At 67.1% G+C, this 57,671-nt stretch carries 46 protein-coding genes (2 of these 46 cut by a window edge); 23 read left to right on the top strand and 23 right to left on the bottom strand.

All coding sequences use genetic code 11. The features are described from left to right. The 3 genes from FHS28_RS21780 to soxA all read left to right on the top strand — a co-directional run. Positions 1-186: the 3' end of a thiosulfate oxidation carrier protein SoxY gene (locus FHS28_RS21780; protein ID WP_221194165.1), read on the top strand. The gene continues 234 nt to the left of window position 1, outside the view; 186 of the gene's 420 nt are visible here — the last part of the coding sequence; the start codon falls outside the window, past its left edge; its stop codon occupies positions 184-186. A 6-nt stretch (positions 187-192) separates the two neighbouring features. Then, positions 193-516 (top strand): thiosulfate oxidation carrier complex protein SoxZ, encoded by a 324-nt coding sequence (gene soxZ / locus FHS28_RS21775; protein WP_088453789.1) that lies wholly within the window; start codon positions 193-195, stop codon positions 514-516. A gap of 257 nt (positions 517-773) precedes the next feature. Then, positions 774-1,433 carry a sulfur oxidation c-type cytochrome SoxA gene (gene soxA / locus FHS28_RS21770; protein ID WP_246410433.1) on the top strand — a complete coding sequence of 220 codons (660 nt, stop codon included), beginning with the start codon at positions 774-776 and terminating at the stop codon, positions 1,431-1,433. A 105-nt stretch (positions 1,434-1,538) separates the two neighbouring features. On the opposite strand, the gene mdoH is transcribed toward soxA, so the two are convergent. From mdoH to FHS28_RS21745, 5 genes are all read right to left on the bottom strand, one after another. After that, positions 1,539-3,665 (bottom strand): glucans biosynthesis glucosyltransferase MdoH, encoded by a 2,127-nt coding sequence (gene mdoH, locus FHS28_RS21765; RefSeq protein WP_088453790.1) that lies wholly within the window; start codon positions 3,663-3,665, stop codon positions 1,539-1,541. Then, complete coding sequence (locus tag FHS28_RS21760) at positions 3,638-5,122, bottom strand: glucan biosynthesis protein G (RefSeq protein ID WP_375140793.1); 1,485 nt, start codon at positions 5,120-5,122, stop codon at positions 3,638-3,640. The genes mdoH and FHS28_RS21760 overlap by 28 nt, the downstream gene beginning before the upstream one ends. Positions 5,123-5,332: 210 nt before the next feature. After that, entirely contained in the window at positions 5,333-6,697 is a 1,365-nt protein-coding gene (locus FHS28_RS21755) for a sigma 54-interacting transcriptional regulator (protein WP_088453791.1), read from the bottom strand. Beyond that, complete coding sequence (locus FHS28_RS21750) at positions 6,694-7,308, bottom strand: hypothetical protein (RefSeq protein WP_088453792.1); 615 nt, start codon at positions 7,306-7,308, stop codon at positions 6,694-6,696. Before FHS28_RS21750 ends, FHS28_RS21755 begins: the two co-directional genes overlap by 4 nt. Then, positions 7,272-8,723, bottom strand: coding sequence for a sensor histidine kinase (locus tag FHS28_RS21745; RefSeq protein ID WP_088453793.1), 1,452 nt, complete (start codon positions 8,721-8,723; stop codon positions 7,272-7,274). Before FHS28_RS21745 ends, FHS28_RS21750 begins: the two co-directional genes overlap by 37 nt. A gap of 340 nt (positions 8,724-9,063) precedes the next feature. Between FHS28_RS21745 and FHS28_RS21740 the strand changes: the two genes are divergently transcribed. Both FHS28_RS21740 and FHS28_RS21735 read left to right on the top strand, forming a co-directional pair. Beyond that, complete coding sequence (locus FHS28_RS21740; RefSeq protein WP_184295389.1) at positions 9,064-9,438, top strand: hypothetical protein; 375 nt, start codon at positions 9,064-9,066, stop codon at positions 9,436-9,438. Next, positions 9,435-9,587, top strand: a complete 153-nt coding sequence (locus tag FHS28_RS21735; RefSeq protein WP_184295386.1) for a hypothetical protein — start codon at positions 9,435-9,437, stop codon at positions 9,585-9,587. The genes FHS28_RS21740 and FHS28_RS21735 overlap by 4 nt, the downstream gene beginning before the upstream one ends. Here the strand turns inward: FHS28_RS21735 and FHS28_RS21730 are convergent. The 4 genes from FHS28_RS21730 to FHS28_RS21715 all read right to left on the bottom strand — a co-directional run bounded on the left by FHS28_RS21730 (position 9,578) and on the right by FHS28_RS21715 (position 16,447). Then, positions 9,578-10,702 (bottom strand): helix-turn-helix domain-containing protein, encoded by a 1,125-nt coding sequence (locus tag FHS28_RS21730; protein WP_088453795.1) that lies wholly within the window; start codon positions 10,700-10,702, stop codon positions 9,578-9,580. The two genes, FHS28_RS21735 and FHS28_RS21730, sit on opposite strands and share 10 nt — an antisense overlap. Positions 10,703-10,775: 73 nt before the next feature. Next, positions 10,776-12,494 (bottom strand): ABC transporter substrate-binding protein, encoded by a 1,719-nt coding sequence (locus FHS28_RS21725; RefSeq protein WP_310736844.1) that lies wholly within the window; start codon positions 12,492-12,494, stop codon positions 10,776-10,778. A 190-nt stretch (positions 12,495-12,684) separates the two neighbouring features. Continuing rightward, on the bottom strand, positions 12,685-14,481 hold the full coding sequence (locus FHS28_RS21720; RefSeq protein WP_088453796.1) for an ABC transporter substrate-binding protein: 1,797 nt from the start codon (positions 14,479-14,481) through the stop codon (positions 12,685-12,687). 64 nt (positions 14,482-14,545) lie between these two features. Continuing rightward, positions 14,546-16,447, bottom strand: coding sequence for an ABC transporter substrate-binding protein (locus FHS28_RS21715; protein WP_246410432.1), 1,902 nt, complete (start codon positions 16,445-16,447; stop codon positions 14,546-14,548). A 346-nt stretch (positions 16,448-16,793) separates the two neighbouring features. On the opposite strand from FHS28_RS21715, the gene FHS28_RS21710 reads away from it, so the two are divergent. The 7 genes from FHS28_RS21710 (at position 16,794) to FHS28_RS21680 (ending at position 28,038) form a co-directional block, all read left to right on the top strand. After that, a complete protein-coding gene (locus FHS28_RS21710) occupies positions 16,794-17,732 on the top strand; it encodes an ABC transporter permease (RefSeq protein WP_088453798.1) in 939 nt (312 codons plus the stop codon). 25 nt (positions 17,733-17,757) lie between these two features. Continuing rightward, entirely contained in the window at positions 17,758-18,804 is a 1,047-nt protein-coding gene (locus tag FHS28_RS21705; RefSeq protein WP_088453799.1) for an ABC transporter permease, read from the top strand. Then, positions 18,779-20,512 carry an ABC transporter ATP-binding protein gene (locus FHS28_RS21700; RefSeq protein WP_088453800.1) on the top strand — a complete coding sequence of 578 codons (1,734 nt, stop codon included), beginning with the start codon at positions 18,779-18,781 and terminating at the stop codon, positions 20,510-20,512. The genes FHS28_RS21705 and FHS28_RS21700 overlap by 26 nt, the downstream gene beginning before the upstream one ends. Before the next feature lie 94 nt (positions 20,513-20,606). Continuing rightward, entirely contained in the window at positions 20,607-21,905 is a 1,299-nt protein-coding gene (locus FHS28_RS21695; protein ID WP_088453801.1) for a solute carrier family 23 protein, read from the top strand. Between the two features lie 411 nt (positions 21,906-22,316). After that, entirely contained in the window at positions 22,317-24,251 is a 1,935-nt protein-coding gene (locus tag FHS28_RS23920) for a GGDEF domain-containing protein (RefSeq protein ID WP_221194162.1), read from the top strand. Continuing rightward, on the top strand, positions 24,248-26,389 hold the full coding sequence (locus FHS28_RS21685; protein ID WP_184295383.1) for a GGDEF domain-containing protein: 2,142 nt from the start codon (positions 24,248-24,250) through the stop codon (positions 26,387-26,389). The genes FHS28_RS23920 and FHS28_RS21685 overlap by 4 nt, the downstream gene beginning before the upstream one ends. Further along, positions 26,380-28,038: a SulP family inorganic anion transporter gene (locus tag FHS28_RS21680; RefSeq protein ID WP_088453803.1), complete on the top strand. Its 1,659-nt coding sequence runs from the start codon at positions 26,380-26,382 to the stop codon at positions 28,036-28,038. Before FHS28_RS21685 ends, FHS28_RS21680 begins: the two co-directional genes overlap by 10 nt. A gap of 9 nt (positions 28,039-28,047) precedes the next feature. On the opposite strand, the gene FHS28_RS21675 is transcribed toward FHS28_RS21680, so the two are convergent. Both FHS28_RS21675 and FHS28_RS21670 read right to left on the bottom strand, forming a co-directional pair. Further along, a complete protein-coding gene (locus FHS28_RS21675; RefSeq protein WP_088453804.1) occupies positions 28,048-29,394 on the bottom strand; it encodes an MFS family transporter in 1,347 nt (448 codons plus the stop codon). Positions 29,395-29,474: 80 nt separating this feature from the next. Then, positions 29,475-30,149, bottom strand: coding sequence for a LysE family translocator (locus tag FHS28_RS21670; protein WP_088453805.1), 675 nt, complete (start codon positions 30,147-30,149; stop codon positions 29,475-29,477). A 280-nt stretch (positions 30,150-30,429) separates the two neighbouring features. On the opposite strand from FHS28_RS21670, the gene FHS28_RS21665 reads away from it, so the two are divergent. The 3 genes from FHS28_RS21665 (at position 30,430) to FHS28_RS21655 (ending at position 32,632) form a co-directional block, all read left to right on the top strand. Further along, the gene (locus FHS28_RS21665; RefSeq protein WP_184295380.1) at positions 30,430-30,753 is read left to right on the top strand and encodes a DUF4148 domain-containing protein; all 324 of its coding nucleotides are present in this window, start codon (positions 30,430-30,432) and stop codon (positions 30,751-30,753) included. Positions 30,754-31,109: 356 nt separating this feature from the next. Then, a complete protein-coding gene (locus FHS28_RS21660; RefSeq protein ID WP_221194160.1) occupies positions 31,110-31,997 on the top strand; it encodes a LysR family transcriptional regulator in 888 nt (295 codons plus the stop codon). 257 nt (positions 31,998-32,254) lie between these two features. Beyond that, the gene (locus FHS28_RS21655; RefSeq protein ID WP_088453807.1) at positions 32,255-32,632 is read left to right on the top strand and encodes a YkvA family protein; all 378 of its coding nucleotides are present in this window, start codon (positions 32,255-32,257) and stop codon (positions 32,630-32,632) included. Between the two features lie 474 nt (positions 32,633-33,106). On the opposite strand, the gene FHS28_RS21650 is transcribed toward FHS28_RS21655, so the two are convergent. The 3 genes from FHS28_RS21650 to asd all read right to left on the bottom strand — a co-directional run bounded on the left by FHS28_RS21650 (position 33,107) and on the right by asd (position 37,781). Then, positions 33,107-34,822, bottom strand: a complete 1,716-nt coding sequence (locus tag FHS28_RS21650) for an AMP-binding protein (RefSeq protein ID WP_088453808.1) — start codon at positions 34,820-34,822, stop codon at positions 33,107-33,109. Between the two features lie 554 nt (positions 34,823-35,376). Continuing rightward, positions 35,377-36,708, bottom strand: coding sequence for a tryptophan--tRNA ligase (locus FHS28_RS21645; protein ID WP_088453809.1), 1,332 nt, complete (start codon positions 36,706-36,708; stop codon positions 35,377-35,379). 230 nt (positions 36,709-36,938) lie between these two features. Continuing rightward, positions 36,939-37,781 (bottom strand): archaetidylserine decarboxylase, encoded by an 843-nt coding sequence (asd, locus tag FHS28_RS21640; protein WP_088453955.1) that lies wholly within the window; start codon positions 37,779-37,781, stop codon positions 36,939-36,941. A 165-nt stretch (positions 37,782-37,946) separates the two neighbouring features. Here asd and trhO point away from each other — a divergent pair, with 165 nt between their 5' ends. The 4 genes from trhO (at position 37,947) to FHS28_RS21620 (ending at position 42,752) form a co-directional block, all read left to right on the top strand. Beyond that, positions 37,947-38,792, top strand: coding sequence for an oxygen-dependent tRNA uridine(34) hydroxylase TrhO (gene trhO / locus FHS28_RS21635; RefSeq protein WP_088453810.1), 846 nt, complete (start codon positions 37,947-37,949; stop codon positions 38,790-38,792). Positions 38,793-39,012: 220 nt separating this feature from the next. Next, positions 39,013-40,314: a UDP-N-acetylglucosamine 1-carboxyvinyltransferase gene (locus FHS28_RS21630; RefSeq protein ID WP_088453811.1), complete on the top strand. Its 1,302-nt coding sequence runs from the start codon at positions 39,013-39,015 to the stop codon at positions 40,312-40,314. Positions 40,315-40,317: 3 nt separating this feature from the next. After that, positions 40,318-41,289, top strand: coding sequence for a pseudouridine synthase (locus FHS28_RS21625; protein WP_088453812.1), 972 nt, complete (start codon positions 40,318-40,320; stop codon positions 41,287-41,289). Positions 41,290-41,393: 104 nt separating this feature from the next. Next, complete coding sequence (locus FHS28_RS21620) at positions 41,394-42,752, top strand: GGDEF domain-containing protein (protein ID WP_184295377.1); 1,359 nt, start codon at positions 41,394-41,396, stop codon at positions 42,750-42,752. Between the two features lie 44 nt (positions 42,753-42,796). On the opposite strand, the gene FHS28_RS21615 is transcribed toward FHS28_RS21620, so the two are convergent. Both FHS28_RS21615 and FHS28_RS21610 read right to left on the bottom strand, forming a co-directional pair. Further along, complete coding sequence (locus tag FHS28_RS21615; protein ID WP_088453814.1) at positions 42,797-43,615, bottom strand: HDOD domain-containing protein; 819 nt, start codon at positions 43,613-43,615, stop codon at positions 42,797-42,799. Positions 43,616-43,711: 96 nt separating this feature from the next. After that, on the bottom strand, positions 43,712-44,473 hold the full coding sequence (locus FHS28_RS21610; RefSeq protein WP_221194156.1) for a sulfite exporter TauE/SafE family protein: 762 nt from the start codon (positions 44,471-44,473) through the stop codon (positions 43,712-43,714). A gap of 486 nt (positions 44,474-44,959) precedes the next feature. Here FHS28_RS21610 and FHS28_RS21605 point away from each other — a divergent pair, with 486 nt between their 5' ends. Continuing rightward, the gene (locus FHS28_RS21605) at positions 44,960-47,356 is read left to right on the top strand and encodes a DEAD/DEAH box helicase (protein WP_088453957.1); all 2,397 of its coding nucleotides are present in this window, start codon (positions 44,960-44,962) and stop codon (positions 47,354-47,356) included. Between the two features lie 146 nt (positions 47,357-47,502). Here FHS28_RS21605 and FHS28_RS21600 read toward each other — a convergent pair whose 3' ends face one another. After that, positions 47,503-47,664, bottom strand: a complete 162-nt coding sequence (locus FHS28_RS21600; protein WP_157592984.1) for a hypothetical protein — start codon at positions 47,662-47,664, stop codon at positions 47,503-47,505. A 335-nt stretch (positions 47,665-47,999) separates the two neighbouring features. On the opposite strand from FHS28_RS21600, the gene FHS28_RS21595 reads away from it, so the two are divergent. Both FHS28_RS21595 and FHS28_RS21590 read left to right on the top strand, forming a co-directional pair. Next, positions 48,000-48,509: a thioredoxin family protein gene (locus tag FHS28_RS21595; RefSeq protein ID WP_088453815.1), complete on the top strand. Its 510-nt coding sequence runs from the start codon at positions 48,000-48,002 to the stop codon at positions 48,507-48,509. A gap of 242 nt (positions 48,510-48,751) precedes the next feature. After that, positions 48,752-50,128 (top strand): leucyl aminopeptidase family protein, encoded by a 1,377-nt coding sequence (locus FHS28_RS21590; protein WP_088453816.1) that lies wholly within the window; start codon positions 48,752-48,754, stop codon positions 50,126-50,128. Between the two features lie 17 nt (positions 50,129-50,145). Here the strand turns inward: FHS28_RS21590 and FHS28_RS21585 are convergent, their stop codons facing one another. From FHS28_RS21585 to FHS28_RS21565, 5 genes are all read right to left on the bottom strand, one after another. Further along, on the bottom strand, positions 50,146-51,822 hold the full coding sequence (locus tag FHS28_RS21585; RefSeq protein WP_088453817.1) for a GMC family oxidoreductase: 1,677 nt from the start codon (positions 51,820-51,822) through the stop codon (positions 50,146-50,148). An 86-nt stretch (positions 51,823-51,908) separates the two neighbouring features. After that, positions 51,909-53,264: a cell envelope integrity protein CreD gene (creD, locus tag FHS28_RS21580; RefSeq protein WP_088453818.1), complete on the bottom strand. Its 1,356-nt coding sequence runs from the start codon at positions 53,262-53,264 to the stop codon at positions 51,909-51,911. A gap of 51 nt (positions 53,265-53,315) precedes the next feature. Beyond that, positions 53,316-54,776 carry a two-component system sensor histidine kinase CreC gene (gene creC / locus FHS28_RS21575; RefSeq protein WP_088453819.1) on the bottom strand — a complete coding sequence of 487 codons (1,461 nt, stop codon included), beginning with the start codon at positions 54,774-54,776 and terminating at the stop codon, positions 53,316-53,318. A 3-nt stretch (positions 54,777-54,779) separates the two neighbouring features. After that, positions 54,780-55,529 (bottom strand): two-component system response regulator CreB, encoded by a 750-nt coding sequence (gene creB, locus FHS28_RS21570; protein WP_088453820.1) that lies wholly within the window; start codon positions 55,527-55,529, stop codon positions 54,780-54,782. Between the two features lie 39 nt (positions 55,530-55,568). After that, entirely contained in the window at positions 55,569-56,336 is a 768-nt protein-coding gene (locus FHS28_RS21565) for a helical backbone metal receptor (RefSeq protein ID WP_310736843.1), read from the bottom strand. A 312-nt stretch (positions 56,337-56,648) separates the two neighbouring features. Here FHS28_RS21565 and rbp point away from each other — a divergent pair, with 312 nt between their 5' ends. Further along, positions 56,649-57,164 (top strand): RNA-binding regulator, encoded by a 516-nt coding sequence (gene rbp / locus FHS28_RS21560; protein WP_088453822.1) that lies wholly within the window; start codon positions 56,649-56,651, stop codon positions 57,162-57,164. Between the two features lie 88 nt (positions 57,165-57,252). Here the strand turns inward: rbp and FHS28_RS21555 are convergent, their stop codons facing one another. Beyond that, positions 57,253-57,671, bottom strand: partial view of an SDR family oxidoreductase gene (locus FHS28_RS21555; protein ID WP_088453823.1) — the 3' portion only. The gene runs 355 nt beyond the window's last position; only the last 419 of its 774 coding nucleotides appear in the window; the start codon falls outside the window, past its right edge — the gene reads right to left on this strand; the stop codon is at positions 57,253-57,255.

Raw genomic sequence — 57,671 nt, 5'->3', positions numbered from 1 at the left:
AATCCGCAGCGGGAAGTGCTGCAGGCGCAGATGCGGCCCCAGCCCGGCGGCGCCCGGCTGTCGACCCGCATCCGGTTGGCCACGAGCCAGCAGCTGGTGGCCGTCGCGCAGACGCCCGATGGGCGGTGGTGGTCTCAGCGGGTGGACGTCATTGTGACGCTGGCCGCCTGCATCGAGGGAGGCTGACACACCATGGCCATCACCCGCATCACGATGCCCGCGACGACCCGCCGCGGCGAGACGGTGGAAGTGCAATGGCTCATCGCACATCCGATGGAAACGGGCCATCGCAGCGATGACCAGGGCCGGGTCGTCCCCCGCGACATCATCACCCGGTTTGAATGCCGGTATTTGGGCGATGTCGTGCTGGGTGTGGATCTGTTCCCGGCGATCGCGGCGAATCCCTATGTGGCGTTCACACTCGTGGCGGAGCGTAGCGGCGAGGTGGAGTTCCGCTGGACCGGTGACCACGGATTTGAACAGCGGGAGGTTCGGACGCTGGAGGTGACGGGGTGAGCGGCACAGCCGCCACCATGCCGGGCCCGAGGCGCATGGGGGCAGCCAGGCCCCCGGCCGACATGTCGATGTCGGTGGCGGTCCCGGCCCTCCCGACAAGCGGTGCCGCACGAGGCCGGGTCCCCCGAATTGCCTGGTGCCTACTCGTCAGCATCTTCTCTCCCGCAGCCTTCCCGGCAGCGAATGGGCCCCCTTTCGCGGCGAGCGCTCCTGCGTCGGCCGCCCTGGCGCCCCCGCAGCGCTCCGGCTTCGACTTCATGACCCCCGCCGTCCAGGCCATGCAGCGCAGCGATGCACAGAATCCGGCCATGCTGTGGGTGGCCCAGGGCAGCGAGCTGTGGAAGGCCTCGCCGGGCCCGCACAGGCCGGCCTGCGCAGCTTGCCACACGGGCGGCATGGCGGGGGTTTCAGCGCGGTATCCCGCTTTCTCCGACGAGCTGAAGCGCCCGGTCACCCTGCCCCAGCAGATCAACCACTGCCGCACCACCCGTCAGGATCAACCGGCGTGGCGCCATGACAGCGAGGCGTTGCTGTCCCTGGCCGCCTATCTCGGCCAGCAGTCTCGTGGCCGCCCCATCCAGCCGCCGCAGGACCCGCGACTGGTGCCGTGGCAACAGGCCGGCGAGGCGCTCTACCGGCTGCGCATGGGCCAGCTCAACCTCTCCTGCGCGCAATGCCATGAGGAGCGCGCAGGACTCAAGCTCGCGGGCGCCGTGATCCCCTCGGGGCTGGCGACGGGCTATCCGATCTATCGCCTGGAGTGGCAGGGCATGGGCAGCCTGCCGCGGCGCCTGCTCAACTGCACGACGGGCGTGCGCGCTGCCCCGCTGAGCGAGGACGAACTCACGCAGGTGGAGCTCTACCTGATGCAACGTGGGCGCGGTCTGGCGGTGGAGACACCGGCGGTTCGACCCTGAGCGCCTGATATCCGCCCCAATGAGCAACCAGAAATGAGAAACGCGGGTCGGGTGCCACAAAAGTGGACACCACGACCCGCGCCGGAGCAATGGAGCGGAAGCGGCTCAGGCTGCCTTGAGCTGACTCAGACGCAGCAGGTGGCTGGGCTCGCTCAGGAAGCGCATGCGCTCATTGGCCGCCATGCTGTGCAGGGCCCCTGGCAGCATCGCAATGCGCGACAGATGCAGGTCCCGCACATGGGCCCGCAGACCGCGGCCGGTGTCGCGACGACCCATGGCCTGGCAGGCCAGCGCCAGCAGGCGACCGTTTTCCAGCATGTCGGCCCAGCCCGGCAGTGCACGGTTCTGCTGGCCATAGGCCCAGGCATGACGCAGCACCGTCGGGGTCAGGCTTTCCTCCGGGATCAGCAACAGACCCAGCTGACGCACACGGGCACCCAGACGGGCCCGGCTGGTCAGCACGGTGATCGGCGCGGCCAGCATCAGCGGCAGGGCGATCGGCGCGATCCACAGCAGGGTGGACGGACGCAGCACCGCCAGCACCACCGCCACCGCCAGGGCCGCCAGACCCGGACGACCGAAGGCTGCGAAGGCTTCCTTCCACGACACGTCTTCCGCGGCCCGCGGGGGCGACTTCCACTCCAGCGAGATGCCGGTCACGGCCACCAGGCAGAAGATGCTGTGGGCGACCATGCGCAGGGGGGCCTGCAGCAGCGCCATCAGCGCTTCGACGGCCGAGCTGCCGAGCAGCTTCAGCGTGCCGCCATACTGGCCTTGTTCACCGCGCAACAGCACGGCGCCGACGGACAGCAGACGCGGCAGCGTCAGCATGCCGATGGTGCCCATCCACAGGGCCAGCACGCCCGGGGCGAGGTTGCCTTCCGGCGTGAATGGGTGGAAGGCTTCATTGCCGCCCACATTCCACAGCAGGGCGCCCAGGCACACATACAGCAGCCACAGCGGCGCGGCGAAGTAGGACAGCGCGCCCGTCACCAGCATGGCGCGGTGCACCGAGTGCAGGCCCGGCTCGGCCACCAGACGGATGTTCTGCAGGTTGCCCTGGCACCAGCGGCGGTCACGCTGCAGCTCGGCCAGCAGATGCGGCGGTTGCTGTTCATAACTGCCGATCAGGTCATGCACCAGCCACACCTGATACCCGGCGCGGCGCATCAGGGCCGCTTCGACAAAGTCGTGCGACATGATGTCCTTGCCATGCAGCGGCGCCAGCGCGCAATGCTTCATGAAGGGCTCGACGCGGATGATGGCGTTGTGGCCCCAGTAGTGGGCTTCACCCAGTTGCCAGTACTGCATGCCGGCGGCAAACAAACGGCCGGTGACGCGGCTGGCGAACTGCTGTGCACGGGCGTGCAGCGTCTCGTGACCGCAGACCTGGTTGGCGGCCTGCAGGATGCCCGCGCGGGGGTTGGCTTCCATCAGGCGGACCAGCGTCAGCAGGCAGTCGCCGCTCATCACGCTGTCGGCATCCAGCACCACCATGTAGCGGTAGTTGCGACCCCAGCGGCGGCAGAAGTCGGCCACGTTGCCGGCCTTCTTCTTCACCCGGCGCTGACGCCAGCGATAGTGGATGCGGCCCTGACCCGCGAACTGCTCGCGCAATTCCGCCCACGCGGCCAGCTCGGCCGTGCGGCATTCCGGATCGCTGCTGTCAGAGAGGATGTACACGTCGAACAGACGCAGGGCGCCCGCCGCCGCCAGCGATTCGCAGCTGGCCCGCAGGCCGGCGAAGACGGTGGTCACGTCTTCGTTGCAGATCGGCATGACCAGGGCGGTGCGCGCATCGGCCGAGATCGGGCCGTTGCCAGCCGAGTGGGCCGACAGTGCATGCCGGTCGCCCCGCAGCTGCACCCAGAAGCCCATGACTGCGGTGACGCAGCCCGCGCTGACCCAGGCGAACAACAACACGAACAGGCTCAGGTGCAGGCACTGCAACAGCAGCGGCAGACCGGGTGTGGCCCAGCCGCCCTGGGTGTGCACCAGCACGCCGGTGGCCAGCGTGGTGGCGGCACCGATGGACAGCATCAGGGCCTGGCGCCGACGTCGGGCGGCGCGTTCCCAGGGGGCCAGTTCCGGCGCCGCGGGCAGGGCCCCTTCGACAGGGGCGCTGCTGAACCACGGACGCGGCACCATGGCACCACGATTGACCGGCGGAGCGCTTGCGCCCGCCGGGCCGGCGAGGCCGGCGCTCATTGGGGAGGTAATACGAGGCTCCATGTTTCGGTCAGAACGTTGTTGTCGTGTTGGAGGAAACCGCGCAGCTCCAGCGGCTGCCCGGGGCGAACTTGTTTGGCACGGACCGTCATCCGCCAGCCGCCCGTGGCCGGGTTCGGATAGGCGTTGGCTTCGGTGATCTCGCCGTTGCTGTTGGTGCTCAGCTGCGCTTTCACTTCAGCGCCAGCCGGCAGAGCCTTCAGAGAGGGCCCTTCGAAATCGACGATGTACTGGACTTCGTTCTCAGCCAGCTTGGCGTAGCTGTAGCCGGTGCGGGTCTGCACGGCCCAGGCGCCGGGCGGACGCTGCTGCGGTTCATCGCCCTGCTGGTGAAGCTTGTAGGCGAAGTCCAGCGGCTGGCCGGGCGCGGGCTGCTTGGCAGGCACCCAGTAGGCGACGATGTTGTCGTGGGTCTCATCCGGCGTGTGCAGCTGCATCAGCTCCACACGGCCCGGGCCCCAGTCGCCCACCGGCTCGATCCAGGTGGAGGGACGCTTGTCGTAGCGGGCTTCCACGTCTTCATAGCTGGCGAAGCGGCGGTCCCGCTGCATCAGGCCGAAGCCGCGCACGCCGGGCAGGCCGAAGGACGTGGTGAAGATGCCCTTGGGATTCATCAGCGGGCGCCAGATCCATTCGCCGGTGCTGCTGTTCACCATCAGGCCGTCGGAGTCGTGCACCTCGGGGCGGAAGTCGCCGATCTGCGGCTGGTTCTCACCGAACAGGTACATGCTGGTCAGCGGGGCCAGGCCCAGTGTGGCCACCGGATTGCGCAGGAAGATGCGCGCCTTCACATCCACCACCGTTTCGCTGCCCGGCTGGACGACGAAACGGTAGGCGCCGCTCACGCTCTTGGAATCGAGCAGCGCGTAGACGGTCAGGGCCTTCGCATCGGCGGCGGGCCGCTCGATCCAGAATTCGGTGAAGCGCGGGAATTCCTCGCCCTTGCCGCCGACGGTGTCGATGGCCAGGCCCCGGGCCGAGAGGCCGTAGTGCTGACCCGCACCCAGCACGCGGAAGTAGGAAGCGCCCTGGAACACCAGCAGCTCATCCTTGTAGCCGTTGTTATTCAGCGGGTAGTGAACCCGGAAGCCCGCGAAGCCCAGATCGCCCCACTGCTTCGGAGACAGCTTGTTCTTGCCGTAGTCGAAGTCTTGCGTGCGGAAGGGAATCGCCTTGGCATTGCCGCTCTGGACTTCGTGGATGCGCACCGCCTCGGTCTGATAGTGACCCAGGTGGAAGAACATCACCTCGAAAGGCAGCTTCTCTTCACGCCACAGCGCGCGGGCGGGCTTGAAGCGGATGTCCCGGGCGCCGTCGTAGTCGAGATTCTTGAGCTCGGCCGGCAGCGTCTGGCTGGAGGGTTGATACGGCTTGGCCGCCAACGCACGTGCACGCTCGGCCACATCATCGAAGCCGAATGCCTGTGCTGCAGCGCAGCGAAGCATGATCGCCATGCCCATCAGGAGGCCGGCGTATCGGGGGGTGAGGGAGGGGGCTGGAGTACGCATGTACCGGGGTTAAAGCAACACCCGTGCCACGCAACTTAACCCTTACGAATCAATGACTTACGCAGGCGATCGGCAATTTTGCCGGTTCATGTGTCGCCGGACAGCGACGGATCTGCGGCCGAATGTTCCAAGTTATTGATTTGATTAAGTTTTTCCGTGTCGCTATTCAGCGACAGGCGAATCCGCCCGGAAAAGCCCCGGATTCAGGCCGTTGCGCTGCAACAAACGGTAGAACTCTGTGCGGTTCCGCTCCGCCAAACGTGCCGCATCCGCCACATTGCCATCGGTGAGTTTGAGCAGGCCGACGAGGTACTCCCGTTCGAAGCGCTCCCGCGCCTGGGCGTAGCTGAGCACCTCCATGCTGGGCACTCGCAAGGCGCGCTGGACGAGCGAGAGGGGAATCAGCGGCGAGGTGGCCAGCGCGGAGACCTGTTCCACCACGTTGTGCAGTTGGCGGACATTGCCCGGCCAGGTAGCCATGCTCAGCGCCTTCAGCGCATCCGGCGCGAAGCCATTGAGGCGCTTGTTATATTTGTCGGCCAGACGCGTCAGCAGATGCTGGGCCAGCAGCGGAATGTCTTCGCGCCGCTCATTCAGGCTGGGCAATGTGAGGCTGACCACATTGAGCCGGTAATAAAGATCCTCGCGAAACAGCCCTTCGGCCATGGCGACATCCAGGTCGCGATGGGTGGCGGAGAGGATGCGCACATCGATCGGCACCGAATCGCTGGACCCCACCGGCCGCACCTGCTGCTCCTGCAGCACCCGCAGCAGCTTGACCTGCAGCGGCAGCGGCATGTCGCCGATCTCGTCCAGCAGCAGCGTGCCGCCATCGGCCGCCTGGAACAGGCCGCGGTGATGGCTGACGGCGCCGGTGAAGGCGCCCTTCACGTGACCGAACAGTTCGGATTCCAGCAGCGCTTCCGGAATGGCGCCGCAGTTCACCGCCACAAACGGCTTGCCCGCGCGCGGACTGGCCGCATGGATGGCGCGGGCGAGCAGTTCCTTGCCCGTCCCGCTTTCGCCACGGATCAGCACACTGGCCTGCGAGGCCGCCACCAGCTTGGCTTCGGCCAGCACCTCCGCCATCACGTTGGAGCGGCTGACGATGCCTTCACGCCAGGCCGTGTCGCCGGTCTCTTGCGCGTCGCCTTGCGGCGCGGTCAGGGCCAGCGCCTGCGAGATGGTGTCCAGCAGCGCGCGCCCGTCGAAGGGTTTGGTGAGATAGGTGTAGACGCCTCGGGCGGTGGCGGCCACCGCGTCGGGAATGGTGCCGTGGGCGGTGAGCAGGATCACCGGCAAAGCGGGATGCCGCTCGCGGATGGCATCGAACAGCGCGAGGCCGTCCATGCCGGGCAGTTGCACATCACTCAGCACCAGCGCCGGACGCTGCACCGCCAGATGCGTCAGCGCAGCTTCGGCGGAGGCCACGGCAGTGACGTCATACCCGGCCGCATCCAGCCGCATCGACAGCAGCTTGAGCAGGTCGGCGTCGTCGTCGACCACCAGCAGGCGCGGGCCCGTCATTTCGACGCTCCATTGGCGGGCGCACTGGCGGCCGGCGGCTGGGCGGGCGATGCAGGACGGGGGGCCACCAGGCTGCGCTCGATCGCCTTCAGCGCTTCAAGCTTCTGATTGGCCTGGTCCAGACGCTGCTGCAGGCTGGCGCGCTGCTGGTTAAGTTTGTCGGCCTGATCTTCCAGACGGCGCTGTTCCGTCAGGCGATCCATCAGCAACTGCGCGACGGGCTTCCAGGCCGCTGTGTCCGGCTGCCGCAGCACCTGGTCCAGCAGCGTCTGCGCACGGGCCAGTTCACCCGGAGCATGGCTGGTCATCAGCGCCAGGGCCAGCGGCACGGCGGACGCGGCGGGCAGGTTGGCATCGTCGCGCGGCAGCACTTCCTGCGCGAGTTCGGCGGTGCCCATCTGACGGATGCGGTCGTGATAGGCCAGCAGGCTGCGGGCGGCGGTGTCGGCGGGACTGACCGTCGGCACTTCCACCGGCACTTCCACCCGGACCTCGCGCACCACCGTCTTGGGCGGCAGCGGCGCGCAGCCGGCCGCCAGCAGCAGGGACAGGCTGGCAGCGACCGGGGTCAGCGTCAGGCGTGAGCGGGAGAAAGGTGCGTGTGACTGCATGGCAGGCTGATTCTGAAATGGGCACCACGCTCGGAGGGCAGCAGGTCGATCTGCCCGCCATGCGCGGCGATGTACTCCTTGACGATGGACAAACCAATGCCGGTGCCGCGCAAGGCGTCCTCCGGCTGGCGTTCGCCACGGTAGAAGGGTTCGAAGATCCGGGCCTGGTCGGCAGGCGCAACGCCCGGACCGTCGTCGCTCAGGTCGATGAGCAAATGGCCGTCCCGTCGCGACAGTTCGAAACGTATTCCTCCACCGGGCGGGGCGAAGCGTATCGCGTTCGAGAGCAGATTGCCGAAAGCGGCGCCCAGCTTGTCCGGGTCGACCTCGATCTCCTGAGGGCCGCCCTCGACGGTGATGCGCAGGTTCCGCGCCTGCCACTGCAGCCGCTGCGCCTGGATGGAGCCCTGGATCAACGAGGCCAGCTCGGTAGGCTGGCGCTGCAGGCGGCGGGCCTCAAAGGCGGCGGCGTTGAAGCGCAGCAGGTCCTCGATCTGTCGCTGCAGCACCGCCGTGTTGTCCCTCAGAATGCGGGCGACCTCACGTTGTTTGTCGTTGAGCGCGCCGGCCACTTCGTCTTCCAGCAGCGACACACCTTCACGCAGCGCCGCCAGCGGCGTCTTCAGTTCATGGGAGATGTGGCGCAGGAAACGGGCCTTGTCGGCATCCAGTTCGCCCAGGCGCAGGCGCAGCCAGTCCAGGCGCTGACCGAGCGATTGCAAGTCGGCGGGGCCGCGGAAGTCGATCGGCTCTTCGAGGCGGTTCTCCCCGAGCCGCACGATGGCCTGCTCCAGCCGTCGCAGTGGGCGGGTGAGCCAGAAGCCGAAGGCCATGGCCAGCAGCACCGACAGCACGATGGCCGCGACCACCTGCTGGCCCAGTTTCACGCGCCCGCTTTCCAGCTGGTCCTGCAGGGAGCCGTTGCTCTGCTGTGTGTGCTGCCGCACCCTGTCGGCGAGCTGCGCGGTCAAGGCGCTGAGTTCGCGGAACTTGGCGGTGAGGTCGGCTTCCTTGCGACGGGCGGGGCCGGGTTTGACGACGAGGTCGAGCAAGTTGCGGATCTCGGCGAGCTTGGTGGTCCAGGCGTCGAGGGCGGTGGGCTGCAGGGACTGCTCGCGCAGTTGCTGCAGCAGGCGCTCGGCATCTTCGGCGTCGTCCTCGAAGCGCTGGCGCAGGCTGCGGTCTTCCAGCACGAGGTACTGACGCGCGGCGCGCTCCATGCTGATGCTGCGCTCGGCAAGCTGCTGCACTTCCGTGCCCATGCGGGCGGCGCGCAGCACCGCTTCGCGGCCCTGCACGGTGAGGCGTTCCAGTGTGAGCAAGGCGCCCAGCGATGCGGCCGACAGCAAGCCGGCGATCAGCAGAAAGCCGATCAGCAGGACCTGGCGGAAGGAAATGCGAAAGAAGCCGAACATCAGGCCGACATGCAGCGCTGCGCCGCAGGGATGCCCACCGTGCGCCGGGCCGCAGCGGCGACGCGATGGCACGGCGAAGTCATCGGACCTGATGCGGTCCGTCGCGTTGCAGGAGGGAAGGACATGGCGGGCAGTGTAGCCCTGGCGCGCCTCCGAACCGCGTGCAAGGGTGTCATCCGGTGACCGGGCCCAAGTTTGCGGGAAGCGAGGTGGCATTCACCGGGGCATCACTAGACTTTTCCGCCTTCCGCTGCGATGCCCCGTCCCCATGAGAGAGAACCCCGACCCACTCCCCGACACATCACAGGCGTGTACCGAGTCGCCCCGACGCATCGTGGTCGTGGACACCAACTGCTTCGTTCGCTTGTACTTCTCTCCGCTGCGCCCGCTGCTTGGCAGTACGGCCATGGGTCATCGTCTGGTGACCCTGCGCGAACTTGCGGAGGAGACACGTCAACGGTCAGGCCTCACGCTCAGGCACCCGTGGCTGGGCTCGAGCGACGTACAGAAGGATCTGTCTACTGCCATCGTGACGCTCACGCCGGACGAAGATCAGCGGTATGAGGACGACGCGCTCTACTACCGCAGAGAAGGCGATGACTTTCTCGAACGGATATGCCAAACCCGCGGTTTGGAGAGCCTGCGCCAGTTGTCTCATGCCGATGCCAAAGCCGTTGCCGTCGCAGTCGGCTGTTCACGAGCCTTGATCTCTTGAAGCTGTTCGTCGAGGAAGGCGCCTTGGATGCAACTACGGTGCGCGCCACCGTCCGGCTGTGGTTGCAGAACTCAGAGCGACTCCCAAAGGGCTGGCAAGCTCAGTTCCGACGACTGTTTGCCAGCGATCCGCCCGATGCTCAGCGCTGACGTTGGCTGAGATACGTCGAAAGCTCCAGCGCCTGTGGCAGATCGATGTTGAGCAATCCACGCACGAACGCTGGGGAGTGCCCGCCTTCAGCACGCTGCAGCCGCGAGATGCCAGCGAACACCGAGGTCTGGAAGAACGCTTCAGAGATCTCGACGAACCGATCAACAGTGGGGGCGTCGGTCCCGAACAGTTGAAAGGCAACGGTGGCTTGCTTCACGCGCTCCTCGGCCCAGGCCTCATAAAACGCGTCCGTGGCAAGGCCGGTCTGCTTTTCCCCACGTGCCAATGCGAGACGGTCCACCGACTTCAACACGGTGACCACCGACACGCCATGCTGGCTGGCGCCATCCCGTGCCGCCGCAAGCGGGTCGGACGCCTCTCGCAGACGGTTCAGCCACACGTCCGCCAAGGTGTCCGGGAAGACCAGCAGCTGGGCAAAACGCTCGGCGAACCGTTCCCCATCGTCTCCATTCAAACGGTGCAGTGACAGGCAATGCCCCAGTTCATGCGCAAGCCAATACTTGAAGTCGTCTGCACACGCCGAGAGGCTCATCACGACCCACGTGTGACGCCCCTCCGGCAGATGCACGGTCAACGCATTCTCATGCCCGACCTTCTCGCGTCCCCATAGCACCGGCACCATTTGAGCGCCGGCCTGTTGGAGCTGCCCGATCAGTTGGTGCCAACTCGGGGACTGATCGTCCACCAGTTGAAGGGAAGCACGCACCCCGGCGACCACTTCCCGCACGAAGCCTTCGTCATCTCGCGGGTCCTGGAGCACACGCGCTGTGAACAGCCCCGGCGCCATGAACGGCTGCAACTGGCGAAAGTGATGCGCCATTTCGACCGCTGCTGCGCGCGACTTCTCGGTCAGCGGCTCGCGCAGGTGCGTCCGATATGCGATGACCGGGGTCGGCGCCGCGGGCGTCTGAAGGGCCCCCACGTCCACCCCCAGCGTATCGGCCAACGCTCTGAGCTTCGCCGGTCGAGGTAGAGACTCTCCTGCAAACCACTTCGACACGGCTTCGCGGCTGACGCCGCAGGCTTGCGCCAGCGCCGCCTGGTTCAGGCCACGCGATGTCATGACCTGCTGGACGAGATTGAAGTTCAGCATAGGCCGACCACTGTAGGGGCGATGTCAACTTTCGTCAACAAAGCGGCGCCGAATGTTGACCGATTCGGCCCCTTCAAAACTTCGGCTGCTTCTCCGTCTCGATGTCGACGTATGGCCAGAACAGCTGGTTGAAGAACGGCCGGCGATAGCCCAGCACCCAAGGTTGGGTGATGTCGATCACCATGCGGTGGACCCGGTACTTCTGCGGCATGTAGGCCGTCGTCAGTCGCTGCACTTCCCGCAGTCGCGCCAGCCGCTCCGGGCCGTCCGGCAGCACCAGCATCTCGCGATACAGCTCGTCAAAGCGGTCCAGCTTGAAGCGGCCGAGGTTCTGGCCGCCCGAGGCCGGCCCGTACAGCAGCTCCATGCCCAGCTGCGCATCCGGCGTCGAATTGTTGAAGCCCAGCTGCCAGATCTGCAGTTGCCCCGCACGTGCGGACTTCAGGTTCTCCGGCCACCGCGCCAGGCGAATCTTCAAGCGGATGCCCAGCCGGTCCATGTCGCGCTTCCAGAGCTCGTCATAGGGCTTGGAACGCGAGTCCGGCGTGGAGGCCACCTCCAGCACCAGCGGGCTTCCATCCGGCAGGTCGCGCCAGCCGTCGCCATCCTTGTCCACATAGCCATAGACATCGAGCAGCGCGCGGGCACGGGCCAGGTCCGTCTCGCCATTCTCCGAGCGGTATTGCTCGTCATACCCCCAGCTCATCGGACTGACCACCGACTGCGCCGGAATCGCCTGCCCCTTGCGGGCAATGGCGATCTCGGCCTGCACATCCGTTGCCAGCGCAATGGCCCGGCGCAACGCCACCTTCTCCGGCGTGTAGCCGCCCACCACCGGATCTTCCATGTTGAAGTAGAAGAGGTAGCGATCGCTCGCCAGCACCCGGTGCAGATGCATGCCCTGTCTGGCCAGGTTGGGCGCCAGCTTGCCGTGGGGCAACGCGACATCCGCGTATTCCTCCGGCAACGTGTACATCAGGTCGAATTCGCGGTTGAGGAAGGACAACCAGCGCGGCTGGCCTTCTTCGATGATGCTGATCTCCACCGCATCCACCAGCGGCAGCCGGCGGCCCTGGAAGCGGGCCTTGAGCGCCTGCCCTTCGGCATCGTCGGCATTCGGCTGCACGTCATACAGCACCTCACGGAACTGCGGGTTGCGCACCAGACGGATGAAGGAACTGCGCCGCCATTTCTCCAGCTTGAAGGGGCCGGTGCCCACCGGATGTTCACCGACGCTGGCGCCATATCGCTCCACCACTTCACGCGCCATGGCGCCGTAGGTGTCGCCGCCGGCCAGGTTGTAGAGAAAGCGCGGCCGTGGGGATTCGAGGTTGAACTGCAGCGTGTAGCGGTCCAGCGCTTTCACGCCCTCCACCGGTTTGTCGTAATTGAACGGCTGCTTGCGCTTGAGCGCGTCTTCGCGCAGCGCCTCCAGTCCCTGGATGCCTTCCTGACGGAAGCTGGAATACAGCGGCGACTTCACCGCCGGGTCGAAGAAGCGCTTGAGACTGTAGACGTAGTCCTGGGCGGTCAGTTCACGGCGCCGACCCTTGAAGGCGGGGTCGTCCGAAAAATAGATGCCGGGCTGCAGGCGGATGGTCCAGGTGCGGAAGTTGTCCGACACCTCGGGCATGGCAGCGGCTGTGTTGGGCTTGAGCAGGTAAGGCCGCGCAAGATAGTCGTAGTTGTAGAGCGATTCGAAGATGTGCGCCGTCACCGTGCGCGAATAGAGATCGCTGATCTGAGCCGGATCGAAAGTGCTTTCCGCCACGAGGAAGGCGTAGCGGAGCACCTTTTCGCGCGCCTCCACAGGGGCAGGGGCAGCGACAGATGCAGCAGCAGGCGCCGCGTCCGATGTCTTCCCCTCGGAGGTCGAGGATGCTGCCATCGCGCCCAAGGCGACCAGCGCCGCCCCGACCGCAGCGGCAGCCCGCAGAAGGATGGCGCTGACCGGCTTGAGACCGGCGGGACCACGCAGCCGATCAGTTCGGATCAATGTCCACATACTCCCACCAGTTCTGCCAGAAGGGCGCGCGCCGGTAGCCGACCACTTCCGGCCGTGTGATGTCGGTGATGTAGCGGTGCGCCCGATATTTGTAGGGCATGTAGGCCGCAGCGATGCGTTTGGTCTGCAGAAACACCGCCTCGCGTTCCGGGCCATCCGGCAGATGGCTGGCCTCGTCATACAGCTTGTCCAGGGCCGGCAATGAGAAACGTGCGTAGTTCTGACCGTTGATCTGACCCGAGTACATCCGCGCCAGAGAGTCCTGTCCATCGGGCTTGGAGCCCGACGTCGCCAGCGACCAGATGGAATACCGACCCGCCCGCATCGCCTTGAGGTTCTCCGGCCACTTGCCGGTCTTGAAGACCAGCTTCAGACCGACGGCTGCCAGATTCTTCTGATAGATCTCATCGATCTGGCGCTGGAACAGCTCCGGCGTGGTGAGGCTTTCCAGCACCAGCGGGCGGCCGTCCGGCTGATCGCGCCAGCCGTCGCCGTCCTTGTCCACATAGCCGTAGAGATCCAGCAAGGCCTTGGCGCGGGCGGGATCAAAGTCCCCCACCTCGCTCTTGAAGGCGGGATCGAAGCCGCTGGTATTGGGCAGGTAAAGCGACTGCGCCACATAGCCCTGGCCGCGGCGGGCCACCCGCAGTTCGCGGTCCACATCCATGGCCAGGCCAATGGCGCGGCGCAGGGCGACCTTGTCCGGCGTGTAGCCGCCCACCACCGCGTCTTCCATGTTGAAGGCGGTGAACAGCACATCGGTCGCCGAGACGCGATAGGCCTTCATGCCCTGCTTCGCCAGATTCGGGGCCAGATGACCGTTGGGCAGCGCCTGGCTGATGTAATCCTCGGGCACACGTTCAATGAAGTTGAACTCGCCGCTGAGGAAGGACAGCCAGCGCGGCTGGTTCTCCTCGATCACATTGATCTCGACGCGATCAATCATCGGCAGACGGCGACCCTTGAAGCGAGCCGCCAGGGCCTGGCCCTCGGCGTCCTCCGGTGCCGGCTGCACTTCCTGATCGTAGAAACGCGGCCGGTAAACGGGATTGCGCTCCAGCACCATGCGGGAGCTGCGCCGCCACTGGGTCAGCATGAACGGCCCCGTGCCCACCGGATGCGCGGCGGACTGGCCGGGATAGGCCTCAATCACTTCCCGCGCCACCGCGCCATACAGGTCGCTTTGCGCGAAATTCTCCATCAGCCGCGGACGGGTCTCCGCCACCTTGAACTGCAAGGTGTAGCGGTCCAGCGCCTTCAGGCCTTCAATGGGTTTGTCGTAGTCAAACGCAATGCCGCGCTTGCGCACCTGCGTCCGGTAGTCGTTCAAGCCGATCAAGCCCAGCTCTTCGATCTCACCCCAGCTGGGCGACATCACCGCCGGGTCGGCGAAGCGCTTGATCGAATAGACATAGTCCTGCGCCGTCAGCTCACGTGGGCGGCCTTTGAAGGCAGGATCGTCGGCGAAGTAGATGCCGGGCCGGATGCGCACCGTCCAGACGCGGAAGTCATCGCTGACTTCCGGCATCGCCGCGGCCGTGAGCGGCTTCATGCGGGCGGGCCGGGCGAGGTGATCGTAGGTGTAGAGCCCCTCGAAGATGTGGGGCGTGATCATGCGGGAGTAGAGATCGCTGACCTTGGCCGGATCGAACCCGGTCTCGGCCACCCGCAGCGCAAAACGCAGCACCTTGGGCGGGCTGCCGTCGGCCTGGGACGCCTGCGCCAGCGCCGTCAGGCTGGCGACCGGGCCGGCCAGCAGCGCCGCCAGCAGCATGGGCACTGCGGCGGCCCGCGCCCAGCGACGTCGGCTGGAGCGGGCGTTTGAAGGGAGATGGGGATCAGTGGGACTGCGACTTGCGCAGCACATCGGTATCGATATCGACATAAGCCCAGAAGTCGCGCTGATAGAGGTTCTTGTCGTAGCCGATCACCCACGGCTGCGTGATGTCGGTGAAGACCCGGTGGGTCTCCGCCTTGAACGGCATGTAGGCCACCGCCATGCGCTGCATCTTCTGCATGATCGCCAGGCGCTCCGGACCGTCCGGCATGGAATGCTGCTGGTCGTACAGGCGGTTGTATTCCGGCAGGTCAAAACGCGACTTGTTGGATTGACCCTTGCTCGGCCCGTAGGCCAGACCCAGGAAGTTCTCACCATCCGGCACGTCGGCGCTCCAGCCCAGGCCCCACATCTGCAGCCGGCCCGCGTTCGCAGCTTTCAGGTTCTCCGGCCACTTGCCGATCTTGAAGCGGATGCGCACGTTGATGGCCGTCATGTTCTTCTGCCAGAGCTCGGCCAGCTGGCGCTTCTGAGCATCCGGCTCGGTGGTGTATTCGATGGTCAGCGGGCTGCCATCGGGCAGGTCGCGCCAGCCGTCGCCGTCCTTGTCGACATAGCCATACAGGTCGAGCAACGCCTTGGCGCGGGCCCGGTCGAACTCGCCCATCTCGGACTTCAACTGCGGGTCGTAGCCAAACACCCCCGGCGAGATGATCCCCTGGGCCGGCTTGGCCTGGCCGCGGCGGGGCAGGCGGACCTGCTCATCCAGATTGATCGCCAGGCCAATGGCACGGCGCAGCGCGATCTTGTCGGCGGTGTAGCCCCCCACCACCGGATCTTCCATGTTGAAGTAGCTCATGCTGATGTCCGCCCGCTCGTAGCGGACGGCGCGCTGACCCTGCTTGGCCAGGTTGGGCGCCAGCTTGTTCTGCGGAATGGCGACCGGTGCGAATTCATTGGGCAGGTCGTCCAGCAGGTCGAACTCACGGCGCAGGTAGGACAGCCAGCGCGGCTGGCTCTCTTCAATGATGGACACTTCCACACGGTCGATCATCGGCAGGCGACGGCCCTGCAGCTGCTTCACATCCTCGGCCAGATCCGGCCGGTGTGCCGGCACCGTTTCGCGATAGTAGACCTCGCGGAAATTGGGATTGCGGGTCAGCACGATCAGCGAGGAGCGACGCCACTGCGACAGCAGATAGGCATTGGTGCCCACCGGATGCTCCCCCACATGGCCGGCATACGCTTCGACCACCTCGCGGGCGACGAGGCTCAGCATCGGGTCGGCGAAGTTGTAGGTGAAGCGCGGGTCGCTGTTGCGCACGCGAATCTCGACGGTGTATTTGTCCAGCAGACGCAGGCCGTCCACCGGGCGGTCGTAGTCGAAGGGCTTGCCGCCCTTGAGCGCGGCATTGCGCACTTCATCCAGACCGAGGATGCCCGCGCCCTGCAGGCGATAGAGGTGGCCACTCTTGACCTGCGGGTCGTAGTGACGCTTGATGGAATAGATGAGATCGGCGCCGGTCAGCTCGCGCTTCTTGCCCTTGAACACCGGATCGTCCGCGAAGTAGATGCCGGGCTTGAACTTGAAGACGAAGCGGGTGGCGTTGTCCAGCACCTCCGGCAGCCCGTCGGTGACGGACGGCTCGAGCTGATAGGGCCGCTTCAGATAGCTGAAGCGCAGCGGTGTGTCGAAGATGTTGGCCAGGATGTTGCGCGAATAGAGGTCAGTCACATAGGCCGGATCAAAGCCGGTCTCGGCCTGACGATAGGCCACGCGCAGCACCTTCTCAGGGCCTGCGGGCACCGCCGCCGAAGCCCCGACCGCAACAGCGGAGGACGCAGGGGCAGACGCAGGGGCGGAGGCACCCACGCCCTGTGCGAAGCAGGGCACGAAACAGGAAGAGACACCAAACAGCAGGGCCGTGGCCAGGCCTCGGGTCGAGGCCATCAAACGTCGCATCGAAACACCATCCTCAAAATCGGCCGCACCGGGCTCGTGACCCCGCGCGATAAAACGCGCAGTCTAGGGGCGCGCACCGCCCTTGACCATGCCAACAACCCTCAAGCGCGATGCGGCTTCCCGCCCGTGCCACCCGCCAGGGCGCAGGACGCCCCAACTGCAGGAACAACCGAAGTGCAGACCCAGTTTTCTCCGATGCATTCAGGGCAAATGCCGGTGCGGGTGCCTGGAGCGCTGTCATAGACTCGCGCGTGATTTGGTTCTGAAGGGCCCTGGCCGTCACAAGCGTCCGGGGTTTTGCTTTTTCTGTCGCCCCGTGGCGTCGCTTGAATGGAGTCCCCCAGCAATGGCGGCTTATCTGATCAGGCGCCTGTGGCAAATGATCCCCACGCTGCTGGGGGTCGTGCTGCTGGTGTTCTTCCTCTTCAAATGGTTTGGCGGCGATCCTGCCGAAGTGCTGGGCGGCCTCAATGCCAGTGCTGATCAGATCCAGGCCATCCGCGAGCAGCTCGGGCTGAACAAGCCGCTGTATGAGCAGCTGCTGATCTTCCTCCAGCAGATCGTGACCTTCGACTGGGGCAAGAGCTGGGCGACGAATGAATCGGTGGCCCATCTCTTCGCCACGCGCTTGCCCGCCACGCTGACGGTGATGATCCCGATTCTGCTGCTGGAGGTGCTGCTGCCAGTGCCCTTCGCGCTGATCGTGGCTTACCTGCGCGGCCGTGCGGTGGACCGGGTGGTGATGATGGGCACCACCATCGCGGTGTCGATCTCGCTACTGGTGTATGTGATCGTCTTCCAGTACGTCTTTGCCTTCCAGCTCGGCTGGTTCCCGGTGCAGGGGTGGAGTGACAGCCTCTGGACCAACCTCACCACCTATGCGCCGCTGCCGGTGTTCGTGGCGGTGGCGGTGGCCCTGTCGCCCTACACGCGGCTCTACCGCACCTTCTTCCTGGACGAGATTGGCCATGAGTACGTGCGCACCGCGCGGGCCAAGGGCCTCACCGAGCGCACCATCCTGCTCAAGCATGTGCTGCGCAATGCGCTGATACCCATCCTGACCAACATCTCCGTCGCGCTGCCCAGCCTGTTCGTGGGCTCCTTCCTGCTGGAAGTGTTCTTCTCGATTCCGGGCCTGGGCCGCGAGATCCTGCTGGCGGTCAACCGCAGCGACTATCCGGTCATCCAGGCCTTTGCGATCTACATCGCGGCCATGACCATGGTGGTCAACCTGGTCACCGACCTGCTCTACAAGTGGGTCGACCCGCGGGTGGTGTTGAAGTGACGGCGCAACGGACGGAGACCGCAGCATGAGCAGTGTGATGACATCCGCCGGCACCAGCAGCCCGCCGGCACGGAAATCCCAAGGGGTGTGGGCCGCTTCCTGGCGCCGCATGCGGGCCGACAAGGTCGGCATGACGGCCCTGGTCATCGTGGCCTTGGCGCTGCTGCTGGTCCTGGCCGCAGGCCTGGGCCTGGTGGCCGGCGACTGGCAGAAGGAAACCGGCGTGCCCAACGCCCCGCCCACCTTCATGGGACCTGGCGCCGCCGAAACCACTGCCGCGGTGGCCACCGCCAAGGGCCCGAATGTGGATCTGAGCGACATCGACCCGCTCGCCCCGAAATACGGCGAATGGGCCGAGCGGGCGAAGCAGTACAAGACCGATGAATCGCCGCGTGCGCAGACCCTGCCCTTCGGTGCGGACCGGCTCGGCCGCGACGTGCTGGCCAAGGCCATCAAGGGTGCAGAGATCTCGATCATGGTCGGCGTGCTCGCCGCCGTGGTCGCCACGCTGATCGGCACGGTGCTGGGCGCCTTGTCCGGCTTCTACGGCGGCAAGGTCGGCGACTTCCTGGAGTGGGTCTACAACGTCTTCACCGCCATGCCCAACATCCTGCTGATCTTCGCCTTCGCGGTGGTGTTCGGCCGCGGCGTGCTGCCGGTGGTGATGATCCTGGGCCTGGCCGGCTGGACCGGCATCTACCGCCTGGTGCGTGCCGAGTTCATCAAGCACTCGGTGCGGGAATATGTGCGCTCGGCCGAGGCCATCGGCGCCAGCCGCACCTCGCGCATGTTCAAGCACATCCTGCCCAACGTCTCCCATGTGGCCCTGGTGCAGCTCTCGCTGCATGTGGTGTCCTTCATCAAGAGCGAAGTGATCCTGTCCTACCTGGGCCTGGGCGTGAGCGTCGATCAGGTCTCCTGGGGCACGATGCTGTCCGAAGCCCAGAACGAGCTGATCCTCGGCTACTGGTGGCAGCTGGCGGTGGTGACGGTGTTCATGGCGGTGTTTGTGACCGCCTTCTCGCTGTTCACCGATGCGCTGCGTGATGCGCTCGACCCGAAGCTGCGCTGAAGCCTGGAGAGAAACAATGTTGCTGAGTATTCAGGACTTGAAAGTGGCCTTCCGCGTCGGCAAGGTCGATGGCGTGGTGCAGCGGGCACTGGCAGTGAAGGGCGTGAGCTTCGACATCCCGGAAAACAGCACCGTGGCGCTGGTGGGGGAATCGGGGTCGGGCAAGAGCGTCACCGCCATGTCCATCCTGAACCTGCTGCCGGAGAATGCCGAGCGCAGCGGGCAGATCCTCTTCCAGGGGCGGGACCTGCTCAAGACCAGCCTGCGCCAGCTGCAGGCGGTGCGCGGCCGCGAGATTGCCTGCGTGTTCCAGGATCCGATGAGTTCGCTCAACCCGGTGTTCACCGTGGCGGACCAGATCATGGAACCGCTGATGAAGCATCTGGGCATGTCCCGTCGTCAGGCGTTGGTGCGGGCGGAAGAGCTGCTCAACGAAGTCGGCATCCCCGACCCGAAACGGCGCCTGCGCAGCTATCCGCACGAGATGTCCGGCGGCCAGCAGCAGCGGGTGATGATTGCGGTGGCCCTGGCGTGCAATCCCAAGCTGCTGATCGCCGACGAACCGACAACCGCGCTGGACGTGACCATCCAGCGGCAGGTGATGGAGCTGCTGGCCCGGCTGAAGGACAAGCACCGGATGAGCATGCTGTTCATCTCCCACGACCTGGGCGTGGTGGGCGAGATCGCCGACCATGTGGTGGTGATGCGCCATGGCGAAGTGCGCGAGCAGGCGCCGGTGGCGCAGATCTTCCATGCACCACAGGATGCCTATACCAAGGCTCTGCTGGCCTGCCGGCCGTCGCTGACGGAGAACCCGGCCCGCCTGATGTTGATCGACGATCACATCGCCGGCCGTCAGGCCCAGGGCGGTGGCAAGACCAAGGATCCGAACGCACCGGTCATTCTGGAAGCGCGTGGCCTGCGCAAGAGCTTCTTCTTCAAGTCGGGCCTCTTCAGCAAGCAGGAGTTCCAGGCGGTCAAGGGCGTGGACTTCCAGCTGCGCAAGGGTCACACCCTGGGCGTGGTGGGCGAGTCGGGCTCCGGCAAGACGACCATGGGTCTGACGCTGCTGCGCCTGCATGAACCCACTGGCGGCGAAGTGCTGTTTGAAGGGCGCGACCTGCTGAAGATGTCGGGCACCGATTGGCAGAAGATGCGCCGCCGCATCCAGGTGGTGTTCCAGAATCCCTATGCCTCGCTGAATCCGCGCTTCACCATTTCGCAGACCCTGCTGGAGCCGATGGAGATCCACGGCATCGGCGCCTCGCATGAAGAGCGCCTGGCCACGGCCAGCGCGCTTCTGCTGCGGGTGGGGCTGGATGAAACGGCGCTGCACAAGTATCCGCACGAATTCTCCGGCGGCCAGCGCCAGCGGATCGCCATCGCGCGGTGCCTGACGCTTCGCCCGGAGGTGCTGGTGCTGGATGAGGCGGTGTCCGCGCTGGATGTGTCGGTGCAGGCGCAGGTGCTCAACCTGCTCAAGGACCTGCAGGACGAATTCGGCCTGAGCTATATCTTCATCAGCCATGACCTGGCGGTGGTGAAGTTCATTTCGGACGAAGTGCTGGTGATGCAGCACGGCGCGGTGGTGGAGCAGGCCGATGCGCGGGCGCTGCTGGCGGCGCCCAAGATGAAATACACCCAGGACCTGCTGGGCGCGGTACCACGCGGCTACACCGGACGGGATACGGCAGCCGCCGTGGCCTGATGCCGGTTGCGGGTCGCTTTCGGGCATGCCCCGAGAGCGCCCGCGGCCAGCCTCACTACACTCGGTGACTGTTTTCACTGAGGTAGAGAAGCACATGAGTGGGTTGATGCGCTGGCGCGCTGTGGCGGCCGGCCCCGAGACGGCGGTGGCGCCGGATGAGCGACTGTCCTGGCCGCAGACGGTCGCCCTGGGGCTTCAGCATGTGATCGCGATGTTTGGCGCGACGGTGCTGGCCCCGTTGCTGATGGGCTTCGACCCGAACGTGGCCGTGCTGATGAGCGGCGTCGGTACCCTGCTGTTTTTCTTCATCACCGGCGGCCGGGTGCCCAGCTACCTGGGATCGAGCTTTGCCTTCATCGGCGTGGTGATCGCCGCCACCGGCTACGGCGGCAGCGGCCCCAATCCCAATTTGCCAGCGGCGCTCGGCGGTATCGTCATCTGCGGGCTGGTCTACACGGTGATCGGCCTGGTGGTGGCGGCCGTCGGCGGCGGCTGGGTCGAGAAGCTGATGCCGCCCGTGGTGACCGGCGCGGTGGTGGCGGTGATCGGGCTGAATCTGGCGGCGGTCCCCATCAAGAACATGGCGCCGACCCACTTTGACGCGTGGATGCAGGGCCTGACCTTCGTCTGCGTGGCCCTGGTGGCCGTGCATGGGCGCGGCATGGTGCGCCGGCTGCTGATCCTGGCCGGCCTGATCGCCGCCAGTCTGCTCTATGCCCTGCTCACCAACGGCCTGGGCCTGGGCAAGCCGATCGACCTGAGCGGCGTGCAGGCCGCCGCCTGGCTGGGCCTGCCTACCTTCACCGCACCGCGTTTTGACCAGCAGGCCATCCTGATGATCGTGCCGGTGGCCTTGATCCTGGTGGCAGAGAACCTGGGCCATCTCAAGGCGGTGAGCGCCATGACCGGCCGGGACATGACGCCCTACCTCGGGCGGGCGTTTGTCGGCGACGGCGTGGCCACGATGATCAGCGGCGCCTCCGGCGGGACCGGCGTCACCACCTATGCCGAGAACATCGGCGTGATGGCCGCCACCCGCATCTACTCGACGGCCGTTTTCGTGGTCGCCGCGCTGATGGCGCTGCTGCTGGGCTTCTCGCCCAAGTTCGGCGCGCTGATCCAGGCGATTCCGCTGGCGGTGATGGGCGGGGTGAGCATCGTGGTGTTCGGCTTGATCGCCGTGGCCGGTGCCCGCATCTGGGTGGAGCATCAGGTTGATTTCAAGGATCCGCGCAACCTGATGGTGGCTGCCATCACGCTGGTGATCGGCACTGGCGACTACACGCTCCATCTGGGCGGCATGTCCCTGGGCGGCATGTCCCTGGGCGGCATTGGTACCGCGACCTTCGGCGCCATCCTGCTGCATGCGGTGCTGAAGCGATCCGGGCGCTGAACGCCCGATCTGCGCGATGGTCGCTCGGATGGGCCGGCACGCCTTATCCTCCGTCCTCGCGCAGTAGTACACGATTGCTCGACGATCGCCGTCAGGACAACCGGTAACAACACGTACAACGTCGCCATTCCAGCAGCCACCCGCCGCCCCACCGCCACGAAGCACATGTTCCGGAGTTCACGAGCCCCCCACGCATCGGCCCTGCAGGCGCTCGCGTGCGCCCGTTTCCGGGGTGCGCGTGAAGGTCGGCTGGCGTCGAACGACGCTGCGTCGGGGCGCCATCGGAGCGGCCTGTGGGGGCACTGCGTAGCGGCGGTGGTGCTGGGTTCGGCGTCCCTGCTGACCGGTTGTCCAGCGCGCGACCCCGCGGTCGGGCCCGGCCCGGAGGCGCCCGCCGCCCAGGACCGGGCGATGGCGCTGGAGCTGGAGCAGCAGGAGCGCATCGGTGCGGCGCAGCCGCAGGAGCATGTCCAGCAGCTGCTGGCCCTGGAAGCGCGGCTGCCCGCTGGCAGCGCCGAGCGGATGGAGGCAGTCAGTCAGCGGGCGGCGCTGCTGGCCCAGATCCGGGACCGCACCGGTCATGAGGCCGCGATCGAGACGCTGAAGACCTGGCCCGACAGTTCGCCGCTGCGGGCGCAGGTGCCCCTGGCGCTGATGCTGGCCAAAGCCCAATGGCTGAAGAACAACGGTCAGCTCGGCGCCGGCATCCGGGTACTGGCGGGGCTGGGAGAACTCGATGTCACCACGGCCGAGCCGCGCATGCTGTATCGCGCCACGCTGCTGCGGGGGTATCTGCAAAGCGACTACGGGGAGGTGGACGCCTCGGTGGACAGCGTCGGCAAGGCGATCGAACAGGCGCGCGCCATGGGCTCGACCTGGCGCGCCGCCACGGCCCAGGTCACCCTCGCCTTCTCGTATTTCCGGGCGCAGCAGGTGGACCATGCCAAGCAGATCCTCGATGAGGCCATGACCGCAGCCCAGCTCGATCCGGACCCGGTTCTTCTCTACAACGTCTACACGATGCTGGCGATCGTGCATTCGCAGGACGCCGACACCTCCCTGAACAAGCTGGGCGGCGAACAGGCGCTGCGGTATGCGCAGGAGGCGCGCTCCCGCTATCTCGAAGCGCTGGCGCTGGGCAACCTGGCGGACTTCGAGCTGCGCCAGGAAAACTATTCCCGCGCGCTGGACCTGTCCCAGCGCGCCAACGTGCTGGCGCTCCAGCTGCACGACATCCATACCGAAATCCTGGCCCGTCAGAACATGGGTCTGGCCAAGATCGGCCTGCGGCGACTGGAAGAAGGCAAACGCGATGTGATGCAGGCCATCACCGTGGATGCACAGCGCGAGGCGAGCAGCTACACCGCCGACTCCTGGCTGGAGCTGGGCCGCTATCTGGAGAAGGCGGACGATATCGCAGGGGCGGTGGATGCCTACCACCGCTCGCGTCAGCTGTTTGATGCGGTCCTGCGGGACGAGACCCGCAAGGCGATGCTGGAAGCGCAGGCGCGGTTCGAAGACCAGCAGCGGCAGCGGGAGATCCGCCTGCTGAATCAGGACAACAGTCTCAAGGCCGAGCAGATCCGCAATCGGGACCTGCAGCTGAAGCTGTGGGCCGAGGTGGGCGTGGGCGTGCTGCTGTCCGGCGCCTTGCTGGCGGCGGCCTATCGCCGGGTGCGGCGGACCAATGCCGCGCTGGCGCAGACCAACGAATCGCTGCGGGTGCAGAGCGAGCGGGACCCGCTGACGGGCCTGGCCAATCGCCGGCACTTCCAGAAGGATGTGCAGGCCTGGTGTGATGCACAGCAGGGGCTGCGCGGCAGCCTGTTCCTGATCGACATCGACCACTTCAAGCGCATCAATGATCAATGGGGCCATGCCGCCGGCGACTCGGTGCTGGTGGAGGTGGCCCGGCGGCTGCGCAGCGTGCTGCGTGAGCAGGACCTGGTGGTGCGCTGGGGCGGGGAGGAGTTCCTCATCCTTGTGCGCTCGGAAAACACCGAGGACGCACGACTGCTGGCCCAGCGCCTGCTCGACCAGCTCGGCGGGCTGCCGGTGGACCACGGGCCGCTGTCCATCCCGGTCAGCGCCTCCATCGGCTTTGCCAGCTTCCCGATGGCACCGTCCGGGCTCACGCTGGAATGGGAGCGTGCGGTGGACATGGCCGACACCGTCATGTACATGAGCAAGGCGCATGGCCGCAACAAGGCCTATGGCGTCGCCGCCATCAAGGCGACCACTCGCGAGGAACTGCTTGCCCTGGCGGGCCGGATGGAATCGGCCTGGCATCAGGGGCAGGTGGATCTGATCAGCCTGCTGGGTCCTCAGATGGAGGAACGCACATGACCGGGGCGGGACGGGGACCGCTGCGGTTCACGGCGCGACGCCTGCGCTCCGTGGCCGATGCCCTGCGCCGGGCAGGTGCCGCCCTGCTGCTCACGGCGGAAGTCGCCCTCGGGCTCGGGCTCGGCGTGGGGCTCGCCATCGCCCCCTCGGCCTGGGCGCATGAATCCGGTGAGCGCCAGCTCGACACCGAACTCGCCCAATGGGAGCGCACCGGCTACAACGAGCCCCATGAAGCGCTGAAGGCGCTGCAGACCCTGCGCAACAGCCGCGCCGAGGCCGGTCATCCTGACCATCTGCTGCGCATCGACTACACCATCGGCCGGGTGCAGGCCATTGCCGGCGACATGGAGGAAGCGCGTCGCTGGGCCGACCAGCTGGAGCAGCGCGACGGTGGACGTCCTCTGGCGCTGCTGCTGCGCGCGGAGGTGCAGGACCGCTCCGGTCAACCGGTCAAGGCCGGTGAGTTGGCCCAGCAGGCCCTGTCGCAGCTGGAGCCGGGCTGTCCGCAGGAGTCGGCGCCTTTGCAGATCGGACCGCGCTGCGACTGGCGCAGCACCTACACCGCGCTGCGCATCGTGGCGCGCGCGCAGGGCGCGCGGGGTGAACCGGCGTCGGCCGAGGTGCGGCTGCTGCGCGCGCTCGATCTGGCGCAATCGGCGGCGGACACCTACGCCACGCTGATCGTGATGTCCCAGCTGGCCACCAATGCTCAGGACATGGACCAACCCGCGCAGGCGCAGCATTGGATGAACCAGGCGCTGCAGCTGGCCCAGGGCGATGTGGGTGCGACGGTACGGATGCGCATCGTCGAGTCCAGCATGGCGGCGCTGCGCAATGACACCAAGGCCCAGCTGGCGCTGCTGGAAGACGGCCTGCGCCTGGCGGCCCACACCACGGCCCGGCGGGAAGTGGCCAGCATGCAGGCCAGCCTCGCCGACGCTTACATGCACACCCATCAGCCGGCGCGCGCCGCGATGCTGGCGCGTCAGGCGCTGCCGGTGGTGCAGGAGTTTGGCGACCAGAAACTCGAGCGCACGCTGCGGCACAACCTGTCGGTCTCGCTGGTGCTGCTGCGTCAGTTCGACGCGGCCCGGCGAGAGATCAACCGGGTGATCGAGCTGGCCCGCGGCGACAACGATGCAGTGCGCCGCATCCTGCAGTTGCGGGAGCTCGGCGAGGCCTATGCGGCGGTCAATCAGCCGCGTGAAGCCTTGCGGCTGTATCACGAAGAACGCACCCTCAGCGCGGAAACGGCGCAGCGCAAGCGCGAGTCGGCGCTGCGGCAGCTCGGCCAGAAATACGACAGTGAAGCCCGCCAGCGCGATCTGGAGCTGGCGCGCCGCCAGCAGGCGCTGCAGAGCCAGGAGCTGACCAACCGGCGCCTGGCCCAGTATGTGGGCGTGGGCCTGGCGGTGTTGCTGGGGATGTCCGTGGTGCTGATGGGCGTGATGCTGATGCGGGTGCGGGACACCAACAAGCGGCTCAAGGCCAACCAGAGCCTGCTCCGCGCCCAGAGTGAACGTGATCCGCTGACCGAGCTGGCCAACCGCCGGCATTTCCTGGCGGTGATGGAGCGCGAGGCGGGAGATGCCTTCCACGGGGCGCTGCTGATGATCGACATCGATCACTTCAAGCAGGTCAACGACCGGCACGGGCATGCAGCCGGCGACATGGTCATCCGCGAGATCTCTCGGCGGATCAGCGCAGCGGTGCGGTCCGATGACCTGGTGGTGCGTTGGGGCGGCGAGGAATTCCTGGTCTTCGCGCCGAGCGTGGCGCCCTCGGCGCTGCAGCATCTGGCGGAACGCATCCTGGCAGGGGTCGGCAGCCAGCCGGTGCCGATCCCCGACGGTCAACTGCGGGTGACGGCCAGCATCGGCTATGCCCATTTCCCGCTGGCCCCGGCCCACCTGCCTCAGCACTGGGAACAGGCGGTCAACTGGGCGGACATGGCGCTCTACACCGCCAAGTCCCAGGGTCGGAACCGGGCGCATGGCATCGAGGCGGTGCAGGCGGATGATGCGCAGGCGCTGTCGCGGGTCGAGACTGACTTCGAGGCGGCCTGCAGCCGTGGACTGGTCCGGCTGCAGACGCTGCTCGGACCGGAAGAGGCCGTGCCTCAGCCGTCATGCGCCTGAACGACTCCGCCCATCCGCTGCGCCACCGCGTGCGGACGTATCTGCAGGCCTGCCTGAAGGACGACCTGGTGGCGGCCATCGTCGTCAGCGTGCTGCTGATTCCGCAGAGCCTGGCCTACGCCATGCTCGCGGGGCTGCCGCCGCAGGTGGGGCTCTATGCCAGTCTGATGCCGCCGCTGATGTATGCGGCGCTGGGCTCGAGTCCGTTTTTGAATGTCGGACCGGTGGCGGTGCTGGCGCTGATGATCCTGCAGACCCTGCAACTGGCGCCGGCCGGGGTGAGCCCCAGCGAGGCGGCACTGGTGCTGGCAGCGGAAGTGGGGCTGCTGCTGGGCGCTGCGGCGCTGCTGCGGCTGGACGCTCTGGCGGCGTTGCTGTCGGTGCCGGTGTTGCATGGCTTCGAGACCGGCGCCACGTTGGCCATCGCTGCGAGTCAGCTGCCGGTGCTGCTGGGACTGACGGCTTCGGGCGCCACTGTGCCCGAGCTGTGGTCATCCGCCATGCAGCACGGCTTCGACCTGCGCTGGGTGAGCAGTGCCTTCGGCCTGACGGCGCTGGTGGCGCTGGTGGTGGTGCGACGGCTGCCCAAGGGGTTGCCGGCGCGACTGGCGCCGCTGGGCGTGCTGCTGGCGGGTGTGGCGGCGGCGTGGGCGCTCGATCCGCAGGGCCTGGCGCGGGTCGGCACGCTGCCGCCGCTGGCGCTGCATCTGACGGTGCCGCGCCTGGATCCGGACTTGTGGACCGCGCTGCTGCCCGGTGCGGCCTTGATTGCGCTGCTGGGGTATGTCTCCAGCCTGGCGGTGGCTGAATCGCTGGCGCGGCGGGTGGGTCAGCGGGTGTATCCGCGTCGGGAGCTGATGGGACTGGCAGGGGCGAATCTGGCGGCGGCCTTGACGGGCGGCATGCCGGCGGCCGCGAGTTTCTCGCGGAGTGTGTTGATGAGCGACGCTGGCAGCCGAACCCGGATGACCGGCGTCTTTGTGGCGGCCTTGATGGGCCTGGCCTTGATGACGCTGTCACCGGTGCTGGCCTGGTGTCCCAAGCCAGTGCTGGCGGCGAGCATCATCGTGGCGGTGTTGTCGGGTCTGGCGCTGCAGCCTTACCGGGAAGCCTGGCGATATGACCGGGGCGAGGCGCTGCTGATGGCGGCGGTGACGCTGCTGGTGCTGGGGGTGAGCATCACCGCGGCCCTGGGCCTGGGGGTGATGGGCGCCATCGCGCTGCTGCTCAAGCGCAGCGCACGACCGCATGTGGCCCTGATTGGCCGCATTCCGGGCACCGAGCACTATCGGAATGTGGAGCGCTATCAGGTGGAGCTGCATCCGGAGGTGCTGGGCCTGCGCATTGACGAGAGCCTGCTGTTCCTCAACGGCCGGAGCCTGGCCGACGTGGTCCAGGCCCATCTGGACACGCACCCCGGCACCCGGCGGGTGCTGCTGCAGATGTCGCCGGTGAACAGCATCGATTTCAGCGGCCTGAGCGCGCTGAAGGATCTGCATGATGCGCTGGCCCGGCAGGGTCGGCGGCTGGACCTCAGTGAAGTCAAAGGCCCGGTGCTCGACCGGCTCAAGGCCGGCGGCTGGGACGACTGGTTCCGTGGCCGTCTGTTCATGAGCCATCACCAGGGTATGCGGGACGGCGGGGCTTGATCACACCCGTCAGTGCTCGTCGTTCAGATACCCGGTCTTGCGCAAGTCCGGCATGAGCCAGCACACGAGGAAAGCGAAGCCACACATCACCGACACGTAGATGTAGAACATGCTCTCGTGGTCCACCGACTTCAGATAGAGCGCAGTGGCCTCGGCTGAGCCGCCGAAGATCGCATTGCCGATGGCGTAGGACAGCCCCACGCCCAGCGCACGGATCTGCGGCGGGAACATCTCCGCCTTGATCAGCCCGCCGATCGACGTATAGAGACTCACGATGGCCATGGCCACGATGATCAGTCCGAATGCCGCATAAGGACTGGTCACGGACTTCAACGCTGTGAGGATCGGCCAGGTGGCCAGCATGCCCAGCAGCCCGAACAGCAACATGGAAGTGCGTCGCCCGATGCGGTCCGACAGGGCACCGAACAGCGGCTGCATGCACATGTAGCAGAAGAGCGCCGTCAGCATCACCGTGCTGGCCACCTTCTTGTCGAAGCCGACGCTCAGCACCAGATACTTCTGCATGTAGGTGGTGTAGGTGTAGAAAGCCAGCGAGCCGCCCGCAGTAAAGCCCAGCACGATCAGGAAGGCCTTGGTGTGGTGCTTGAACAGCTCTCGCATGGTGCCGGCCGTCTTGCTCTGCAATTGCTCGGACTTGGCGGTCTCATTCAGCGACCGGCGCAGATAGAAGGCCACCACCGCCGTGAGCGCACCGGCCACGAACGGAATGCGCCAGCCCCAGTCATGCAACTGCGCATCGGTGAGGGTCAGCTCCAGAACAGTGACCACCGCTACGGCCAGCAACTGGCCGCCAATCAGCGTCACGTATTGGAAGGAAGCGTAGAAGCCGCGCTGACCGCGCAGCGCCACTTCGCTCATGTAGGTGGCACTGGTGCCGTATTCCCCGCCGACCGACAGGCCCTGGAACAGCCGCGCCAGCAGCAGCAGGGCCGGCGCCATGATGCCGATGCTGCCGTAGGTGGGCATGAACGCGATGGCCAGGGAGCCGCCGCACATCATCAGCACCGAAATCATCATCGCCGTCTTGCGGCCCTTTTTGTCAGCGATGCGGCCGAAGAGCCAGCCGCCGACCGGACGCATCAGGAAGCCCAATGCAAACACGGCGGCGCTGTTGAGCTGCTGCACCACCGGATCGCCCTTGGGGAAAAAAGCCTGGGCGAAATAGATCGAGGTGAAAGCGTAGACGTAGAAGTCGAACCACTCGACCAGGTTGCCGGAGGACGCGCCGACGATCGCCATGATGCGGTCGCGTTTCTCGTGCGGTGTGTAGTGGCCGGGGATCTTGCCGGGCGGGGCGCCGGCAGACGCTGCGGCGGAGGTGTGGGAACTGTTCATGGCGGCAAGCCTACTCCCCCGGTTTGTCAGCGAATGACGCCGACCCAGGGGTCATGAACGCTGCGCGCACCGGATGCGGTTCAGCGCGCGTCGCTCAACGCCAATCGCACACCGAAGGTCAGGAACAGGGCGCCCAGACCCCGGTTGAGCCAGCGCGCGAGGGGCTCGCTCCAGCGACGGTTGCGGACTTGCGCCCCGGTGACGGCGCCCATCCAGGCCAGCAGATGGCACCAGAGCATGCCGTTGAAGTTGAAGATGGCGCCGAGGAAGATAAAGGCCAGCGCCTTGCTCGGCGCGTCGGCGCTGATGAACTGGGGGACGAATGCGAGAAAGAACAGCGCCACCTTCGGATTCAGGACGTTCGTGAGGAACCCCTGCATGAAGATGGCGCGGGGAGTGGCAGGCGCCACCGGTGGGGAAACCGCTGCGGCCGGTGACGACTCGCTGCCCGTGGCAGCTGGTCGGTTCCGGCGCTTGAGCAGCATGCTCAGACCCAGGTAGACCAGATAGGCGGCACCCAGCAGCTTCACCACGGTGAAAGCCGCGGCGGAGGCGGACAGCAGCGCCGACAACCCCAGCGCAGCGGCCAGGACGTGGACGCAGGTGCCAGCGCCGATGCCCAGGGCGGCGGCGGAGCCGGCGCGGAATCCGTGGGCGGCGCTGCGGGCCATGATCAACAGCGAATCCGGCCCTGGCATCACGTTCAGGAGCAGTCCGGTGAGGATGAAGAGGCCGAGGTCGTGGGTGCCGAGCATGAACGGACGAAGCGAGGGCGGGGAACGCCCATCATGCCAAAACTGCGCCCGATCCTGAAGCATCCGTGCGCATGCCGTCGCGTTGATCGCAGGCCGGACGCTCTGAGCGCGTGTCGGGCCATTGTTCCAAATCATTCAACGGTGTGTTGCGTGCGAATGGATTTAAGGGTGAACCCTTATCCTCTATCGTTACGCCATCGACAAATCAATTCCGAGCTTGTCGAAACGCTCAAAAGCCCCTTCGCAAAATGCCCTGAGGCTGAATTTGAAAGGAATGATCATGAGCAGCAAGAACATTATCGCTTCCGTGCTTTTCGCTTCTGTGGCCGCAATTTCCGGACAGGCGATGGCGAATGACAACCCGCATCTGCAACCGGTGAACACGCCGAGCCAAGTGAGCCGTGCGGAAGTGCTAGCGGATCTGCAGATCTATCGGGAATCGGGTCTGCAGGCGGTGGAGCAGTCGGAGTCTTACGGGTATGACGTGGCGCGTCGTGAACAGGCTCAGGCCAAGTATGCCGAGCTGCGCCGCTCCCCGTACTACGCGACCCTGGTGAAGCGCTACGGCGCCGAAGTGCCCGCCACCACCGTAGCAGGGAAATAAAGCCCCCCAGTCGCTTCGCTCCTGCCCCCAAGGGGCGCCAGCCGGTGGCCCGGCAGAGCCGGTTCCACGGCTGTGGCTGGAGGGGCGCCGCGGCTGTGCCGGGCTCTGACAAGGGGATGGGTCGGTGGCGGTGAGTTTCCGGACTCCTCCTCACACCGCCGCTGACCGCCTCCATACCCTTTTGGAGATATTGGTGTCTCCCGAGGGGTATTTTTTTTTCGGCCCCTATGGGGGCGCACGACCAACTCGCTTCAAATCCGTCCTGCCCTGGGCATACCCCATGGCGTCCGCGATTCCATATACCCAGAATTCACCACAGATGCTGATTTGGGGTGACCGTGGACCGGATTGTGCAGATGCGGGCATTTGCCCGAGTGGTGGAGACCGGCAGCTTTACCAAGGCAGCGGAGTCCATGGACTTGCCCAAAGCAAGTCTGACCCGGCTCGTCCAGGCCCTGGAAGCGCGCCTGCGCGTGCAGCTGCTCACCCGCACCACCCGCAAGGTGTCCGTCACCCAGGACGGCGCGGCCTACTACGAGCGCACCATCACCCTGCTCAGCGAGCTTGAAGCCATCGACCAGGGCATGCTGCACGACAACAGCCGCCCCCGCGGTCGTCTGCGCGTGGACGTCACCACCCTCACCGGCTCCAAGGTGCTCATTCCCGCCATGGACGACTTCCATGCGCGTTACCCCGACATCGAAGTGGCCCTGGGCGTCAGCGACCGCTCCATCGACCTGCTGGTGGACAACGTGGACCTCGTGCTGCGTGTCGGCAAGGTCGAGGATCCCGGCCTCGTCGCCCGGCGCGTGGGCCAGATCCGGTTCCGCGTCTGCGCTTCACCGGCCTATCTCGCTCGCCACGGACGGCCCGACCGCCCGGAAGATCTCGATCAGGAGCCGCACTGGTGCGTGGGCTACTTTTCCCCGCGCACCGGCCGCATTTTTCCGTTCACCTTCTGGCGCGACGGGCAACCGCTGGAGATCCAGGGCCGGCGGCGACTCGACGTCAACGACAGCAACGCCTATCTCGCCGCAGGACTGTCCGGACTGGGGGTGGTGCAGCTGGCGGCCTATGCCGTTGAGGAACACCTGGCCAGCGGGGCGCTCGTGCCGCTCTTTGAAGACTGGCAAGGCCCGGAGGTGCCGGTCTACGTCGTCTACTCCCCCAATCGTTACGTCTCGGCCCGCATGCGGGTCTTCATCGAATGGGTCGCCGAGACCCTCCATCGCCGAGGGATATGAGGCCCCCCAGTCGCTCCGCTCCTGCCCCCAAGGGGCGCCAGCCGGTGGCCCGGCGGAGCCGGTTCCACGGCTGTAGCTTGGGGGGAGCCCGGGCTGCGCCGGGCTGGAGTGGAGATTGGTCGGGTCGCTTCGCTGATGCGCCCCAAGGGGCGCCGGGCGGTGGATCGGAGACGCGGTGGCTGAAGGATGGTCCTTTGGAGGTGGGGAGAAGGTTGGGATTGCTGGTTCCACGGGCGCGGGGGGCGCATCATGGGGGCATGAAACGAGGTTCCCTCAAGCGCTGGGCGGCTCTTCTGAAGGGCGAGCTGTTGACGGTGTTCTATGCGGCGCGGGACCATGAAGCGCCCTGGCCGGCCCGGTTGCTAGCGCTGGCCGTGGCGGCGTATGCGCTGAGCCCCATCGACCTCATCCCTGACTTCATCCCCATCATCGGCTGGCTCGACGACCTGTTGCTGGTGCCGCTGGGCTTCTGGCTGGTACTTCGCCTGATGCCGCCAGCGGTCATCGCCCGCGCTCGCCAACGCGCCGCGCTTCAGCGCACCCGCCTCCCCCGCAACCTCAAGATGGCTGCCGCCATCATCGCGCTGTGGATGCTGCTCCTCGTCGCACTCATCGTCTGGTGGACCCAGCGCTAACGCGCCCAGCAACAAAGCGACCCGACCCATCGCCACCCAGCCCGGCGCAGCCAGGGCGCCCCTCAAGCTACAGCCGTGGAACCGGCTCTGCCGGGCCACCGGCTGGCGCCCCTCGGGGCAGGAGCGAAGCGACTGGGGGGGCCACAGACCCTCGGCGCAGCCAGGGCGCCCCTCAAGCTACAGCCGTGGAACCGGCTCTGCCGGGCCACCGGCTGGCGCCCCTCGGGGCAGGAGCGAAGCGACTGGAGGGTCCACAGACCCTCGGCGCAGCCAGGGCGCCAATCAAGCTACAGCCGTGGAACCGGCTCTGCCGGGCCACCGGCTGGCGCCCCTTCGGGGCAGGAGCGAAGCGACTGGGGGGTCCACAGACCCTCGGCGCAGCCAGGGCGCCCCTCAAGCTACAGCCGTGGAACCGGCTCTGCCGGGCCACCGGCTGGCGCCCCTTGGGGGCAGGAGCGAAGCGACTGGGGGGCTCTAAACCAACAAGACTTTGCGCCGCTGCGCCACCCAGCCCTCCAGCTTCGGCCCGTACACCTCTTCCACCTTCGGCCGGCGCACCTTGAAGGTCGGCGTCACCAGTCCGTTGTCCACCGTCCACGGCGTCGTCACCACCGCCAGCATGTCCAGCTGCTCATGCGGATCCAGCTTGGCATTTACCGCCGCCAGATGCGTGGCCAGACCAGCCAGCAACGCTTCGCGCCCACCCGCCGTCGCCACCTGATTCACCGCCTCCGCCGACAGCATCGCCAATCCCACCGGCTGCGACAGGCCCGCCCCCACCACCGCCACCGCTTCCAGCAAGGGATGCGCACCGAGCCGGTCCTCGATCGGCGCCGGCGCCACGTATTTGCCCTTGCTCGTCTTGAACAGGTCCTTCACCCGCCCGGTGATCCGCACACAGCCCGACACCGACCCCTTGGTCAGAATGTCCGCCTTGTCCCCGGTATGCAGCCAGCCGTCCGGCGTGATCGTCTCCGCCGTCAGTTCCGCCTGCTTGTAGTAGCCCATCATCAGCGCCGGACTCTTCATCTGCAGCTCGCCCGTGATCGGATCCAGCCGCGTCTGCACCCCGTCGTACGCCGGGCCCACGGTGCCCGTCTGGTCCAGCCCCGGCGTCGTGATGTGGGAGACCGCCAGGTTCTCGGTCATGCCGTACCCCTCATTGATGGGCAGCCCCAGCGAGCGATACCAACGCAGCAAGGCCACCGGCATTGGCGCCGCACCACCCGCCGCCAGCCGGCACTGGTCCAGGCCCAGCGCCGTCAGCACCTTGCGGCGCACCAGCTTGCCCACCAGCGGCAGCTTCAGCAGCAGCTCCAGCTTGCCCTGCGGCAGACGCGCCCACACCCCCTGCTGGAACTTCGTCCACAGTCGCGGGACCGAGAAGAACACCGTCGGCCGCGCCCGCTTGAGGTCGGCAGCGAATGTGTCCAGGCTCTCCGCAAAATACAGCGTCAGGCCCGTGCGCAGCCAGCCATGCTCCACCAGGACCCGCTCCACCACATGCGCCAGCGGCAGGTAGGACAGCATCCGGTCCTCACTGTTCAGATTGACGCGCCGCACGCCGGAGTGAATCGCCCAGGCAAAGCTGCCGAAGCTGTGCATCACGCCCTTGGGCTGGCCTGTCGTGCCGGAGGTGTAGATGATGGTGCAGAGCTCGTCCGCCCCGCGGCTGGGACGGCCGCGCAGAGGATCGGTGTCCCAGCAGATGGCGTCCCAGGTGTCGTAGTGGTCCTGCGCCTCCTCCGGGGAGACCGGATAGCTGATGCAGGGCAGTCCCGCCGGCACGCCCGGCTTCATCGTCTCCCAGCCATCCAGCTTGCCGACGAAGAGCAGCCGGGCCTCACTGTGCGTCAGGATCTGGTGGACGCTTTCGGCGGTGAGCGTGGGATACAGCGGCACCGAGACATAGCCGGCCATCCAGATGGCCAGGTCGGTCATGAGCCACCAGGCGCAGTTCTTGGAGAGGATGGCGATGCGGCTGCCCGGCGCCCAGCCCTGCTCCAGCCCGAGGGTTTTGAGGTGGGCCGCCATGCGCCGCGTCTGGTCGGCCACTTCACGCCAGGTGAAGTCCTTGATCTCGCCGCCGCCCATGGGCTGGCGCAAGGTGAGGCGGTCCGGCGCTTCGTCCTCCCAGTGATAGAGGCGCTGCAGGGCCAGGGCATCAGACGACAGGCGCGGAACGGACATCAAACCTCCAGATTTTTGGGCCCCCCAGTCGCTGCGCTCCTGCCCCCGAGGGGCGCGTCCCGGGTCTCGGGGCGGCCCTTCGATCGGGACCGGCTGGCGGGGCGGGCTGTTGCTTCGCAACGCCCTCAGTGGGCGCCGTGCGGGCTTGGATCGGGTGGATCGGTCCGGCGTCGTGGCAGCTCGGTCCCGGCCTCGGAGGCAATGCCGAAGTGGGTGGCCTGGTTGTAGGTGGACGCCAGGGGCGCCCTTGCTTCAAGCCTACGCCGCAGGGGACGCCCGCGCCGCATTCAGGACGTGGCGAGCGTGAAGAAGTGGACCGGTCGGCCCTGTCGTGGTGCAGATGGGCGGATGGCGGCGCAGCTTCAGGCCCTCAAGGCGCTTCAGCCGACGCGGCCCTGCCGCGGCCAACGTCGGGTCCGTGCCTCGGGAGGGCGCGCGCGCGGCGGGGGCGCGGAGGTGTCATACATCCCCCGCCGATGCAGGCGGAGCAGCCGGTGCAGCCCATGCAGGCCATTGCGCTGCGGCGGCCATCCCCGCTGCGCCAGCCTCGGACCTCAGGCCTTGCCGGCAGCCTTGTCGGCGGCGGCCTGAGCCTCGGCCGCCACCAGCGCCTCCAGCGCTGCCAGCAGCACGGATTCATCGCCTTCACGCACCACGGGCGCATCGGCCAGCGCGGCCTGGCCTTCACGCTTCAGGCGCGACACCCATTGGCCGGCGTCCTTGCCTTGCGCCAGACCGAGGCTCTGCAGCAGCAGCGTGCCGTCGGCGGCGAGGAGCTTGAAGTAGAACTGGCCATCGGCCTCGCGGTACTGCTTGAAAGTGGGCACCTGCGCCTTGGTCCTGGTGGTGCTGGCGGTGGGGGCGGACAGCACCTGGAAGCGGCGCAGACCCACGGCCTCGCGGCAGCGCTGCAGCAGCGGGCCGGCGATGGCGCGGGCCTTGGCGGCGCCTTCCATCAGGATCTCCTCGATGCGTTCGGGATGGGCCATCAGCTCGTCGTAGCGGGCGCGCATCGGGCCGATCTCGGCGTCGATCACATCGAACAGTTGCTGCTTGGCTTCGCCCCAGGACAGGCCGCCGTGCAGCGCGTCGCGGAAGGCCTGGCGCTGTGCCGGCGTGGCGAAGGCGTCGTAGATCTGGACCAGATGCGAGCCTTCGGTTTCCTTGGGTTCGCCGGGCAGTCGCGAGTCGGTCACGATGCGGGCGATGGCTTCGCGCAGGGCCTTGGCGCCGCCTTCGAAGAGCGGAATGACGTTGTCATAGCTCTTGGACATCTTGCGTCCGTCCAGTCCCGGCAGCAGCTCCATCTCCTGGTCGATGCTGGCTTCGGGCAGGACGAAGAAGTCCTCGCCCTTGCCGAAGGTGTGATTGAAGCGCTGGGCCACGTCCCGCGCCATCTCGATGTGCTGCGCCTGGTCCTTGCCGACGGGCACGCGGTGGGCGTTGAACATCAGGATGTCCGCGGCCATCAGGATGGGATAGCTGTACAGGCCCATGGTGATGCCGGCATCGGGATCTTCGCCCGCGGCCACATTGGCATCGACCGAGGCCTTGTAGGCGTGGGCGCGATTCATCTGGCCCTTGGACGTGACGCAGGTCAGCAGCCAGGTGAGTTCGGGAATTTCCGGGATATCACTCTGACGATAGAAGGTGACGCGGCGGGTATCCAGACCGGCGGCGAGCCAGGTGGCGGCGATCTGAAGGCGGGAGGCTTCGATGCGGTCGGGTTCGTCGCACTTGATGAGCGCGTGATAGTCCGCCATGAAAAAGAAGCTCTCGGCGCCTGGCTCTCGGCTGGCCGCGATGGCCCGGCGCACGGCGCCGACGTAGTTGCCGAGATGCAGGGTACCGGTGGTGGTGATGCCGGTCAGGACACGCACAGTCATGGAGGCCTTCGTCGCAGATTGATCACGAGAACCCCCCATTCTCCCCTAGAACGTCGGCCCCCCAGTCGCTTCGCTCCTGCCCCAGGGGGGCCAGCGCCCCGCGGGAACCAAGCGGGCCAACTCTAGCCGGCGCAGCCAGGGCGCCCCTCAAGCCACAGCCGTGGAACTGGCTTTGCCAGGCCACTGGCTGGCGCCCCTTGGGGGCAGGAGCGCAGCGACTGGGGGGCCTTTTATTCAGCCATTGGCTGGCCGAGGCGGACGGCGCCGCCCGGGACCCAGGTGGGGTTAAAGCTCACCGGCCGTTGCTTGGGAAACAGCATCACCACCGTCGAGCCCAGCAGGAAGCGCCCCATCTCCTCGCCCTGCGCATAGCTGAAGCGCTGGTCCTCATAGTGCCAGGTGCGGATCCGGCCCGGCCGCGGCGGGTTCACCACCCCATGCCACACGGTGGCCATCGAGCCGACGATCGTCGCCCCCACCAGCACCATGATCCATGGCCCCTGCGGCCCTTCAAACACGCACACCACCCGCTCATTGCGGGCAAACAGCCGGGGCACGCCCCGCGCGGTCGTCGGATTCACCGAGAACAGGTCGCCCGGCACATGAATCATGCGCACCAACCGGCCCTCACACGGCATGTGGATGCGGTGATAGTCCCGCGGGCTCAGATAGATGGTCGCGAAATGCCCATCCTTGAACGGCGCCGCCAGTGCCGCATCCCCGCCTACCAGCGCCGTCACCGAGTAGTGATGGCCCTTGGCCTGGAAGATCTGCTCGGCCTGCACCGGCCCGAACTGGCTGATGGCGCCATCCACCGGACAGATCAGCGGCGCCTGCGCCAGCGGGCGGGCGCCCGGCTTCAGCGCCCGGGTGAAAAATTCGTTGAAGGTGGGGTAGGCGGCCGGATCAGGCTCAGCCGCCTCGCTCATGTTGACGCCGTAACGGTCAATGAAGCGGCGGATGGTCCAGGTGGTGAAGCCCCCCAATTCCGCACTCGCCAGCCGGCCGGCCATGCGGGTGAGCAGCAGCTTGGGCATCAGGTACTGCGGCAATACGGCGAGGCGGTCGGACACCATGGGCTTTCAGTCGTCGAAAACGCGGGATTCTAGTGTTGGGTGGGCAAAGCGGACGCCCGGGCCGGCGCGGAGCTCTCCGCAGCCTCGCCGACCCGTTAGGATCACGGCGCAGGGACGCGCTGTACGGTGTCCCTGCGCCGCCCCACGCTTCCCCTGCCTCTCATGTCCGCCGTTTCAGCTTCCACCCCGGTCGAGCACCAGCACAGCTCCTTCTACAAGTTCGTTGCGCTGGAGGACACCGCCGCGCTCGCGCAGCAGCTGCGAGACGCCTACGAACGGCAGGGGCGCCAGGTCGGCGGCAACATCCTGCTCGCCCCCGAAGGCATCACTGGCGCCATCGGCGGACCGGTGGACGCGCTGACCGAATTCGAAGCGGAGCTCCGTCGCCACGCGCCCTTCGCGTCCCTGCACTTCAAGCGCAGCTTCTGCACCACCCGGCCCTTCACGCTGCTGAAGGTCCATGAGAAACCCGAACTGGTCGCCTTCGGCCTGCCCGATGTGACGGGCCTGGCCGACCGGCCCGACACCCACGTCGCCCCCCAGGACTGGCGAGAGTTGATCCGCCGCGATGACGTGGTGGTGCTGGACAACCGCAACCACTTCGAATTCAAACTGGGCCATTTCCAGGGCGCGGTCGATCCGCAGGTGCGTCACTTCCGCGACTTCCCCGAGTACGTCCAGGCCCATGCCGATGCCTGGAAGCGCGAAGGAAAGACGGTGGCGATGTACTGCACCGGCGGCATCCGCTGCGAAAAGCTCTCCGGCTGGATGCAGGGCCAGGGCCTGACCGTGCGGCAGCTCGAAGGCGGCATCGTCAACTACTTCGAGCAGATGCCCGATGCCGACGCGGACTGGCTGGGCGAGTGCTTTGTCTTCGACAAGCGCATCGCCATCGACACGCAACGCCGCGAGACGGCCACCACCGCCGAGGAGGTGTATGGCGACGATCCCGCTGAGGCTTGGCGTCTGGCGCGTGCGCGGCGGCTGGATCCGGGCGGCGCTACCTGACCCGCTGACGCCCTGCAGCGGCGCGGTGAGGTTCTCTGGCCCATTCAACTTTCCGACTTGATGAGGGCGAGTCGTGAGATGACCTCGCCGGAGGGCTTGACCGATACCGTGTCCGGATAACGTGACCAGATAACGCAATTGGATGACCGCGGCCCGGCCCCGGTCTTGCAAGCAGGGTCGATAATCGTTGCCTGATTGCTCCAACCGGTTCGCGCGGCCCATGTCCAACCTCATCGTTCACGGCGGTTCCCCCCTGAAGGGCCGCATCGTTCCCTCGGCCAACAAGAATGCCGTGCTGCCCATCCTGTGCGCCACGCTGCTGACGCGGGAGCCGATCCGCCTCAATGGCGTTCCGGAAATCACCGACGTCAAGAAGATCCTCGAGGTCTTCCGCCAGCTGGGCAGCAGCGTGTCGGTGGACTTTGCCTCCGGCGTGCTGGACCTGCATCACAAGGACACCCACTTCGACCCGGCCAAGGACCACCTGCCGGAAGAGATGCGCAGCTCGATCATGCTGGTGCCGGGCCTGATGGCCCGCTTCGGCGCGGCCCGCATCGAGGACGACGTCAAAGGCTGCACCCTGGGCGCCCGCGAGATCGACCCGCATGTGGAAGTGTTCGAGCGCTTCGGCGCCTCGGTCGATCGTGCAGCCGACGGCCTGCTGCTGAAGGTGGCCGGCAAGCTCCGCCACAACGACCACTGGACCGATTACGCCTCGGTGACCACCACCGAAAACTTCGTGCTGTGCGCCGCCCTGGCGGATGGCACGTCGACGCTGATGAACGCGGCCAGTGAGCCGCATGTGCAGGAGTTCTGTGCCTTCATGCAGATGCTGGGTGCACGTCTGGAAGGTCTGGGCACCTCGCGCCTGACCATTCACGGCGTCGAGCAGCTCGGCGGGGGCGAGTTCACCTTTGCCGAAGACTTCCACGAGATCGTCACCTTCCTGGCACTGGGCGCCATCACTGGCGGCGACGTGCGGGTGAAGAATTCCCATCCCGAGCAGTTCCCGCTGATCGACCGCACCTTCGCCAAGTTCGGCGTGCAGATCGTGCATGAGGACGGCTGGTCCCGATCGGTGGTGAACGGCAAGCTGAAGGTGAAGGAACCCTTCACCCGCAACATTCTGCAGAAGGTGGAAGCGGCGCCCTGGCCTTACCTGCCGGTGGACCTGCTGCCCATCTTCGTCGCCCTGGGCGTGAAGGCCGAAGGCAGCGTGATGTTCTGGAACAAGGTGTATGACGGCGCGATGGGCTGGACCACCGAGCTGTCCAAGTTCGGCGCCCATGCCTTCCTGTCTGACCCCCACCGCATGGTGACCTTCGGCGGCAAGCCGCTGACGCCGGCCGAGGTCGAGAGCCCCTACATCATCCGCGTGGCCATCGCCCTGCTGATGGTGGCGGCCAGCATTCCCGGCAAGTCGGTCATCCACAACGCCACACCCGTGCGCCGTGCCCATCCGCAGTTCGCGGAGAACATCACCCGCCTGGGCGCCCGGGTGGAGTGGGTTGAAGGTGACTGACGGGTGGCGCGTCCGCCCAAGCTGAACCTGCCGCTGCGGGACGGCGTCGCCGCCTCCGCACTCGCCTGCCCGGCCGGGCCCTGGCCGCTGGTGCTGGACTTCCTGACCGAGCGGCTGCCGCTGGTGAGCCGCGAGGACTGGGCCGACCGCTTGGGCCGCGGCGATGTGCTGGACGATCAAGGCCAGGCCTTGCCACCTGACGCGCCGCTCTCCCGCTGCCAGGGCCGGCGCCTGTACTACTGGCGCTGGCTGCCCAGCGAGCCGCAGGTGCCCGGCGAGGTGCGCATCCTCCATCAGGACGACCATCTGCTCGTGGCCGACAAGCCGCACTTCCTGCCGGTGACGCCCAAGGGCCGGTATATCCAGCAGACCCTGCTGACGAGGCTGCGTCGGCTCACCGGGTTGGCCGATCTCAGTCCCCTACACCGGCTGGACCGGGAGACGGCGGGGCTGGTGCTGTTCTCCGTGCAGCCGTTGCATCGGGATGCCTATCAGCGGTTGTTCCGGGATCGGTCCGTAGCAAAAGTCTATGAAGCGATTGCGCCGGACCCATCCATGGCCATCGGCCTGGCCGCCACGGGACCTGGCACCGCAACCGCCACGCCCGCGTCCCTGCGCTTCCCGCTGCATCTGGCGACCCGGCTGCAGGAGCATCCGGTTGATTTCATGCAGATGCAGACGGTGCCGGGCGAGCCCAATGCCTTCACCGACGTGGACCTGATCGAGCGGCTTCCCGGCGGCTGGGCCCGTTACCTTCTCCGCCCCAGTACGGGGGCCAAGCATCAGCTGCGCGCGCAGATGGCCCACCTGGGCCTGCCGCTCCAGGGCGATCGCATCTACCCGGTGTTGCAGCCGGTGGAAGCGGAGCCGGACTTCTCCCATCCGCTGCAGCTGCTGGCGCGCGAGATCGCCTTCACCGATCCGGTGACGGGACAGCCCCGCCGCTTCGAGACGGCGCTGCGACTCGCCGTCTGAGCGTTTGACCCGCCATGGAGGTGGGACGCGGGTGCGCGTTTCCCCCGGGGAGTGGGCGATGTTCGCCCATGCACAATGGTTTCAGATCGTTGCGGCACAGACCCATGACCCCAAAGGCCATTCGCATCTCGGTCGGCGCAAGAACGCTGCTGGCGTTGTTCGCGCTGGGCCTGCTGCTGTCGACGGTATCGGCCGGATGGGACCTGCGTGAGGATGTGCGGCGACGCAATCAGCAGCTGGCCGGAGATCTGGATGCGATCCCCCTGCTTTACAGCACCCCCCTGGTGCAGAGTCAGGGCCAGTCCCCCGAAGCGATCCAGGCGCTGCTCAACACCATCTTGCGCCAGCATGAACTGCGCAGCATCGAATTGCTGACGCGCAGCGGGGAGCAGATCCGTGCCGAATCCCGGGAGGCGGGAGATCCGGGCCCCAGCGTCCAGTTTCCGTTGGGCAACAGCGGCAGCGCACTGAAGGTCCAGGCCCAGCGACCCACACTGCTGCAGACCCTGCAGCACGACGCCCTGCTGCGCAGCACGGTCGGCCATCTGGTGTTTGTGGTGGTGCTGGGACTCGCGGCGGCGGCGCTGCTGGACCGGTGGCTGCTGCGGCAGTTGCGCCGCTTGACGGATGAAGCCCATCGCTTCGAAGCGACGATGCCGCCGCAATCCCTGTCGTGGCTGGAGCCGGAGGACCATGGCCCGCATGAGGTGATGCAGCTGGAGCGCGCCTTCGCGCATGTGCACAGCACGCTGGGGGGTGAGCTGCAGCGGGAGCAGACCCGCGGGCGGCAGTTGCGCGACGAGATCGTGCGTCAGCACCAGCGTCTGGCCGAGGTCGAGCGGTCGCTGGAGACCAAGCGGCGCGAACTGGCCGCGCTGGAGCGTTACGACCCACTGACCGGCGCCTGCAACCGGCGCGAATTCGAGCTGGCGCTGCGCCGGGAGTTCAAGCGGGTGCAGCGCGATCAAGGGCGGCTGGCCCTGGCGGTGCTGGACGTGGACTACCTCAAGCCCTACAACGAGCGACACGGCCGGGAGGCGGGGGATGCGGTGCTTCAGCGGCTGGCGGCGCTGCTGTCGGAGCAGTTCCAGCGGGACACCGACGTGGTGGCGCGGCTGGGGGGCGAAGAATTCGTGGTGCTGATGCCGGGGTTGGACATCCGCTCGGCGCAGGACCGCATGGAGACGGTGCGGGACGCCTTGCGCGCGCTGGCGATGCCGCATGAGGCGATGCCGGCGGCGCGACAACCCACGGGTCCGGTCGGACCGCTTGGGCAGCCCGGTCGGAGCGATCAAACCAATCAGGTCGGCGCAGAACCGACGACCGTGACGGTCAGCATCGGGTTGGCGGCTTATCAGCCGGGACGGCCCTACCTCAGCAGCCAATCATTGCTGCAGGCAGCTGACGAGGCGCTCTATCTGGCCAAGCACACCGGGCGCGACAGGATCTGCCTGGCAGTGTGAGTGGCGCAGCGCGAATCGTGGCCGGCGCCGCAGCGCCAAGCCGTTCACCTGCCCTGGGCCTGCGCCGCCTGCAGCTGTTCCTCGACCTTGCGGGCCGCACGCAGCATCAGCGTTTCGTCCAGCTGCGCCTGAGGGGCGATGATCATGATGTTCTCGTCCAGGCGTGCCGGATCGTTCATCAGGGTCCAGGCCACCAGCGAGATGGCGCCAATGCCGCGACGCTGCATGGTCTCGGGCATGCGCAGGTCGCTCTGCAATTCCACATGATGGCGGACGCTGGCCACCGAGGCCGGCGCCAGACCCCAGCTCTCGCACAGGGCCGCGCCGAGTTTGTCGTGGCTCACGCCAAAGGCGGTGGTTTCCAGCGAGGTCAGCTCCAGATCACTGCTGGCCGCGCGCAGCATGGCCGGATAGTGGGCCGGGGCATGGCGGTACAGCAGCGGCTTGCCGCATTCCTCGAACAGGCCGGCCGAGTGGGCAGCCCAGGGATCCACCCCCAGCATCTGTCCCATGCGGCCCATCAACACGCCACGCTTGGCGGCGCGTTGCCAGATCGGCTCCAGTTCGGCGGCGGGCGGGAAAGCCGCCCGCAGGCCCATCTCGAAGGTGATGGCTGCCACTTCCCGCATGCCCAGATAGGTCAGCGCCTGATGCACCGTCTGGACGCGGCCGCGCAGGCCATACAGGGAGGAATTGACTGCCTTCATGACGGCAGCGGCCAGGGCCATGTCGGTTTCCACCAGCGAGGAAACGGCTTGCAGGTCGATGTCTTCCTCTGCCATGAGCAGGGACAGCTTGACCAGCACCTCCGGCTGGGTGGGAATTTCGATGTCCAACGAACGCAGTTGTGGATCGACGGGCATGGCAGATACAGGTTGTTTGTCCAATGGTATAGCGAGTGGCCCTTGTCACGTCATCCCGCCTTTGGCGGAAGTCAGCGCGAGGGCCGCAGAATCAGTTCAGCGCAAGAACGCGTCGTAACCGGTCTTGAGGATCAGCAGAGACACGACCGCGACGAACATGCCCCGCACGAAGCCGGCGCCCCGGGCCAGGGCCATCCGCGTGCCCACCAGGCTGCCGGCCACATTGGCCACCGCCATCACGGCGGCGATGTGCCACCAGACATGCCCCTTGCTGGCAAACAGCACCAGGGCGGCTCCATTGGTGGCCGTATTGAGCAGCTTGGCGGTGGCGGAGGCGTGGAGGAAGTCGAAGCCCAACAGGCGCACGAACAGGAAGACGAAGAAGCTGCCGGTGCCCGGACCGAAGAAGCCGTCATAAAAGCCGATGACCACGCCGATCAGCGCGGCAATGCCGGCCTGCGCCTGGAGCGTGTGACGCGGTGCATGCACCCGGCCCAGATCCTTCTTGGCCAGCGTGTAGAGCAGGACGGCCAGCAAGATGACCGGCAGGGCCTTGCGCAGGCCGGACGGATCCACCTGCGTCACCGCCCAAGCGCCGCAGAAGCTGCCCGCAAGCGCCGCCGCCGCAGCGGGCAGCAGTGCCAGCCAGGGCAACGAGACCCGCTTGGCGTATTGATGGGTGGCCCAGGCGGTGCCCCAGATCGAAGCGCCCTTGTTGGTGCCAAACAGCGTGGCCGGGGGGGCATTGGGGTAGGTGCTGAACAGGGCCGGCACCAGCACCAGCCCGCCGCCGCCGACCACGGCATCCACAAAGCCGGCCAGCAGCGAGGCCAGCGCCACGGTCAAAAGCTCGATCATCAGAAGCGACTCGCAGGAGCGGGCCGCAAACCAGGAAAGTCGGGCCACAAAAACAAAGCGGGCACCTGGTCCCAGGTGCCCGCGAATTGTGACAGTGTCACCGCATTTCGTTGGTGTTGGTTCTGATTTGTTTGTCTCCTCAGCCCCCGTAGGCAACCACCATTCGCACAGCGGTCACGTCGAGTGGGTTGGATCGTAGGACGGTGAATCCATGCACGCACTTGGGGTTTTCACTTGGGGAATGCACCAAGTTGGGCTGGTTGGCCTGCGCTTACTTGCGGGTGAAAGACCGTCAATCATGACGATGCGAACACCGCCCGCCGCACGCTTCTGGATCCTGGGCGTGTCTCGCACAGCGTTACAGGGGGGTGTCATACCCCCTTCATGAAGGGGTGGGGTCATCCGGGACGTGGATGACGCGCCACAAACCGGGTTCAGGAGCACTTGCGCCACCGCCTGCGCAGGCGCAGGACAATGGGCCGCTTCATGACACCTTCCCGCCGCCTCGACCGCTCCTCTGATCGAGCCTCTGATCCTGCGCCTGATCCATCGGCGCAGCCCCCGCGCGGCCAGGCGCCGGCGCCCGCGCCTCAACTGCTGCTTCGCACCTACTCGCGCGGCGACGGCCTGCTGGGCATGCGTCCGCACGGCAAGTTCGGCCCGCGGGGTGACAGCGTCACGCTGATCCGTCTGCTGCAGGCGCCCACCCGGGCCGACCATCGGGAGCAGTGGGCCGCCCTGGCCCTGCATTCGGTCGATCCCGAGATGCTGCAATGGCGCGGCGCCGGCTTCGGTCAGGCGCTCACGCCCAGCTGGAGCCTGGAAAGGGAAGATCAGTTCGCCGACTTCGCCGCTGAAGACGTGCCCCGCTTGCGCGAAGCGGGGTGGGAGGTGGAGATCGCCCCCGGCTTCCCCCACCACAGCCAGTCGATCGACAGCTGGGAACTGGAGGCGGTGCCCGCAGACGGCGAGGCCTCTTCGGAGCAGGACCGCGACCAGGACCGCATGCCCGCCCTGGCGCTGTCGCGACGCAAGGGCGCCTGGCTGCTCAGCCTGGGCGTGATGGTGCAGGGGCAACGGGTCGATCTGGCCCCGATGATCTGGGACCTGATCCGCAAGGATCGGCGCTGGATGTCTCCCGAAGCGCTCAGCCTGATGGATGACGACGCCATCGTCAGCTTACGGGCGCCGGGCGGTAAACGTCTGCACACCCCGGCGGCACCACTCAAGCAGTTGATGACGACGCTGCTGGAAGTGCTGGTGGCCCAGCGCTCCCGCCGCGCGCCCCTGGCACTCACCTCCTGGCAGGCCGCCCGCCTCTCGCTGATGGACGGCCCCGACAGCCGCTGGCACCTGCACGGCGCGCAGGCGCTGCGGGATCTATGGACTCGGCTGCAAGACGCCGGGCCGCCGGCGCCGGTGGACGAGCCCCCGGGGCTGGGACTGCAGCTGCGCCCTTATCAGCGTCACGGCCTGGCCTGGCTGCAATACCTGGCCGCGCATGGTCTTGGTGGCATCCTCGCCGACGACATGGGCCTGGGCAAGACGGCGCAGGCGCTGGCGCATCTGTGGGTGCAGAAACAGGCCGGCCGGCTGACCGCGCCGGCACTGGTGGTCGCGCCGACCTCCCTGATGTTCAACTGGGCGCAGGAGTCGGCGCGGGTCGCCCCCGGCCTGCGGGTGGCCAGCTTCGCACCGCCTGGGGACCGCAGCGAGGTGCTGTCCGCCCTGGGGCAGACCGATGTGCTGCTGTGCAGTTACGGGCTGGTGTGGCGGGAATTGCGGGCACTGTCTCGTCACCGCTTCAGTGTGCTGGTGGTGGACGAGGCGCAGGCGGTGAAGAACCCCCGGTCCCGGGCCGCCCGCGCGCTGCGGCGCCTGACGGCCGACCAGCGGCTGGTGCTGACCGGCACCCCGCTGGAGAACCACCTGGGTGAGCTGTGGACGCAGTTCGATTTCCTGCTGCCCGGCTACCTGGGCGACAGCCGGGAATTTGCCCGGCACTGGCGCAAACCGATCGAGCAGTCCGGCAGCCTGGCGCGGGCGCGGCAACTGGCGCAACTGGTGCGGCCCTTCATCCTGCGGCGTCTGAAGGAGGACGTGGCGCCGGAGCTGCCGCCGCTCACCGTGGTCACCCAGCGCATCCCGCTGCAAGGACGCCAACGACAGCTGTACGAGAGTGTGCGGATTGGCGCCGACCATCTGGTGCGCCGGGTCCTGGCGCGGGAGAAGATGTTCGGGGACGGCTTGATGTCGGTGCTGGACGCGATGCTGAAGCTGCGGCAGGTCTGCTGTGACCCGCGACTGGTCCCGGGCCTGACGCCGCCACCCGGCATGGAAGCGGCCAAGCTGGACTGGTTGCGGCGCGAGGTGCCCGCGATGGTGGCCGAAGGGCGGCGCCTGCTGGTGTTTTCGCAGTTCACCGGCATGCTGGGGCTGATCCGGGACGCGATGAATGAGGCCGGTATCGCCTGGCTGAGCCTGACCGGGGACACGCCGGCCTCCCAGCGCGGGGAGGTGGTGCAGCGCTTTCAGGCCGGCGAGGTCCCGGTGATGCTGGTGAGCCTCAAGGCCGGCGGCGTGGGCCTGACCCTGACCGCTGCGGACACCGTCCTCCAGGTGGACCCCTGGTGGAATCCGGCGGTGGACGCCCAGGCGATGGCCCGGGCCCACCGGATCGGCCAAACCCGGCCGGTGTTTGTGCATCAATTGGTGATCGAGGGCAGCATCGAGGAGCGGATGCTGGAACTTCAGCAGCGCAAACAGGCCCTGGCAGACGGACTGCTGGGCCGGGATGACGGAGAAGTGCTGGCAAAATTCAGTCCCGCGGACATCGAGCGCCTGCTGGCGCCGCTGATGGATGACGGGGACGAAGCGGGCTGAGCGCTCAAACAGGGTCTGGGACGCCCTGCTGCGGCATCAAAGACAGCGCGTGGGCCCGATCCAGGGCTGCCGGGCGGGTCGGCAAGCGTGGGCTTGCCGCCGGCCGGGGCGGAAGGGAACTCCTTCCGGCCCGGCACAGGCATGGCTCAGCGCTTGCGGTCGAAGCGCAGGGCGCGGGCGACGCTGCGACGGTCGCAGCCGAGGCTGGCGACTTCAAAGGCTTCGTGCTTGCGGCCCTTGTCGTTCTGCCATTCGGGCAGCGGGGCACGGCGAGTCTGGGTATCGGTACGGAGTTGGGACTTCATCATGGTCTTGGACCTTCTGGCTTCCGAGCGGGTTATGACCGCTTTGGGCAGACAACGCATGGCCCTCACGCCCCGTTGACAGGCACTACACATTTCCCTGGGGCTGAAAATGCACCGAAATGTTGCAAAGGTCACGATCACAGGACCGGGACACCGACGGCGCGCCGTTGGGAGGGCCGACGGGCCGGCGGGCGGCTGAACGGCTCCCGCGCGGGTGACCGAATATCGAACCGCACACGCCAGGAGAGTGGCCCCGCCGCCACGGGCCTCCAGGCGTGATCGAGGGTCGGACGGCAATCCTCCGACAACCGCTCCGGTTTCTGGCTAAGCTTGCCGCCATGGCCGTTTCCGCTCCCGCCCCCCAGTCTTCCGACGCGCTTGCCGGCGCGACCGTCGAGGCGCCTGCTGCATTCGCCGCGGCGCCTGCCCCCACGCCTTCTCCCTCCCCTTCCCGATCGCCCGCCCCGGCCACAAGCGCCGCCCGGAGCACGGAAGACCTGCTGGTGGCCTGCCTCTGCGCGGGCTGGTGCCGGGTCTGCGACGGCTACCACGACGATTTCGCCCAGCTCCGCCAGCAGTTCCCGGACGCCCGGTTCGTCTGGGTGGACATTGAGGACGATTCCGAACTGGTGGACGACCTGGAGGTGGAAACCTTCCCCACCCTGCTGATCGGCCAGCGGGACCACCTGTGTTTCATCGGCCCGGTGCTGCCGCAGCCGGGTGCCGCCCAGCGGCTGGTCCAGGCCGCCGTCGACAATCCCGCCATGAGCGCCGCCAGCACCTCGGCTCCGGCCGGCACCGCCGCCGCCGCACAGGCCCTGCTGACTCGCCTGCGCCAGTCGGTCTGACCCCACCTTGACTCCCCTGAGCGCCGTGCCAGGTCCGCACGCCGCCTTCTCTTTGCATTCAGGCGCGCCCCGCTGATCCGCCAGCCGCCCGCCGGTGCGGTCCGGCGTCCACCAGACCGGGTCCGGAACCGTTGTCCCTCGCACCTGCCGCAGGTGACTGATGTCCGGCGGGCGCCTCCGGGGGAGAATTCGCCCCTTACGGGCCCTACCGGGCCTCCCCTTCCTAGCCCAACGGCAAGTCGATGAACGTCCAATTCAAGAGTTCGGTGGCCCGCGCCACGCCCATCCTGGCGCTGGATCGCGCTGCTTATCAGGCACTGGCGCCCCAGTTGCCCAAACGCACCCAGCAATGGCTGAACACGCTGGGGTTCAGCGCCGCGCCGGACACCTTCGCACTGGTCCCCGGCGAAGACGGCAAGCTGGCCCAGGTGTTTGCGGGCGTGGCCCATGCGGCCCATCCCTACGCGCTGTCGGCCCTGCCGATGGCGCTGCCGGAAGGCAACTACACCCTGTCGCCCGAAGGCCTGAAGCTGCAGGACGAAGCCGCCGCGCTGTCCTGGGAACTGGGCTGCTATGCCTTCGACCTGTACAAGGCCCGCAAGCGTGCCCCGGCCCAGCTGCTGGTCAAGACCAGCCCGGACGGCCAGCGCGGCCTGGCCCTGGCCACCGCCATCAGTGCCGTGCGTGACCTGGTGAACACCCCGGCCGAACACATGGGCCCGGAAGAACTCTCCCGTGCGGCCGCCGTGGTGGGCAAGCAGCACGGCGCCAAGTTCAAGGAAGTGGTCGGTGACGACCTGCAGAAGAAGAACTTCCCCGCCATCCATGCCGTCGGTCGCGCCAGCACCCGCGCGCCGCGACTGATCGAGATGAACTGGGGCAGCGACAAGCATCCCCGCCTGACGCTGGTCGGCAAGGGCGTGTGCTTCGACACCGGTGGCCTGGACATCAAGCCCGCCGATGGCATGCGCCAGATGAAGAAGGACATGGGCGGCGCCGCGAACGTGCTGGGCCTGGCCACGCTGATCATGGCGCTGAAGCTGCCGGTGCGCCTGCAGGTGCTGATCCCCGCGGTGGAAAACGCCATCGCGGGCAATGCCTACCGTCCGGGCGACGTCATCAAGACCCGCGCCGGCCTGCACATCGAGATCGGCAACACCGATGCCGAAGGCCGCGTGATCCTGTGCGATGCGCTGGCCTATGCCGCCGAGTTCAAGCCCGAGCTGATCATCGACATGGCCACCCTGACCGGTGCGGCCCGCATCGCCCTGGGCGCCCAGCTGCCGGCCCTGTTCGCGCGTCATACCGACACCGCCCGTGACCTGATGGACCTGGGCTTCAAACTGGACGACCCGATGTGGCACATGCCGCTGTGGTCGCCCTACAAGGAAGGCATTGCTTCCAGCATCGGCGACATCGTCAACACCGGCCGCAGCGCGCTGGCCGGTGCCATCAATGCCGCGCTGTTCCTGGACGCCTTCGTGCCCGAGCAGCAGGACTGGCTGCACCTGGACCTGTTTGCCTGGAACGATGTGTCCCGCCCCGGCCGTCCGGTGGGCGGCGAAGCGCAGACCATCCGCACCCTGCTGGCGTATCTGGAAGAGCGCTTCGCCGCTTGAGCGCACGCCTGAGGGGCTCAGTCCCCCTCACGCAACCAGGCGGCCGCCCGCTCCGCGATCATCAGCGTCGGCGAATTCGTGTTGCCGCTGGTGATCGTGGGCATGACGCTCGCATCGATCACCCGCAGCCCCGACACGCCGCGCACCCGCAGGCGGCTGTCCACCACCGCGTGGGGATCGTCCTCCCGCCCCATGCGGCAGGTGCCCACCGGATGGAAGATGGTGGTGGCGATGTCCCCCGCCAACCGGGCCAGTTCCTCATCGGTCTGGTACTGCGGCCCGGGCTTGTATTCCTCCGGCCGATAACGCGAGAGCGACGGCTGCGCGACGATGCGCCGGGTCAGGCGCAGGCTTTCCGCGGCCACCTGCCGGTCGGCATCGGTGCTGAGATAGTTGGGCGCGATGCGCGGCGCGTCCGCCGGGTCCCGGCTGCGCAGCCGCACCGTGCCTCGGCTGGTGGGATTGAGGTTGCAGACGCTGGCGGTGAACGCATTGAAGCCGTGCAGCGGCTCCCCGAAGGCCTCCAGTGACAAGGGCTGCACGTGATACTGCAGGTCCGGCCAGTCCTTCTGCGGTGAACTGCGTGCAAATGCGCCGAGCTGCGACGGCGCCATGCTCATCGGGCCACTGCGTTTCAGCGCGTATTCCAGGCCGATGCGGGCCTTGCCGAACCAGCTGCCAGCCAGCGTGTTGAGGGTGCTGACGTCCTGCACCTTGAAGACGGCGCGGATCTGCAGATGGTCCTGCAGATTGGCCCCCACCCCGGGCAGCTCGCGCTGCACCTCAATGCCCAGATCCTGCAGCGCCGCCGCCGGGCCGAGTCCGGAGAGCTGCAGCAACTGCGGCGATCCGATCGCCCCCGCCGCCAGCAGCACCTCACCGCCGGGCGCGAGCCATGCGGACTCCACGCCCTGCGGCGTGCGCACCTCCACCCCGTCGCAACGGCTGCGGCCGTCGGGTCCGCCTTCGGAGAGCAGCAGGCGCTGGGCCTGCACGCCGGTCCACATTTCGAAGTTGGGCCGCGCCATGCAGGTCGGACGCAGGAAGGCCTTGGCCGTGTTCCAGCGCCAGCCGCCGCGCTGGTTGACCTCGAAGTAGCCCACGCCTTCGTTGTTGCCGGTGTTGAAGTCACAGGTTGCCGGAATGCCGGCCTCCTGCGCCGCTGCGGCGAAGGCATCCAGCACCGCCCAGCGCAGCCGCTGCTTCTCCACCCGCCATTCGCCGCCGTGACCGTGGTGACGAGCATCGAAGCCGGCCGGTCGCTCCGCCCCCTCGTCCAGCCGCCAGTGGTTTTCATGGCGCTTGAAGAAGGGCAGCACCGCGTCCCAGCGCCAGGCGTTGTCGCCGGTGAGTGCGGCCCAGCCGTCGTAGTCGCGCGACTGTCCCCGCATGTAGATCATGCCGTTGATGCTGGAGCAGCCGCCCAGCACCTTGCCGCGGGGATACCGCAGGCTGCGGCCGTTCAGGCCCGCATCCGGCTCGGTCTTGAACAGCCAGTCGGTGCGGGGGTTGCCGATGCAGTAGAGGTAGCCCACCGGAATGTGGATCCAGTGATAGTCATCCTTGCCCCCCGCCTCCAGCAGCAGCACTCGCTTGGAAGGATCGGCGCTCAGCCGGTTGGCGAGCAGGCAGCCCGCCGTGCCGGCACCGATGATGATGTAGTCGAACTGCGCGTCTCCATTGTGGTCTCGCATGGTGCCTGCCCGACGGGCCTGTTGTCCTGCGCCTGATGCTGGCGCATGCGGCGCAGGTCGGCAAGGGCGTTGGCCCTGAGACGCCGTCAGCGCCGTGCAGGAACGCCGAACGGCGTTTCCGGAGGGGTCCCGATCTGCTCCTGCAATCCGTACCAGTCGATGCGACGGGTCAGCACCATCACCAGGGCCAGCACACTGAAGAGCAGCAGCGCGCCGATCAGCAGGGCCGTCTGTTCCTGGATCAGCACCACATAGAGCGCGCCATACAGCAGGGCGACCAACGCACCGAAAGCGAGACCCTGCCCGCGGTGGTGCAACATCCACATCCCGTAGAAGCTGAGCAGGCTCACCACTGCCGCCGCCGCCGCGCCATAGGACAGTCCAAAGCTCAGATGTTCCGACAAGCTCAGCAGCAGCAGGAAGAAGACGCTGATGGCCAGCCCCACCAGCAGGTACTGCACCGGGTGCACTCGCCGGCCGACCAGCAGCTCCAGCAGACCGACACAGACGAAGGTCAGCACGATGAACATCAGGCCGTACTTGATGGCGCGGTCGCTCATCACATAGGGGTTGATCGGGTCCACCATCGAGAAGTCCAGCGTGTCCAGATTCTTCTGACCGTTCATCACATCGGCCATGGCGTCGGTGGCCAGCTCGGACACCTTCCATTCGGCCGAGAAGCCGCTGGCGTCGACCGTGCGGGTGCCGGGCGACGGCAGGAACCGGCCGCCGAAGCTCGGATGCGGCCAGTCCGAGCGCAGACGCACCTCGGTGGCCGAGGCGGCCGGCACCACGGCAAAGCGGGTGGTGCCGGAGAGCTGCAGGGCCACGCTCAGGTCCAGCGGCTGGTCCAGCGCCTGCTGACGCAAAGGCGCACGCAGTCCTCGCGGGAAGGTGGTGTTGCCGGTGCCGGAGGCGACCGGGAGCGGATCGCTGCCACGCCGGATGTCCACCGATTGCAGGCCGCGCGGATCCGCGACCGAAACGGCCATCTGCGGATCGGAACAGGTGAGCTGGCCGCCCGGATGCTCGGGGGCCGCCACCAGCGCAGACAAATCGGCGAAGTGCGCCTTGAGCAGCACCCGGCCGGCATAACCGCGCACCTTGAACACGCCCCGATAGCGGGTTTCCTGGTTGAGGTCTCCGTCCACCGACAGCTGCGCCGGCAACTGCATCAGCGTGAATTCGCGGCGTTGGCGTTCCATCTTTCGGTCGGCGCCGCTGCCGGTCAGCTCCTCCCAGCTCTCCACACACCAGCGGGAGAGCATCGGCCCGATGAGCGTCTGCTCCGCCGCCTGGGAGCTCGCCACGTTCTCCACCGCCTCCCGCTGACGCAGTTGCCGCTCATCCACCAGCCAGCCGATGCGGGACAGCACCAGCAGCAGCATCAAGGTGACCAACGAGAGGATGCCCAGCTTCACCCACACCGCCTTGCTTTTCATTCGTCTTGCTCCAGATCAGGGAAGACGGCAGTGTCAGAAGCCCGTGTGAGCTCAGGGCGAAGTTTGTGAGGCCTGTGTGAAGTGGGCGCGCAGATCCAGATGGACCCGCAGTCCCGGCTCGGCCGGCGAGAAACGCAAACGCCAGCCGTGGAGACCGGCAATCTGCCGCACGATGGCCAGCCCGAGGCCCGAGCCCTTGTGCAGGCTGCCGGGCCGGGCGGTGGAGAAGAAGCGCTGGCCCAGCTGATCGAAGGCAGCGGCCGGCACGCCGGGGCCGTGGTCGCGCAGCTCGACACCGTCGGCGCTGACGCTGACTTCCAGCAGGCCGCCCGCCGGACTGAAGTCGACCGCGTTGCTCAGCAGATTACTCAGCGCCAGGGCCAGCAGCTCCGGGTCGGCCTGTAGCGTGACCGGATCGCGCCGCACCCACTGCAGCTGCATCTGGCGCTGCGCCAGACGATCCGCCATCGCGGACAGCGCCTGGGCCACCGCCTCATCCAGCCGCAGCGCCTGCGGATGCTCCGGCCCACGCCGCAGCTCCAGCGCAGACAGCGCCAGCAGCCGCTCCACCAGCTCCGTCAGCCGCTCGCTTTGCGCCACCACCTGCGTGGCAAAGCGCTGCCGGTCTTCGGGTGCGAGCTCTTCCTGCAGCAGCTCACCGGCTCCGCGCAGCGCCGCCAGCGGGCTCTTGAGTTCATGCGTCAGCGCGCGAGCCAGGTGCTCCATGCGCTCCCGTCCGTCCAGGCGTTCCCGCATCGCGTCCATCGCCATCGCCAGCTCGCCGAGTTCCCCGGGCACCTTCGGGGGCGGCTGTCGCTGACCGAGCTGGACCTCCTGCGCATAGCGGCGCAGACGTCGCACGTGGCCCACCACCCACCAGGTGACCGCCACGCCGATGCCCAACGAGACGACCAGCAGTCCCAGCCCCGCTGTCCAGATGCGTCGCTCGGCCCGGTCGATGAAGCGCTGCACCGTGGCCACCGGCTTGGCCACCGTCACCACCCCCAGCAGCTCGCCTTGCGCTGATCGCACCGGCGCCGCCACGTACATCACCGGGCTGACATCGCCGCCGTAGGCGTCCTGGGTGGAGCGCGCCCCATACGCGCCGCGCAGCGTGCGGGCCACGTCGTTCCAGCGGGAGTAGTCGCGCCCCAGGGCCGAGCCGGCGCCCTGCACCGTGTCGAAGATCACCCGGCCTTGCGCATTGGTGACGTAGATCCGGAAGTCCAGGGTCTGTTTGCGCAGGCCCCAGATGTGCACATCCACCGGCCGGTTGGCGTAGTCGCGCACGCGGCGGGCAAAGCGGGTGTCGTCCAGCGCTGCGCCGGGCGGCAGGGTGCTGAGGTCGTCGGTGGCCAGTTCTGCCAACAGGTTGGCGGTGTCCACCATGATGTCTTCCATCACCTCCCGCACGCTCGGTTTCACCTCGCCCAGCACCACGCGCAGCAGGATGACCGAGCTCAGGCCGGCAATCAGGAAAAATCCGAAGAAGACCCGCAGCCCCAGACGCATCCCTCACTCCAGCGAGTAGCCCATGCCGCGATGGGTGCGAATCGGGTCCAGGTCCGGCCGCACCTGCCGCAGCTTGGCGCGCAGGGTCTTGATGTGGGTGTCCACGGTGCGGTCACCGCTGTCGGCCTCCAGACCCCAGACGGCATCCAGCAGCACCTCGCGGGAGTGGATGCGCTGCGGCGCGCTCAGCAGGCGCAGCAGCAGGCCGAGTTCCCGCCGGGTCAGCGGCAACAGCTCGCCATGAAATCGCACCCGGGATCCTTCCGCTTCCACCACAAAGCCGTACTGCGACTTCACCGGCGCCGGCAGCGCGCCCTGGGCCCGGCGCAGCAGCGCACGGACGCGCGCCACCAGCTCGCGCGGACTGAAGGGCTTGGCCAGATAGTCGTCGGCGCCGAGTTCCAGGCCGAGCACCTTGTCCGCCTCGTCGCTGCGGGCGCTGAGCATCAGGATGGGCATCTGCGGCTGTGCGCTCTGGCGGATGTCGCGGCACAGATCCAGGCCGTTGCCGTCGGGCAGGCCGACATCGAGGATGGCGAGGTCCAGGTCACCCCGGGCCAGTTGGGCCCGCGCTTCGTGGATCCAGCCGCAGTAGCGCACCTGGAAGCCTTCGCGGGTCAGCGCGAACGCCACCGTCTGGGCGATGGCCGGATCGTCCTCCAGCAGCAGCAGCCGGGCGGGTGAGGGCGGAATGGGCGGCGGGGCGGATGGCGCTGCAGAGGGCGCCGCAGAGGATGCAGCGAAAGGCGGCATGGGAGAAGCGGGGGCGGCGTTCATCAGGGGGGGGGCAGGTCACGCTGCGGCCAGGCTGCGCAGATAAGCCAGGCCCTCGGCAGCGCGCGGACCATACCAGCTGATGAGTTCGCCATCCACCAGGCGGACCCGGGCGTTGGGACACAGCGCCTGGGCCTGCGGCATGTGGCGTTCATCGAAGCGGTAGGGTTCGGAGCTGAGCAGCACCTCCTCAATCTCCTGCAGCCAGGGTTCCTGGCCGGTGAGCACGGGATAGCGCGCAGCACCGCTGGGTCCGCCTTCCTGTGGCGGCCAGGTGCGCCAGCCCACTTCGGCCAGCATGCGGGCGATGTAGGTGTCCTGCGCCACGGTCATCCACGGGTCGCGCCAGATGAGATAGAGCACCCGGCGGCGCGTCCAGGCCCCCGCCTGACAGGCCGCCAGTTCCTGCCGCAGCTGCTGCGCCAGACGCTCGGCTTGCGCCTGCACCTGCGGCTGGCTCGCTGCAAATACGCTCACCATCTGCGCGAGCAAGGGCAGGTTGTCCTGTGGCGAACACGGATGGGTCACGACGATCTCCGCCCCCGTCTGTCGCAACGCGGCCACGTCTTCAAGGCGGTTCTCATCCACATTGACGATCACATGGGTGGGTAGAAGTGCCCGGATCCGCTCCAGATTCAGGTCTTTGGTCCCCCCGATCTTAGGAATCTCCCGCACCCCTTTGGGGGGATGCGTGCAGAAGCCTGTGCGCCCCACCACCTGGGGACCGAGCCCCAGGGCGAATAGAAGCTCAGTGATGGAGGGGACCAGGGAGATGATGCGGATCACAGGGGGGTGCCCCTCCAAGCGGTGACAAATGGTGATGGCGCCATTGATTCTTGCAATTTACCCTTGCGCCACCTAGGGTTTGGGAACGAGTTTTGCCCTGGGTTGGGTTCGTCAAAAAGAAGGTTGTGTGTTCTTGGCACCTGCTCGGGGTTTCTTCGCAGAAGCCGAAAAACAACATCACGGTTGACGCGTTGCGAATCGCCAATCCTGTCACACATAATCAGACGGCCTGAATGCAGCGCCTTCGTATGAGTGGTTCACGATGGGTTGAAGCAGCACATTGGGTTATTTGGTTTTTGAAAGGGCTTCCCCATGGGAAACAAGCTATACGTGGGCAACCTCGCTTACAGCGTGCGAGACGAGACGCTCCAGGAGGCATTCTCGCAATTCGGCAGCGTTACGTCTGCCAAGGTCATGATGGACCGCGAGACCGGTCGTTCCAAGGGCTTCGGCTTTGTGGAAATGGCCTCTGATGCAGAGGCACAAGCCGCCATCAACGGCATGAACGGTCAAGCCCTCGACGGCCGCGCCGTCGTGGTGAACGTGGCACGTCCGCGCGAAGAGCGTCCGGGCGGCTTTGGCGGCGGCGGCGGCGGTAGCCGTGGCGGCTTCGGTGGTGGTGGCGGCGGCAGCCGCGGCGGCTTCGGCGGCGGCGGTGGTGGCGGCGGCTATGGTGGTGGTGGCGGCGGCGGCAGCCGCGGCGGCTACGGTGGTGGCGGCGGCGGCGGTAGCCGTGGCGGCTACGGCGGTAGCGGTGGTGGCGGCGGCTACGGTGGCGGCGGCGGCGGTGGCCGTGGCGGCTACGGTGGCGGCAGCAGCGGCTACTGATCCCCGGCATCCAGCCAGGAGGGCTTCGGCCCTCTCAGCAAAAAGGCACTCCTCGGAGTGCCTTTTTTGTTGCCTGTACGGCCGTGCCCTATTCGTTCTCCCGATGTTTGCGAGGGCGGCCCGCCAGCAGGCGGTCGAACAGGGCGCCGGGCAGCACATGCATCACCCGCGCCACCACCCCCATCTGCCAAGGAATGAAGCGCACCCGCGCGCCCGCCGCAATCGCGTCGAAAGCCTTTGCAGCAAATGCTTCCGGCTGCATCAAAAAGGGCATGCCATACCGGTTTTTGCGGGTCAGCGGAGTATCGATATATCCCGGTGCAATCGTGACCACCTGCACGCCATCCGGACGGCATTCCCCGCGCAGACTCTCGCAATAGGCGAACACCGCCGCCTTGCTGGAGGAATACGCGCCATGCCCCGGTAGACCCCGAATGCCGGCCACGCTGGCAATGCCCACCAGCGTGCCGCTGCGGCGCTGACGCATCGGCGTGATGAAGGGCTGGA

This window comes from Roseateles terrae, assembly GCF_014192155.1.
In the GTDB taxonomy this organism is placed as follows: Bacteria; Pseudomonadota; Gammaproteobacteria; order Burkholderiales; family Burkholderiaceae_C; genus Roseateles; species Roseateles terrae.
This window is presented reverse-complemented; position numbering and strand designations above follow the sequence as displayed.

Excerpts from the sequence above, each read along its gene's own strand:
- FHS28_RS21585 (WP_088453817.1), bottom strand. The coding sequence starts at position 51,822 with ATGCGAGACCACAATGGAGACGCGCAGTTCGACTACATCATCATCGGT.
- FHS28_RS21610 (WP_221194156.1), bottom strand. The coding sequence starts at position 44,473 with ATGATCGAGCTTTTGACCGTGGCGCTGGCCTCGCTGCTGGCCGGCTTT.
- FHS28_RS21670 (WP_088453805.1), bottom strand. The coding sequence starts at position 30,149 with ATGCTCGGCACCCACGACCTCGGCCTCTTCATCCTCACCGGACTGCTC.
- FHS28_RS21720 (WP_088453796.1), bottom strand. The coding sequence starts at position 14,481 with ATGCTGCTGGCGGCGCTGCTGGCCGGCCCGGTCGCCAGCCTGACGGCG.
- FHS28_RS21600 (WP_157592984.1), bottom strand. The coding sequence starts at position 47,664 with ATGATGAAGTCCCAACTCCGTACCGATACCCAGACTCGCCGTGCCCCG.
- FHS28_RS21655 (WP_088453807.1), top strand. The coding sequence starts at position 32,255 with ATGAAACGAGGTTCCCTCAAGCGCTGGGCGGCTCTTCTGAAGGGCGAG.
- FHS28_RS21730 (WP_088453795.1), bottom strand. The coding sequence starts at position 10,702 with ATGCTGAACTTCAATCTCGTCCAGCAGGTCATGACATCGCGTGGCCTG.
- FHS28_RS21755 (WP_088453791.1), bottom strand. The coding sequence starts at position 6,697 with ATGACGGGCCCGCGCCTGCTGGTGGTCGACGACGACGCCGACCTGCTC.
- FHS28_RS23920 (WP_221194162.1), top strand. The coding sequence starts at position 22,317 with ATGGCGCTGGAGCTGGAGCAGCAGGAGCGCATCGGTGCGGCGCAGCCG.
- FHS28_RS21605 (WP_088453957.1), top strand. The coding sequence starts at position 44,960 with ATGACACCTTCCCGCCGCCTCGACCGCTCCTCTGATCGAGCCTCTGAT.
- FHS28_RS21660 (WP_221194160.1), top strand. The coding sequence starts at position 31,110 with ATGCGGGCATTTGCCCGAGTGGTGGAGACCGGCAGCTTTACCAAGGCA.
- soxZ (WP_088453789.1), top strand. The coding sequence starts at position 193 with ATGGCCATCACCCGCATCACGATGCCCGCGACGACCCGCCGCGGCGAG.
- FHS28_RS21630 (WP_088453811.1), top strand. The coding sequence starts at position 39,013 with ATGTCCAACCTCATCGTTCACGGCGGTTCCCCCCTGAAGGGCCGCATC.
- creD (WP_088453818.1), bottom strand. The coding sequence starts at position 53,264 with ATGAAAAGCAAGGCGGTGTGGGTGAAGCTGGGCATCCTCTCGTTGGTC.
- FHS28_RS21590 (WP_088453816.1), top strand. The coding sequence starts at position 48,752 with ATGAACGTCCAATTCAAGAGTTCGGTGGCCCGCGCCACGCCCATCCTG.
- FHS28_RS21675 (WP_088453804.1), bottom strand. The coding sequence starts at position 29,394 with ATGAACAGTTCCCACACCTCCGCCGCAGCGTCTGCCGGCGCCCCGCCC.
- FHS28_RS21745 (WP_088453793.1), bottom strand. The coding sequence starts at position 8,723 with ATGTTCGGCTTCTTTCGCATTTCCTTCCGCCAGGTCCTGCTGATCGGC.
- creB (WP_088453820.1), bottom strand. The coding sequence starts at position 55,529 with ATGCCGCCTTTCGCTGCATCCTCTGCGGCGCCCTCTGCAGCGCCATCC.
- FHS28_RS21715 (WP_246410432.1), bottom strand. The coding sequence starts at position 16,447 with ATGCGACGTTTGATGGCCTCGACCCGAGGCCTGGCCACGGCCCTGCTG.
- FHS28_RS21645 (WP_088453809.1), bottom strand. The coding sequence starts at position 36,708 with ATGACTGTGCGTGTCCTGACCGGCATCACCACCACCGGTACCCTGCAT.
- creC (WP_088453819.1), bottom strand. The coding sequence starts at position 54,776 with ATGCGTCTGGGGCTGCGGGTCTTCTTCGGATTTTTCCTGATTGCCGGC.
- rbp (WP_088453822.1), top strand. The coding sequence starts at position 56,649 with ATGGGAAACAAGCTATACGTGGGCAACCTCGCTTACAGCGTGCGAGAC.
- FHS28_RS21680 (WP_088453803.1), top strand. The coding sequence starts at position 26,380 with ATGCGCCTGAACGACTCCGCCCATCCGCTGCGCCACCGCGTGCGGACG.
- FHS28_RS21650 (WP_088453808.1), bottom strand. The coding sequence starts at position 34,822 with ATGTCCGTTCCGCGCCTGTCGTCTGATGCCCTGGCCCTGCAGCGCCTC.
- FHS28_RS21695 (WP_088453801.1), top strand. The coding sequence starts at position 20,607 with ATGAGTGGGTTGATGCGCTGGCGCGCTGTGGCGGCCGGCCCCGAGACG.
- FHS28_RS21615 (WP_088453814.1), bottom strand. The coding sequence starts at position 43,615 with ATGCCCGTCGATCCACAACTGCGTTCGTTGGACATCGAAATTCCCACC.
- FHS28_RS21620 (WP_184295377.1), top strand. The coding sequence starts at position 41,394 with ATGACCCCAAAGGCCATTCGCATCTCGGTCGGCGCAAGAACGCTGCTG.
- FHS28_RS21665 (WP_184295380.1), top strand. The coding sequence starts at position 30,430 with ATGAGCAGCAAGAACATTATCGCTTCCGTGCTTTTCGCTTCTGTGGCC.
- FHS28_RS21700 (WP_088453800.1), top strand. The coding sequence starts at position 18,779 with ATGCGCTCGACCCGAAGCTGCGCTGAAGCCTGGAGAGAAACAATGTTG.
- FHS28_RS21760 (WP_375140793.1), bottom strand. The coding sequence starts at position 5,122 with ATGGGCATGGCGATCATGCTTCGCTGCGCTGCAGCACAGGCATTCGGC.
- FHS28_RS21595 (WP_088453815.1), top strand. The coding sequence starts at position 48,000 with ATGGCCGTTTCCGCTCCCGCCCCCCAGTCTTCCGACGCGCTTGCCGGC.
- FHS28_RS21750 (WP_088453792.1), bottom strand. The coding sequence starts at position 7,308 with ATGCAGTCACACGCACCTTTCTCCCGCTCACGCCTGACGCTGACCCCG.
- FHS28_RS21685 (WP_184295383.1), top strand. The coding sequence starts at position 24,248 with ATGACCGGGGCGGGACGGGGACCGCTGCGGTTCACGGCGCGACGCCTG.
- soxA (WP_246410433.1), top strand. The coding sequence starts at position 774 with ATGACCCCCGCCGTCCAGGCCATGCAGCGCAGCGATGCACAGAATCCG.
- FHS28_RS21710 (WP_088453798.1), top strand. The coding sequence starts at position 16,794 with ATGGCGGCTTATCTGATCAGGCGCCTGTGGCAAATGATCCCCACGCTG.
- trhO (WP_088453810.1), top strand. The coding sequence starts at position 37,947 with ATGTCCGCCGTTTCAGCTTCCACCCCGGTCGAGCACCAGCACAGCTCC.
- mdoH (WP_088453790.1), bottom strand. The coding sequence starts at position 3,665 with ATGGAGCCTCGTATTACCTCCCCAATGAGCGCCGGCCTCGCCGGCCCG.
- FHS28_RS21705 (WP_088453799.1), top strand. The coding sequence starts at position 17,758 with ATGAGCAGTGTGATGACATCCGCCGGCACCAGCAGCCCGCCGGCACGG.